Genomic DNA, 57,671 nt, shown 5'->3' with positions numbered 1-57,671 from the left:
GCACGTTGCCCCCTAGGTTAGTTATGGAATATAGCTGGTTACACCCAGTGCGTCCGGTGTGTTTTCAGCTTTTTGCCGCGCCAAAATTTGCTGTGGTGCTACTTCACGGCGCAGGCCCATATCGCGTTCGGTACGCAGTAAGGTACCACGTAAAGAATTACTAAATACATCTGTAATGTGAACATCGACAAACTGACCAATCATGTCTGGCGTGCCCTCAAAATTCACTACGCGGTTGTTCTCAGTGCGGCCTGTAAGCTCCATAATGTCTTTTTTCGATGGCCCTTCAACCAGAATGCGTTGCTCGGTACCCAGCATGCCACGGGCTATTTTCAACGCTTGTTGGTTGATGCGATCTTGCAAAATATACAAACGCTGTTTCTTTGCATCTTCACTAACATCATCAGGCAGGTCTGCCGCCGGTGTGCCGGGGCGAGCGCTGTATATAAAGCTAAAGCTCATATCAAAGTTAATGGCAGCGATTAAATCCATCGTGGCCTGAAAGTCAGCATCGTCTTCGCCAGGGAAGCCAATGATGAAATCAGACGACATGCTAAGGTCGGGCCGGATTTTTTTCAGTTTACGAATTTGCGCTTTGTATTCTAATGCGGTGTGACCGCGTTTCATCAGGTTCAAAATACGATCAGAACCGGATTGCACTGGCAAATGCAAGTGATTAACCAGTTCTGGTACGTCACGGTATACTTCGATAATATCGTCAGTAAACTCTACCGGATGCGAGGTGGTGTAGCGAATACGGTCAATGCCGTCTATTGCCGCCACTAAACGCAGTAACTCGGAGAAATGACAAATACTGCCATCAAATTTTTCACCGCGGTAGCCGTTAACGTTTTGTCCCAGCAGGTTCACTTCACGCACGCCTTGCTCAGCTAACTGGGCAATTTCAAATAATACATCATCCAGTGGTCGGCTAACTTCTTCACCGCGAGTGTAAGGCACTACGCAGAAAGTACAGTATTTCGAGCAGCCTTCCATAACCGAAACAAAGGCGGTTGGACCATCAGCTTTTGGTTCTGGCAAACGGTCAAATTTTTCAATTTCCGGGAATGAAACATCGACTACCGGCGATTTATTGCCACGCACGGCGTTGATCATCTCCGGCAGACGGTGCAGTGTTTGTGGGCCAAACACGATATCGACATAGGGCGCGCGCTCACGAATAGCCGCACCTTCCTGCGAGGCGACACAGCCGCCTACGCCGATGACTAAATCAGGGTTCTTTTCCTTAAGCGGACGCCAGCGTCCCAGCTGATGGAATACTTTCTCCTGCGCTTTTTCGCGGATAGAGCAGGTGTTTAGCAGAATAACATCTGCCTCTTCTGCCTCTTCGGTCAGCGTAAAGCCATGAGTGGCATCCAGCAGGTCGGCCATTTTTGATGAATCGTATTCGTTCATCTGGCAGCCCCAGGTTTTAATGTGCAGTTTTTTGCCCATTGTGCGTCGTTACCTGTATTGTCACTTGGAAAAAAGGGAGCGTATTTTAGCCTGTTCGGGCCCGCGTTGCCAGCACTGGCGTAAAATGGCTGAAAGCTGAAATTGGATAAAGCATGAAGAGGTCTGCCCTAAGTCAACCGTTGAAGGCATGGATGCCTGAATCGAGCCCCCAGGGGTGGGTTTACGGCGCGTTGACGTGGGCAGACCGGCTCATGCGGAATCTGCGGCGGATCTAAATCGATTACAACAACCTCTGCCGGGTAGTGATATAGCCGGCGTAAAAAATAACCAGCACCCCGGCAAACCAGGCCATAGTTACTGGTTCTTGCCAGAATAAATAACCAAAAAAGCCAGCAAAAATAACGCTGCTGTAAGTCCACATGCCAATATCGCTGGCCGGTGCTACGGCATAAGCCCGCGTCATAGCCAGCTGGCCAATTGCCGCCAGTACACCCATGCCAATAAAGGCCAGCCACACGTCGCTATTCAATGGCTGCCAGTAAAATGGCACCGGTATCGCTGATAGCACAGCGGTAAGCAAAGAGAAGTAAAATACAATCCGTACGGCCGGTTCGGTATCTGACATATAGCGGATAGTGGTTTTGGTTATAGCCACTAACACCGCTGACAATAAGCCAACCAGCAAAATGGCTTCGGCACTGCCGTAATTGGCCGGTAATGCCAGCACTACCCCGACAAAGCCCAACAGAATACCAAATAACGTCAACCGGCTGGGGCGCTCTTTTAACCAAAAGCGGGCAATAAGCGGCACGATAAATGGCGATAACAACAATACCAGCATGCCTTGGGCCAATGGCAGCCTGGCTAGCACATAGAAAAAGCAGTACATCGAGATAATGCCTGTAAGGGCGCGGCTAAGGTGCAGGTACCAACGTTTGGTTTTTAACAGGCTAAAACCGTGTTTGTACAAAAACGGCAGCATCAGCAAAAGTGCGAAGAAATTACGGAAAAACACCACTTGTGCCTCTGATGCTGTGGCGCTGGTAAATTTAACAATAGCGCCAATACCAGCAAAGCAGGCTTCAGCCAGAAGTAACAGCAATGCACCTTTGACCAGTGGCGATAGCATAAGATCCTGCAAGGCAGCGATGGGTTAGCTAGTATAACAGAGCGATCGCTGTGCCAGCTGTCGCCAGGTGGTATATTGTCGCAAGGCGCAGGTCACCCAGCTCAGTGGGTTAGATTTCGTTTTGTAAAAAGCCGGCTATATCTGCAGCTGGCATCGGTTTGGCATACAGGTAACCCTGGATAAGGTAACATTGACGCCGGCTGAAAAAGGCCAATTGCTGCTCGGTTTCAACGCCCTCGGCGACGCAATACATACCCAGGCTGTTGGCCATGCTCAGCATGGCTTCAATAATGGTTTCGTCACTACTGTCGATGCCGATATCTTTCACAAAACTGCGATCGATTTTTATCCCATCTATGGGAAGTTCTTTTAAATATTTAAGCGACGAATAACCGGTACCAAAGTCATCCAGTGCCAGTTGCACACCCAGCTCGCTTAATGCCAGCATGGTTTCAATAGCACTTTGGTGGTCACGCATCAGGGCGCTTTCGGTAACTTCATACCGTAAACAGCTGGCGCAAATATCATATTTGTCCAGCAAAATACGGGTTTGCTCTACCAGTGCGGGTTGCTCCAGGTGCTGGGTGGATAAATTAACCGACAGATACAATTGGTAACCGAGCTGTTGCCAATGTTGTAAATCTGCCAGTGCCCGATCTAGCAAGTGCTGCGTCATGGTGATGATCAGCCGCAATTCTTCAGCCAGTGGGATAAATTCAGCTGGCGATATCAAACCTTCATTGCTTTGCCAGCGTAGCAGTACTTCAACACCGGCTACCTGCCGGGTTTGGCTGTTTACTATGGGTTGATAATAGTTAACAAACTCATTGTTTTGTAAGGCTTTTCGTAACCGCGTTTCGCGTGCTAGCCGCATATGCGCTTTTTCGTTCATTTCAGCGGTAAAGAATTGAAAATTATTACGGCCGGCTTCTTTAGCGTGGTACATCGCAACATCGGCATGTTTTAGCAGCTCGGTAGCGTTGATAGCGTCTTCTGGGTACACAGCGATACCTATGCTGGGAGACACGCCTACCGTGTGGGTGCCAAACTGCATGGGCTCGCTTACCGCCGTTAGCATTTTGTTTGCGACGTGGCTGATATTATCTTCGGCTTTATAACCTTCCAATAAAATAACAAATTCATCTCCGCCGAGGCGGGCGACGGTATCACTTTCACGCAGGGTCAGGGTTAAACGGCGAGCAACCTCTTTTAACAACAAGTCGCCAATGTCATGGCCTAACGAATCGTTAATTTGTTTAAATTTATCCAAATCAATAAAGCATAACGCCAGCGAGCGTTTATCACGCTTGGCCTGATCAATGCCATGATAGATACGATCCATCAATAAGGCCCGGTTAGGCAAGCCGGTTAGTGCGTCGTAATTTGCCAGGTAGCGCAATTCATCTTCGGCCATTTTTTGTGCGGTAATGTCGGTAAATACCAAGACAAAAAAAGCCAGCTCATTTTGTTCACCTATGGCGCTGATGTTGATCAAGGTAGGACGTTCGCGGCCATCAGGAGTGATTACCTGTTCTTCGCCTTGCCAATGTTCACCAGCTTTTAATTCTTTTAGCAATTTAGTGTAAAACCGTCGCCGTACCAGGCTTATGCCCAGATGATGCGGTCGCGGTTGTTCTAAATATTGCTCCATATTGCCAAAAGCGACAGCAAACGACTGATTCGCTGTGATCACACGTTGTGTGGCATCCAAGATCACTACCCAGTCGCGCGTTTGCTGGAAGGCTTCGCCAAATAGACGGGCTTTTTCCTGATTGGCGCGGGTTTCGGTAATGTTGCTAAAAGTCCCTATTACTTTTTGCACATGGTCGCTGCGGCCTATGTCGGTGGCTTTACCCTGATCGCGGAACCACAACCAGCCACCGTCGCGATGTTGCATGCGGTAGGTAAAATCAAACCCTTGTTCAGGCTGCTGTAAAAAACGCTGCCATTGATTACTGAAGCCGTCCCGGTCCTCAGGGTGAACAAGAGTTAAATGCTGTTGCATCGTTAATGGGTTCATGGTGGTGCTGTAGCCAAGCATGCTGTGAATGCGTGAGGCAAATAATCGGTTGTTATTGGCCTGCCATTCCCACGCGCCACTATTTACCGAGGCTAAAGCCTGTTTTAGGCGCTGCTCACTTTGCAGCGCTTTGTCGTGAGCATGGCGTAACATTGCAGTTTGCTGCTGCCGCATGCGATAGAAGCGATACAACAACAGCAGTACCAAGCTGCTATAAAGCAGCAGTGCCCAGTTAGAAAGCCAGGGTGCCGGTTTAACAATTAAAGTAATTGTTGCTGGTGCGCTCTCGATACCACTTTCTGGTGATACTGATACCACATTAAACTGATAGGTCCCCCGTTTTAACTGCGGAAATACCACGTTGTTATTGCTTTGACGTGGATAATTAATATTGCTGCTACCGCTTAGCCAGTAGCGGTACTGTACTTTGTGATTGCTGCCAAAATTCATCGCACTAAACTGCAACGTTACACCTAAATCTTTATGCGACAGGATGAACTCACGGTTATTGAGGTTGGCATTAAGCGGTGGCAGCTCACCGCTTAATACGCGGATACCGGTAATTGTTACCTTTGGCTGTATCGGCGGCTGTTGCAATTGTGTGGCGTCTAACACGGTAAGACCACGCATTGAGCCAAAAACCAGGCGGCCATCAGACAGATTCGTGCCGGCGCCGGCATTAAATTCATGCGTGTCAAGGCCATCATTGCGCGTAAAAAATTCAATTTTCAGTGAGCTAGAATTCAATCGCGCCAGGCCAAGATGCGATGAAAACCAAATGTCACCATATGCGTCCTGTTTCAAGCTGTAGATAGCATCTGATAATAGCGCTTCGCCAACCGGGAACTGCTTAACTAGCTGCAGGCTGGTTAAGTCAAACCCCAGCAGACCAATACCTGACATGCCGACCCACAGACGATTTTGTTTATCAACCAGAGCGGTATCCGCATAACGGTTAGATTGCGGTAGATAGTTATGATGGCGGTACAGCAACCTACTTTGACCGCTTTGGGGCTGCCACAGCCAAAGCTCATCCGGTTTTGTTAGCAATAAGCTACCGTTGGTGCCCGGTAACACGGTAACAAAGCCGGTGTCATTGTTATATGCCAGTGATTGCAGTTTGTCGGTAATATCAATGACATCACCAGTTTGCGTGTCATAACGGAATACCGCGTCAGCATGAAAAAAATACACGTAATTGCCCGTTGCAAAGTAGCCGCCACTGTCCTGTCCAAATAGTGGCAACTGTTCATCAACCACCCCAGGCAAAGGTTGCAATTGGCCAGATATGCTATCAAACAGACGCAATCCGAGACCGGTATGTAGCCAATATCGGCCATTACCAGCACTGATAATGTTATAAATAGCACCAAGATGATCAATCGCTTTGGGATCGTCGGACACAAAGTATGCGGCCGTGTTGTAGTTGTCTAAATTTAGCTTATTCAGGCCATTGGCGGTTCCCACCCAAAGAGCCGTGCTGTCTTGCACCATACTGTAAACTATATTGTTGCTCAGTACTGAGGCTATTGGATAGTCGCGGCTAATTTGGCTAAATGCTTCACTGCGTGGATGCCAATAGTAAGCACCATCATTACGCGTGGCTAACCAAAAACCACCGTCCCGGTCGGCAATAACATCTACGATATTGTTGTCAGTTAAATCGTGAGTGCTGTCGGTTAGTTTAACCAGGGAACTCAGCTCGGCGCTGTCGTGGACAAAACGGTACAAACCGCTTTCAGTCGGAATAACGATTTGCTGATTCTGCTCCTGCCATAGCAGACGCCAGATATTAAGTTGTGGCAGTTCAGTTTTAACCTGGTAGGGTTCACCGCGTTGCAAATAAGCCAACACTGCATCCAAGCTAATGCTGTATAGCCCTTCAACGGTGCCTATCCATAATTTTTCACGTTTTATACTCAGTACTTTTGCATGTTGCTGGTGTTCATTTGTGCTGTGTTTATCGGCATGATACAGCGGTTGATGCTGGCCTGTTTGCATATCGTAAACGATGACCCGGTTGTAAGCTGCGACAAACACAAAATTTTGATAAACCAAAATATGGCGCAGCCAGCCATCCGGCTCACCTAAATCATTTAAATTAAATAGCGGTGTAACACTGCCATTCTGCTTGGCCACCATAAACAAGCCATGCTCGGTGGCTAGCAATAAATTATGTTGGTCATACTGTTCCAAAGCAGTTATATGGCTGGATCGCAATGTTTCAAACTGCTGCCGTAACTGCGTAAGCAAGACCAAAAAGCCGCTGTCAGCGTCATAGCGGTACAAGTCTCCACCTGCTGTTGCAGCATAAATTTGCTGTTCGTTATCTTGCAACATCTGAGTGAAGGCAACTTCTCGGAGACCATAATTTACGGTGCTAAGCTGCAGTACTTGGTGGCCATCATAACGGTTCAGGCCGCCTTCTGTTGCCAGCCAGAGAAAACCATCGCTATCGAGCAGCAGCTCGTTAATCGAGCCCTGTGACAAGCCTTGATCGGGTGTCAATGGCCGCAGAAGTGGGGCAGCAGTCAAGCCGGTTCCAACCAGTAATAAACACAGGGTGGTAACGCGCAGATAAAGCTGCCAAAGGTCCACTGAGACTCCTGTTCGTTGTAGCATGGCTATTATTATAGCTACTTATCTTATCATCTAGTAAAAACATACACTTAGAGCAGCCTGTTTGTCCAGCACCGGACGGCTATCCTGCTTTTGTTTTTTTATCGCATAAACAAAATTGCCAGCTGCAATAGCAGCAAACTGACTATTAACAGCATAAAGTACAGTTGGATAAAATGCACGATACGAATACTAATGCCGATATCGCGCCAACCCGGTTCGCGTTGTTGTGTGAAGCGGGTGCGCGTTATTTTTTCTGTGGCGTAATAAGCCGGGCCTCCAAGCTTGCAGCGCGTGGCAACGCTGGCGCAGCTTAAAATATAAAAGGATGGCAAATTGAAAAACAGGCGGTTGACGCGGCCTTGCCGGATACAGCGTTTAATGCCGTACTGCAACGCCAGAATACTGCTCGCTATGGCCATCGGTATGGCTGCGCTACAGTTGCTAAGCCAGCTTGCAAGTTTACCAAAGGCAGCATGATAAGGTAATTTACTGTTCCACTGCTGGCCTAACTCCTGCAGCAGGCGGTAGAGCAAAGCGCCGATGCCACCACCGAGCACAAACCAAAACCATACGCCCAACTCCAGCCTGCAGCTACGTAAGATAGCGGTTTCTATCATGGCTTTGCTCAGGCCCATTTCTGTCAGTCGGCTGCTATCACGTAGCAGCAAAACACCAGCTTGCTCTTTGGCTAATGCCAGTTGATTGCGGCTTAGGCTGTGCGTAACAGCAAGTACTTGCCTGCGCTGCAGTGCCCAATCCATGCTGATGAATAGCAGCAAAGCGTCCAGTGCCAGTGGTAACTCGGAAAATAAGTATAAGCTGTAGCCCAGCATAACTGGCGGCGCAATGGCAACCAGCACCGCCAGGCTACCTGACAGCACTTGCTGCTGACGCGGCCGGCTTGGATCAGGATGCACTTTGCGGCCTAGTTGACGGGCGTAGTAGCGAAATAGCGTAAGCGGATGATAAGACGATGGCAGCACCAATAGCCTCGATGTTAGCACCGTGGCTATTAGCAGCAAAGGTTCAGGCCACAGCTGTTGCCACCACACGCTAGAGGCTAACTCCAGCCAGGCTAACAAGCATTTCCTTAACCATGGCCGAGCTGTTTTTAGAGGCAACCTCTAGGTAGGCTTCAAACGATTGTGGCGATTCTTTACCGGCGATATCACTAAGGCTGCGGATCACCACAAAAGGCGTCTGCATCATATGGCACACTTGCGCTATGGCCGCACCTTCCATTTCGACAGCTAACATGGTTGGAAATTGTTGGCGGATGCTGGCGATGCGCTGCGGATCGCAAATGAAGCTGTCACCTGTTGTAATAAGGCCTTGCTTAGTTTTGCAGTAACCCAGCCGGGCAATACTTTGCTCTGCTGCAGCAACCAGCGCCGGATGCGGTAAGTAGGCTGCGGGCATTTGCGGGACCTGGCCAGGCTCATAGCCAAAGGCGGTCACGTCAACATCGTGGTGGCGTAGCTCGGTGCTAATTACCACATCTCCCACGTCAAGCTCCGGGTCGAATCCGCCAGCGGAGCCGGTATTGATAATGGCGTTGGGTTTAAAATGCTCTATCATCAGCGTGGTAGCTACTGCTGCGGCCACTTTGCCAATGCCTGACTGCACCAGAACCACAGGCATGCCTTGCAGTGTGCCGGTGCAAAATTGATAACCCGCTACGGTTTCTATCTTGCTGTCTGTGATTTGCTGGCGCAACAGCGCCACCTCTGGCTCCATCGCGCCAATAATACCAATCAATTGCATACTCAGCTCTCTGTGATGACAAAGGCAGCAGTATAAAACGAGCCGACGACAAAATCTTGCTTTTCCTTGTCTGGCAGCGGCTTTATTGGCTCAGCGTAATAGTGTTGGCGGCGCGGTTATCGGTCAGGATGCCGGCTTGATAGTCAGCTATAGCCTGTTCTATCTCGTTGGTACTGTTCATCACAAAGGGGCCATACTGCACGACAGGTTCGCCTATGGGTTTTGCAGCCAACACCAGCAACCGCACCGGCTGGTCTGTGCGAAGGCTTAGGTTGCTGCCACTAGTGAGAACGCCGACATGGTGTTGCGGTACGTTGCGGCTATCGTTGTTGTCCTGCACTGTTACGCTGCCGGCATAGGGGTAGACAAAAGCGCTGTGCTGCGGTGGTAACTGCAACGTTAGCTGCTGATCTGCGTTGAGGTGCAAATCATAATATTGCGGGTCAGTGCTTAAGCCTTGAATAGGGCCGCCTTGTTGCAGCGCGCCGTTGTCAAACGTGCCGGCAATAACTTTGGCCACGCCTTGCGCTAAGTTCAGTAGTGGAATGTGTTCAGGCGCAATATCAACATAGGCAGCCGGTTGCATTTTTTCAGTCGCTGGTAGATTTAACCACAGTTGAAAGCCCTGCATGAGACCTTGCTCTTGCTGTGGCATTTCGGAATGAATAATGCCGCGACCAGCCGTCATCCACTGTACGCCACCGCTTTTTAAATGCCCCTTGTTGCCCAGATGATCTTCATGCAGCATGTGGCCTTCAAGCATATAAGTAACTGTTTCAAAGCCGCGGTGTGGATGCGCAGGAAAGCCCTTGATGTAGTCGCCAGGTTTATCGGAGCCAAAAAAATCCAGCATAAGGAAAGGGTCTAGCCGGGTATGTGGATTTTGCCCGAGGCTACGTTTAATTTTCACACCCGCGCCGTCTGATGCTGCTATGGCTGGGATAATACGTTGCAAAGTTCGGCTGGTCATAATGGCCTCCAATGATGTTTACTTATTAAACGCCAAGCAAAATGAAAAGAAAACTGCATTATTGTCCATGTTATTTTCTAAAAATTGGAACGGTTGGCCTGTTTTAGAGTTCAGCCAGCGTTAAGTCGTTGCCGCTAAGCTGGCTCTGTTTTGACAAATCAGTACCTGGCTGTTGCCAGGCAGAGAACAACAAGGAGTCGTAAGATGAAAAAATCCATAATACTGGCCGGCCTGCTCGCAGCCACTTTTGCCGTAAGCGCTCAGGCAAAGATTAATTGGGATTATATTGGCGCCGGTTACACCGATGCTGGTGGTGACGGCCCTTATGTTGAAGCGTCTTACCGGCTGGATGGTAGCTGGGTAGTGGACGCTACTTATACCCGTTTATCCAATGGACCTTTTGATGTGAATTTTGTCCAGGCTGGCGTTAATTATTTAACGGGGTTCAAACTGGATTTTTCGCCAACGACACAGAGCTATATTCTTGCCGGTATTGAGCACGCTTCTGGCGATGCAGATGATACGGGTGGTTACGGCGGCGTGGGTTTACGTCATCCATTAACACGCCAGGTAGAACTCTATTCCGAGGCGACATACCACTCTATCGGTGATGATCATGGCAGCCTGGCTGGCGGTATCGCATTTTACCTGAGCCCAGACTGGGCTATTCGCAGCAATATCGCACTGAATAGCGGCGATACTAAAAACGAGTTTCGTTTTGGTGTTAGCTACCAGTTTTAATTGACATTTTACTGACTGAACAGCGCCTGTTGGCGCTGTTCGTGTTGTAGTAGCCAGGCCTTTTTTTCCAACCCGCCAGCGTAGCCGGTCAAAGTCCCATTGGCACCAATAACCCGATGGCAAGGTACAACGATGGCAAGTGGGTTACGGCCATTAGCCGCGCCAACCGCCCGCACCGCCTTTATATTATTAATGCGCCGCGCAATATCGGCATAACTGCAGGTCGTGCCAAATGGCACTTCGCAAAGTGCTTGCCATACTTGTTGCTGAAACGCGGTTCCTGTGGCGGCCAATGGTAAATTAAATTGCTGCAAGGTGCCGGCAAAATAGGCTTGTAACTGCCCGGCGGCAAGCTCTGTCAGCGCCGAGGGCGCATGATTGATGGCGGTATTGCTGAACAAAATTTCACTAATGCCGCTGGACGTGGCGCTAATGTTGATCTGCCCTAATGGGCTTGGAATACATTGGCTAAACATACTAGGCTCCTAAACTAAACCATAACTGAAAGGTGGCATAACTGCGCCAGGGAGCCAGGGCGTTGATATCACCGTTATTACCGGCTTTAGCCAGTGCTTTTTGTACACCTAAATCGCCGCCAAGCCAGACATCGGTATCAGACAAACCGCGTAACCTGGCATAGCTCACTGTCCAGGGGCCAATTCCTTTTATCGCCAACCAGTGTTCTGGTGCGGCATCGCTTTGCTGCAGCACAAACTGCGCCAGTGCTTTTAGTGTGTCACGTCGGGCTTGCGGCACTTTAATCATCTGCAAATCACTACTTGCTAGCGCTTGTGGCGAGGGAAACAGCCTTATACTCATGCCGTCGGTTTCTAACGGCTTGCCCAGCGCCTGTACCAGACGATTTAACTGGGTTCTGGCGCCTGCTACGCTTACTTGTTGGCCCAGTACGGCGCGCACGCCCGCTTCCCAGCTGCTCCAAACACCGGGGATGCGCAGGCCACTGATGATGCCCTGGCTGAACAAGGGATGGCTGGTTAACTGCTGCTCGATATGCAGCAGGTTCGCGTCCAGATCCAACAGGCGGCGCAGATGTTGTACTAGGCTAAACAGCCCTTGCTCGCCAGGCCAGTGTAGCTGTAGCTTGAGGTTGTTATTTGCTGCGGGTTCAACGACGAACCAACCAGGCTGCTGCATAAAGCTGAACGTGCGGCCATAGCGCTGAGCGTCTACCCAATCGATGCCCTCTAAGGTGCGCGCTCGCCAAAAATCCAGCATTTGTTGCCAAGCCAATGGCGGGCGATAACTAAGAGTTAGTTGCAGCATATCCCCTGAGGCTTTATTCTGGCGTCGGATGTTGAGCGGGCTCAATTTAAGCTGTTGTTTAAACGCGTCATTAAAGCGCCGTACGCTGTTAAAGCCAGCGTGAAAGGCAATATGATTTACCGGCATGGTCGTTTCGTGCAATAGCTTCTTTGCAAACAGCACTTGTTGTGCCAAGGCATACTGCTTGGGTGGCATTCCCAGGTGCTGCTGAAATAACTTGCGCAAATAACGCTCTGTAATACCCAAGCGGCAAGCCAAATCATGTTGTGTCTGTTGTTGTAAACCACCGTCGTCAATCAGCCGTATTGCACGTTGTAAGGTGGTGTTGCTGCCTTGCCAGGCCGCAGACCCCGGTGCGCTGTCAGGCCGGCAACGCAGGCACGGCCGATAACCGGCTGCACTGGCTGCAGCCGCCGAAGGGTAATAACATACTTGATGTTCCGCTGGCGCTCGGGCAGGACAAATTGGCCGGCAAAAGATGCCGGTACTTTTTACTGCAGTAAAAAACAAGCCGTCAAAGCGGGAGTCGCGGGCCAATCGGGCTTTATGGCAGATGTCAGGGTTAATCATGGCATGTTTCAATCGCTACTTGTGGCCTGAGTATACCAGTCTGACAGAGCGTGGTTAGCCGGATACGGTACTGGCAATTAAATTTATATTGGCTGGCATTTGTTATATTGCCTAATTGGCGGTGCTCGGCTTAGTATCTACAGATAATAGTGCGTCAGTGAGACGATACAGAACAGGAGTTCATATGTTGGAGCATTTTTTTATTCAGTTAAGCACGGAGCCAGAAACCATCAGTTTTGAGCAAAGTATCACGCTGATTGATGCGCTGTATCAGTTTACGCCGACTGCCTTTAAAAACGGCGAGCTGCATAATGCGGCCGGAGAAAACAACGGCTCCTGCAAAATATTGGCTTTTGGCGCACTGCATCAGTTATCTGCCGCGCAAACCCTGTTTCTGTTTGGTGATTATTACCGGTTGGTACTGGATACCCCCAAAGGCACTGATCATCAGAATATCCGCAATTTTATGCGTACCGGCTGGGACGGTGTATCGTTTAGCGTCGCAGCATTAAGCGCCAAAGCGCCTTAAAATAAAGCGGTGTCAGCGCAGGCCGCTTGCTGTTTGTCTTGCTTCACTTTGCTCTGCTATGGCCCTGTGTTATTTTGACGCCTGCTTGTAACAAAAAATAATAATCACAATTCAGGGTCCCCTATGCAAGAGTCCAGTGTACTGATCACCAATGATGCGGTGGTGCTTGGTTTAATGGCGGTTATTCTTGGCGCCGTGTTTTATACCAGCCACAGTGATAATCCGTTTTTCAAAAAATTCTATACCTATGTGCCGGCTTTGCTGTTGTGCTATTTCATTCCGTCGTTATTCAATACCTTTGGCATTATCGATGGCGAAGGCTCATCGCTGTACAAAATGGCGTCACGTTACTTACTGCCAGCCAGTTTAGTGTTGTTAACCTTAAGTGTGGATTTTAAAGCGATACTTGGCTTGGGGCCAAAAGCGCTAATTATGTTTTTAACGGGTACCTTAGGCATCATCATTGGTGGCCCGATAGCACTTGTTAGCGTGGGCTATTTTTTTCCACAAGAGCTCGGTGGAGATGTGTGGCGCGGTATGACGACCATCGCTGGTAGCTGGATTGGCGGTGGTGCTAACCAGGCGGCGATGAAAGAAGTGTTTAATGTTGATGGCAGTATTTTTTCGGTAATGATTACCGTTGACGTGCTGGTGGCCAACGTTTGGATGGCAGTATTGCTGTTTATCGCCAGCCGGGCGGAGTTTTTCGACCGCAAAAACGGTGCCGATACCAGCGGTATTGTTAATTTGCGCCAGAAAATGGAGCAATACGAAGCTGAGAACGCACGTATTCCAAAGCTTAACGACATTATGCTAATTGTCGCGGTAGGCTTTGGTGTCACAGGCCTATCACATGCAGTGGCCGATATTATTGCGCCCTGGATTGAACAGGTTGCACCGCAACTGGCGATGTATAGCTTAACCAGTACCTTCTTTTGGTTGGTTGTGACCGCCACAACCATTGGCTTATTTTTGTCTACCACTAAAGTGCGTAAGCTCGAAGCGGTAGGCGCTTCTAAAGTTGGCTCAGCGTTCTTATATATTCTGGTGGCGACCATCGGTATGCATATGGATGTCACGGCCATTATGGATTACCCGCTGATGTTTTTAGTTGGTATTGTCTGGATGCTGGTGCATGCCGGCTTGCTGCTGTTGGTCGCGAAACTGATTAAAGCGCCAATGTTTTATATGGCAGTGGGTAGCCAGGCTAACGTGGGCGGCGCAGCATCTGCACCGGTTGTGGCGGCAGCTTTTCATCCGTCGCTGGCGCCGGTAGGAGTGTTGCTAGCGGTGTTAGGCTATGGCCTTGGTACCTACGGCGCCTATATTTGTGGCCTGATTTTACAGCAGGTTGCGCCTTAATCTGCCAAACAACGGAGTGTGGCTAAATGAAACACGGTTTTAAAACAGAATCGCGGCACTATGTGCTGATTGGGGCATTGCTGCTGGCGTTGTATGGCAGTTACTTACTGGTAGCACCTTATGTCGGTGCTATCATACTGGCATTTGTGTTGTCGCTGCTGTGCTTTCCGGTACATCAGTATATTGAGAACAAACTACCCGGCCGGCCTAATTTGGTCGCCAGTATCTCGTGTTTGTTGTTGGTGGTGGTGATATTGGTACCAGCAACACTGGTGTTTATGGCTATAGTGCAGCAGGGCGTTGCGTTTACTAAGCAAAGTTATGCCTGGCTAAGTGACGGCGGTGCGGAGCAACTATTGCAACAGCCGCTGGTGCAAAGCGCGTTGGATAACATTAACCGGGTCTTGCCGACAGAGAACATTAGCGGTGAGAGCATTGTGCAGCAATTGACCGAGTTCGCCTCCGGTTTTGGAAAAGAATTGCTGAACCTTAGTACCAAGCTACTGGGTGACGTTACCGGTTTAGTGTTTGGCTTCGTTATGATGCTGTTTATTCTGTTCTTTTTACTGCGTGACCACGATAAGGTTGTTACTACCTTGCATTGGATATTGCCGCTGTCGCGCTCGCAGGAAGAGGCTCTGTTAAATGAAGCAAAAACTGTTGCGCGATCTGCGGTGATGGGCTCGTTTTTAACCGCTATTGCTCAGGGTATTGCCGGCGGTATTGCTATGGCGATAGTTGGGTTGCCGGGGTTGTTCTGGGGCACCATGATGGCGTTTGCATCGTTTATACCTGCTGTCGGCACCGCGCTAATTTGGCTGCCGGCCAGTTTATACCTGTTTTTAACCGGCGACTGGCCGTGGGCAATCTTTATGGCGGTATGGGGCGTGGTAGTGGTAGGCTCGATTGACAATGTGCTGCGGCCAATACTGATGCATGGCAGCTCAGGCATGAGTACCTTACTGATTTTCCTGTCGCTTCTTGGCGGTATTCAATTGTTTGGCTTAATAGGCGTAATTTATGGACCAATTATTTTTGCCCTGACGTTGGTGCTGTTAAAGTTGTATGCCACAGAGTTCAAAGACTTTCTGGAACAGCAGGATAAGAGCTAGCTATTATCCTGCTGCAGTTTTACACCACCAGATCAATTTGCTGCACCAGTATCGGCCTGGCTTCATCAGTAAACGCCAGGCCACTACGTTGTATCTCACCCTGTTTTTGCTGTTGTTTGTCCAGCAGAGGCATTGGCGTGGCGGCCGAGCTTACTGAAAACGCACCCAATTTAGCCGCATCCATACTAAGCAGTTGTTGTTTTGGCCGCCATAAATACAGGTATTGCCAAATATCATCAGCGGGGTCGATAAAGCCATTGCCGTTATCGTCAAATTTTGCCAGCTCGGCAAAGCCCTGGCCGCTTTGTGGGCCAAATAACTCAGTACCATTATTGACCCGTTGGTCGTTGTTGCGATCATAAGCCAGATAAAACTGCTGCGCCGCCAGCTGTGGCAATTGCACGCTGCTGCCATTACTAAACAAATCAAACTCAGTTCGGTTGTCGGTGAGTTTAGCCGCACTGTTGTCCAGACTTACAATTAACGGGTCTTGCAGCGGCTGCTCGGTGTAGCTGTAGCGGGCCCAGCTTACCTGCATGCTAAATTCAAAGGCAAAACTGACACTGCTGCCATCCTGCATTTGCAGCTGGCCACTAAAATTAGCCTGTACAGACTGGTAACCCAATTCCCATTCGGTGGTGGCGATGCGTTGGCCGCTATTGTCTACTTGCTGCTGATTACCACTAACAAACAAGCTTTCGCTACTAAAATTGGCGGTAAAAACAGTAGTTTCAATTTCAGAGTTAAGCCGGCTATTGCTCTGTGCTGGTGGTGCTGCCTGCGCCGGCTTTTGCCAGTCACTATGGTGCTGACCCAGTTTGGCGAGCAGGTGTTTTACCATGCCAAAAGTTTGGTAGGCATTAAATAGCGTGCCATCATCGGCAGTGAAATCGTCTTCGGTTAAGGCGGCGTTTGGCGCTAGCTCTGGTACGACCGGAGCTGGGCGGTTTTCATTGCTTAGTAACTGCTGTTTGCGACCATAAGCAAGGTACTTTTGTTCGGCAACCGCAAACTGTTGCGAAGCAGATGTAATGTCCATCTAAGGCTCCACAAAGGTGTTTCAGTTATACGGTTATCGGTAGCTGCTGGTTAAAACTTGAGCAGTATTTTCTGCCTAATCTTTAACGTATTGATCAGGCAGAGATTTAAGTGCGTTATTTATTCTGTGTAATGCTGAACTGATACGCGTGGCGGGCCAGCGCTGTGGCATTGCCGGTTTGGTAGGTATCTACCTGCATAAGGCCGTCGCTACTGAGGCTAAACACCCGAAACATGGCGCTGTGTTGTGTTTCATCCGGAATTTTAGTGCGTTCCAGCGCCGGTATATGCAGGTAATGCACCTCGCCAAGCTGTTTTGAGTGCTGTACGCGGTTCATATCCATATGCAAATCGCCGGATATCACCGCCGCCAGATTAGGCTGGGCAATAACGTCGGCAAAACCGGGGTGATGAATGCCTTTTTCGGCGTTTTCCGGATAAACACCGGCCTGAGCGCCATGCACGATTAACAGCACCGGTTTAGGTTGTAACTGCTTTAGCTGGTTTAACATCCAACTGATACCGTTATCGTTAAAGTCGCGGCCGTGATCGGGCGAGGCAAGCACTAACGCTACGGTGTCAAATTCCAGTACATAGCTTGGCGAGTCCAACGTGATTTTGCCGTTATTCCAGCTGTTAGCGTACTGCATAAAACGCTCTACCGTGCTGCCGTGTTCTTCATTGCCCATGATTGGATAAAACGGCAGGGTTAACTGTTGCAGCACCGGCGTGGCATTGTCGTATTGCACCAATGTGCCCTTGTGGGCAATATCACCTACTCCAATGATGAAATCGAGTTTAGTCTGTGTTGCCAGCCGGTTAATATCGGCAACCGCTGCGGCCATGTTGGGAAACTGCGGCTCGGGTTTCGGCTCGGCATCCCCCAGCACAGCAAAGCGCAGCACCACATTTTCTGTTGCGGCGGCAGTTGTCTGGTCGGTTTTCGTCGTTTCAGCCGGTGAGCAGGCCAGCAGCGCAGTGCTAAGTAATAATGCCTGGCACAGGGTGTTAATCAGTTTCATCGAAGATCCTTGGTGGCTAAGTTGAGGTTAGTTAAAATTAAACAGGCCTTTAAAGCTGCTGGGGATTAAGCCGGTCCAGCGTTTAAAAGCACGGCGGAAGTTATGCTCGTCGGAGTAGCCCAGCTTTAATGCCAGCTGCCGGTTGGAGTAGTGGCCCTGCTGCAGTAATTGCTGCGCCGCGTCGCGGCGCACCTCGTCCAGCAAGCCGGCGAAGTTAGTCTGATGTTGGCTGAGTTGGCGCTTTAAGCTGCTACTGCTGAGCCCGAGAGCGGCGGCGACCTGTTCCTGGCTCAGCAGCTGCGGCAGAGCGCGGCGTTGCAGGCGGCAGATACGCTCCGGTAAAGCGCGCTGCGGGGGCAGCACACGGTTAAGCTGGCGACAGGTGCGCCGCGCCGCGTTAAATTCTGCTGCGTTGGCATGATTAAACTCTTGCTGCCACAAAGCGAGTGGAATACTGATGCTGTCTGCGACCTGGTTAAAGCTGAGGTTTATTCCGCCAAAAAGTTGCTGCTGCAACGCAGGCGACTCTGCACTTTGTTGCAACTGCAGGCTGATGCCGTCCAGTGTGCCCAATTGTTGTTTTATCAGGCCAAGTAATAGTGCGCACAACGCGGTTAACATAAACGCCTGCTGGTTTGCTAAACCCAGCGCCGGTTTAAACTCCAGCACTATGCAGTGCTGTTGTTGATACAGCCTGGCATAGAAGCAAGGAAACAGCTGATGGCGAAAATAGTACAGCTGCTTTAGTGCCTGACGCAGGTTTTTTGCATATTGCAGGCTTTGACACAGCGAAATATAACGGCTGTTCAGTAAGGCGCTGCCCAGCAGATAAGGCAGCTCCGGGCTGTTTACCTGCTGGCGGCAATTTTGCAGCAGCATTAACCAGTCAGTATGGTGCAGTCGGCCAAGCGGTTTATGTAAGTCTTGTGCAAAAATACTGCTGCCGCTTAACAGCTTATGCAGCGCCGCGCCGCGTCGTTGCGCCAGCGCCAACAGTTCAGTGCAGCCGTGTTGCAACAGCAGAACTTTGTCCTGATAGCCAAAGTGGCGCCGCCTCATCAGCTGGGCTGAAACTTAACTGTGCCGGCCGTTTTAGCCTGCGCCATAACAGTCGCTGCCTGTTGCAGCGCGGCTTGGGCGCTGTGTTGTTGCACCGCCATTTCTGCCAGTGTAAGCATAGGCTCGTGCTCTGCATCAGCCAGTTGTGCTAATTGCTGGCGTAAATGCTGCGCCATAATCTGCGCCTGTTTCAGGGCTGTGTTAGGTAAAACTGCAATAAAGCGGTCGCCGGCGTAGCGGCATACCACATCACTGTGCCGTAGTTGACTGCTGAGTAATTCACTTAACCGGCTAAGGTAAGTGTCGCCGGCGGCCATACCATGGCGGCGGTTAAAACCAGCAAAGTTATCGATGTTCAGCACCAGTAAACTTAAACTTTTGTGCTGACTTTGGTGCAGTTCTATTTCGCGCTGCAATACGGCTTGCAGGTACTCAATGCCGTACAGTTGGGTTAACGGGTCAATCAGTTGATGATCACGCAAAAACAGCTCGCGGCCGCGCAGCTGACGGTTAATAGCCCGTTGTTCGCGATGCCAGCCTACCAGGCCATAAGTCAGGATCAGCATACCAACCGGCGCCGGTAAAGACTCCAGCCAGCTCATCAGCCGGATATGCTCTGGGTAGCGGATAAATTCGTCCAGCAAGTCGAGAAAATAAGAATACACCAACAGCAAACTGCCGTAGTACAGCCACTCGGTAACCCGGCCTGCAGGGCGGCTGCTGATAATCAGCCCCAGCCAGCCAATGGCAACCAGCAGGGTGGTGCCCTCACCCAAAATATCCAGAGCGTCAAACGCATTACTGTGTTTGGCGTTGCCGCTATTCACTGCCAGCAACAAGCCGGTTAACAGCAACAGCAGGCTAAACAGCATTTTATAGCGATGTTGTCGCCACATAGTCATGTTATCCGCGCAAATAAATGTAATTTTCCGCTGCCTGTATGACAGCGGGATGACAGGTTTTGGCTTTAGGTGAACCTGGTTGCGCCGTTAAGACCCGGGTCACAATCGCGCATGGCGTGATGTTAACAAACGGCATTTTGTCATATGCCAGTAGCACAATAGCCGGTAATGATTAGCCGCAAACTTAAGAGCAACCTATGAAGCTGACTTACCAGAAAAATACCCGACGTACTCTGCTGGCTTGTGCCGTTGGCCTGGCTTGTGCCAACTTAGCCGGCCCGGCATTGGCAGATGCTGATGTACAGGGACGCATAACCGACAACCGCAGTAACCTGCTAAGTGGTGCTGAAGTCAGCATTCCTGAATTGCAGCTGCGTCGCACCACTGCAGCAGATGGCCGTTTTTATTTCGCTCAACTGCCAGCAGGCACTTATACCCTACTGATAAATTATCTGGGCGCTATGCCGGAAACCAAGGTATTGGTGATTGGTGATGCTGAGCAGCGCCTCGGCGATATTAAGTTGTTGTCTGCCAGCGAGGCGGTGGAGCATATTGAAGTGGTGGGCCAGTCGGGTGCGGTAAGTAAAGCACTAAACCGCCAGCGCAATGCCGGTGGCATTATTACCGTGGCCAGCAAGGATGAAATGGGTCAGTTTCCTGACAGCAATGTCAGTGAAGCGCTACAACGCTTAGCGGGATTGTCGGTAGAGCGCGATCAGGGCGAAGGCCGTTTTGTGCGCGTGCGCGGCTTAGCACCGGATTATAACGCTGTAACCTATAACGGTACTCAGTTGGCGGCACCGGAAGCTGGCCGCAGGGCCGTCGCACTGGATGTGATCCCATCAGACTTACTCGAATCGGTAGAAGTTAACAAAACTCTGACGCCCGACATGCCGGCCGGCTCATTAGGCGGCACGGTTGAAATTAAAAGCTTGTCTGCATTTGATCGCAGCAACGATTTTTATTCCTTTACCGCAGAAGCCGGCTATAACGAGCTGCAAAGCAAAACCAGCCCGAAAGTGTCCGGCGTGTTTAGCAAGATACTTGATGCCGGTGGTGAAACCGACAGCTTAGGTGTTGCCATTGCCGCCAGTTATGCCGGGCGTAAATTTGGCTCAGAGAACGTCGAAACCGGCGGTAGCTGGGATTTTGACAACGGGCTGGAAGAGTTTGAACTGCGTGACTACAGCATTGAGCGTGAGCGTATCGGCCTGGCACTGAATGTGGATTACCGGCCGGGTAACAATAACGAGTATTACCTGCGTAGCCTGTATAGCCGGTTTAGCGATACTGAAACGCGTCAGGGCCTGATAGTGGAACTGGCCGATGCGCTATTTGCCGGTGTAAACGGCGAAGCAACGCTTATCCGCTCACTGAAACAGCGTGAAGAAACCCAAAGCATCAGCGCTCTGGTGGTTGGCACCAAACAAACCGCGGGTAACTGGGAATGGTTGCTGGAAGCCGGCGCCAGCCAGGCAGATGAAAATACGCCGTTTAACATCGCTGCAGCTGATTTTGAACAGGAGCTTGACGAAGGCGTCGGCTTTACCGGCAGCAGTATTTTGCGATTAACCGCTCCGGCCGAAGCAATTCTCGCTGATGGCTATGAATTAAAAGAAGTGGAAATGGGCGATACTTACGCGAAAGAAACCGAGCGTAATATTAAGTTTGATGTAAGCCGTGAGATCATTCAGCGCCACGGCAGTGTGCTGCTAAAAGCCGGCGCCAAGTTCAGCCAGCGCGAGAAACGTGCCGAAGAGGATGTCTGGCTGTTCGAAGACTTCGCCGATTTGGGTATTAACGCCCTTAGCCTGAGCGATTACGCCGGCGGTACGGTAGATTACGGCTTAAGTAATATGGGGCCGGCGATTAACAGCGGTAGTATTTATCAGTTGGTGGCAAGCCTCAACCGCGATGATTTTATTGACGACGTTGAGTCGCAAATAAATGATTACCAGGTAGATGAAGATATTAGTGCCGCTTATTTTATGGCGCAGTGGGAGCGCGACAACTGGCAGTTGATCACGGGTGTGCGTTACGAACATGAAAAACGTCAGGCAACCGGTAGTCGCTATGATGCTATAGAAGAAGTATTCAGTGCCAACCGGGTGAACAGCTCTGAAGGCTACTGGTTACCGGCCGTGGTTGGGCGTTACAACCTGTCGGAGCAAAGTATTGTGCGGGCGGCGTTCAGTACCGGTTTGGTCAGGCCTAACTTTGAACAGCTATCGCCGGCGTTTATTCTGGAAGAGGATGATGATGAGCTCGAAGCTGCCTTTGGCAACCCGCAGTTAAAAGCCCTGACGTCGGATAATTTCGATCTGGGTATTGAGCATTATGCCGATAAACTCGGTGTGCTTTCTGCCATGTTGTTTTACAAGCAAATTGACAATTTTATTTATGAAGCCGATTTGGCCGGCCGCGGTGAATATAGCAGCTTTGCCAAAGCAGAGACCTTTGTTAACGGTGGTAAAGCGGACTTATACGGCCTGGAGTTGAATGCTATTCATAAGCTGTCTGGGCATGATAGCTGGTTGGATAACCTGTTGTTGTCTGCCAACCTGACGCTAACCGATTCTGCGGCCGATATTGAATGGTTTGACGATGGCGCCTTGTTAAGCCGTGAAGTGGCGCTACCGAGCCAGTCAGATAAAACCGCTAACCTGAGTCTGGGTTATGAAACTGAAGTGATTAGTCTGCGGCTGGCGGCCAACTATAAGTCGAAATATCTGGCTGAAGTGGGCGATGTGACCGAGGCGGCCTATGATGTGTATTCCGATGACCATATGCAGCTGGATTTTACCGGCAAATGGACAGTCCGGCGCGGCATGCAGCTGTACTTCAATGTCATCAATCTGAATGACGAACCTTACTATGCCTATACCGGCCGTAAGCCGTATAACTTCCAGTATGAGCAATATGGCCGCACCTTTGTGCTGGGCGTACAAATTACTAACTGGTAAGCCGCTGCGGCACAAGGACTACATGATGTTATCAACTAAAAAAATGTTTTTATTACCTGCTGTCAGCCTGGCGCTGGCGGCGCTGCTCAGTGCCTGTCAGGCCGGCACTGAGCAAACGGTGCAACCAGCAGCACAGGTATTGGCGGTTAATGCCAGCCATTACCACAATGTGCAAATAGCGGGTACTGAGTATCAGCTGTTTACTGACGCCACAGGCTTGCAGGTACAACAGGGCGCTACAGTACTTAGCCGTTACGACGGCGCTTTTATCCGCCTGACACTGCAACCGATGGATGACAGCAGCTTGCTGCTGGCGGCAATGGATGACAACAGCAACAGCTTGTATGTCTGGCGTTTTGCCCCGGCAGAGCCAACTGTGCTGCAGCTGATGCAGCAACAGTTGATCAGTAGCCGTGTGGTAGATGATTTATGCTTTTATCGCAGCAGCGAAAATCAGCAGCTGAGCTTATTTTTGCTCGGTGGTCGTGGTGGCGCAGATCAGTTGCTGTTACAACAGCAACAACAGTGGTTGGCCGAACCGCTGGTGGTACGTGAACTGAATGTGCCTTACGACAGCACTGCCTGTGCGGTAGATCATATCGCCGGTGCGCTGTATATCGCCGAAGCAGACCGCGCTATCTGGCGCTACCAGGCTGAACCTGAAGCCGATGAAGGCCGCAGTTTGCTGCAGGTAAATACGCCATTTGGCCAGTTGCAGGGCGAAGTAAAAGCGCTGCAAACGTTACCTGACGGCAGCTTGCTGGCGCTGGAGGAAGAGCCGGTGCGGTTGTTACATATCAGCAGCGATGGGCAGTTGCTCAGCGCTATGCCGGTGCCGGCACTTAAAGAGGCCAGCGGCTTAAGTGTAAGTATGACAACTAATACCACGACAGCCTATATCAGCACTGAGGACGCCGCCCCTGTACAACAGCTGGCGCTAACGCTGCCTGTTATGGCAAAGCGCACTGAAAAAGCAGCCGTAATGCAGATAATGCCTGGCTTACAAACCGAGCCTGCCAGTCAGCGTGGCGATGTTATGGATGACCCGGCGGTATGGCATCATCCGGCGCAGCCTGAACTTAGCCTGATCCTCGGCACCGATAAACGTGCAGGACTGGATGTGTACAATATGCAGGGTAAGCGGGTACAGCAGCTTAGCGTAGGGCGGTTAAATAATGTTGATGTACGTTATGGCCTGAACTGGCAAGGGGCTGCGCACGATATCGCGGTAGCCAGTTTGCGTGATGATAACAGCCTGCAGCTGTTTGCTATTGATGCTACCGGCAAGTTGCACAACGCCGGCAAGATAGCTACCGGTATGGACGATATTTACGGCCTGTGTATGTATCACAGTAGCCAAAATAACCAACACTATGTGTTTGTAAATGATAAGTCCGGCTTAATTCAGCAGTATCAAATCGGCAGTGATGGCAAAAACTGGCAGGGCAGCTTAGTGCGCTCGTTGCAGGTACCGTCGCAACCGGAGGGCTGTGTTGCTGATGATAAACGCGGCCTGTTATTTGTTGGTGAGGAAGACGAAGCCATCTGGCGTTTTGCCGCCGCTGCCAATGCGGATATCACAGGTGAGGCCATAATACGCGTAGATGGCGAGCGGCTGGTAGATGATATTGAGGGCATTGCGCTGGCAGAGCATAACGGCAGCAGTTATTTGCTGGTATCAAGCCAGGGTAATGACAGCTACATGCTGTATGACGCTGCGCCCCCTTATACTGAACGCTTGCACTTTCGCATCAGCACTAACCCGCAATCAGGTATAGATGGTGTTTCTGAAACCGACGGTCTGGAAGTAACCACCCGCTCGTTGGGGCCGGGGTTTGAGCAAGGAGCGTTGATCGTGCAGGATGGCCGAAATCGCATGCCGGAGCAGGGGCAAAACCTGAAACTGGTGCCTTGGGTGGACATATTGCAACTGCTGGAATAGTTACCACAGCCAAGGCCGCTTGCATTGCAGCCTTGGCGGTTTTTATTAGCGTTTATCCGCTATTGATTGGCTTTACCAGAATTTTGCCTTATTCAGTAAGGTATTCATTCACCAGCGGCAGTGTAATTAGTACCATAAAGCCGGAAACACGGCCACGCTTGACAATATTTTGCAGGAAGGATGACAGTAAGCTTGTTAGCTTTTTATTGTCATCAATAAGCCGTATTGCAGGCATACTTCTTCCCGCTGGCTTTAGCGCAATAAGCTTAATTTATAGCTATAGTTTTCGTCGGGCTCTGCTATTAATAGATAGTTGCTGCCAGTTACGAATTGTTCAAAGTCGGTCTCGGCCAGCAAGGTTTTATTGCTATTGCTGTCCGTATGAACCAGCAACACACGGTACTCACCATCAGGCAATGATATAGCTGTCTGCGCCGCGTATTTAAGTGAGCTGATGTAGAGATCGGTGGTATCAATAGTTTGACTTGGCGCTACAAAATACAGGCTTAACGCAGTGTAATCAGCGATAACGTTGACAACATTAATGTCAAAGTCATAGATTTGTGGCAACAAGCTTTCTTCAACCACAATAGCACTGGCCGCATTGTATTCGTTGGTGTAGAGCACCATAGCTTTGCTTTCTCCCTGATTTAAGGTAAGCAGGGCGTTTTTAATTACTATGGCGTTACTACTGTCTGTGGCCGTGAGCCGGTAGTCAGCTGCATCTAGCTGAACATAATCACTAAAGGTGTCGCTACTCAGTTCTGTTAATAGCGTTTCGTTGTTTAGCATTACTTGGGTGTTTAACAAATTATCGATACTATTATACAGCCGGAATTGGGCGACTGCGTCCAGATCGCTCAATGTGGATACGGTGGTGCTATTGCCAATAATATCAACGGCAATATTACCCCGCAGTGGTCCTGACGCTAATCTTGGCACCAATACATATTCCGTTAAATAACTAAAATGGTAGGTTGGTGAGATAAAAACCGGCTCGCGGCTGCCGGCGTCGGTCAAGTATATTTTGTAGTTACCCAATGCAAATTCTACAGGTTCACTGATCTGTTGATAGCTAAGTGTCGTGACTAAGGTGGCATCAGCAAAAGCTTGCTCAGAGTTGCTGATGTATAAATCGTAACTGTGGTCAGCGCTAAGTAAATTGGCAACGTAAAGCTTGAAATTGTCGGTCAGGCTGTCATCCCGCAAAAAGGCAATATGCAGTAGATCTGGTGAGGCGTAATCATCACTTAGCAGCAAAAGATGCTTATAGCTTTGTTTCAGCTCAATTTCGCTCTCCAGTACACTGACATCATCGCCGCTACTATTTAACCGGCTTAGCGTAAATTGGTACGTATCTGGGGTGTAATCAACGAGTGATGTCGCGTCAGTGTAGCTAGCACTGCCAATAAGATAGCTACTATCATCGCTATCGGTCAGTATCAGGCGGGTGTTGGCGCTATTTGCTGAGCCATTGTAAAGCTGAATATAGCTGGAGGTATAAGTTGAAGATGTGTCGTCAGAGCTACTGCCGCAACCAGTTAACATAACCAGTTGGCTAAATACTAAACACGGGGTAAGAAAACGCATAAAACCTCATTCAAATATAGTTAGGAATGAGCGGTAAGAGGTATTAAAGGCTAATCAGTTCATTTCTTTACGCAGCTTTGCACTTTCTGACATTTCTTGACATTGAGCTGTAAAAAAAAGCAATTGCGAGGCATTTTTGCTAAATGCGCTGGCGTAGCAACCATGTAAAAAGTAGGAAACAGGCTGCGTTAATGGCAGCCAGCGATGTACAAGAGTAATTAATTTAATTTGGCTGCCAGACAGCGTTCGACAATATTCTTTATTTTCAAAGGTGAAAACGGCTTTGCTATAAAACCGCTGGCACCGGCAGCAATGCTGTTACGCACATTTTCCACCGAGTTGTGTGCTGTTACCATCACAACATGGGTTTTATCAGCCTGGGTTTTAATTTGTTGCAATAGATGTTGGCCGTTAATATCGGGCAGTTCAATATCCAGAAACACTAAATCGTGATGTTTCTCACCGAATGCCTGTAAACCTCGTTTACCGTCAGCGGCCTCATGTATTGTGCTAATACCCAAATGCATAAGCGTTTGGCGCAGGTATTCGCGTACTGTGTAAGCATCGTCAATTATCAGCACAGAGCATTGTTGTTGTGTCATAGCCATCCTTGCTGTTATTAAACACATGGTTAAAGATTTCGCACTGTAGTAAGGCTCAAATTTCACTGAAACGGAAAAATTAGCTTATGGTAGCCAGTTTAGCTGAATTTCAGATGAACTGAATGCAAATTGAAAATAAATGACAAAATGCTGGTTAGCTTAGATTTAGGCAGTTATGCGATGAAGAAATATTTTATTAATTTCATTGATTTATAGTAGTTTGTTGCTATTTTTACAACGGATTAACTAACTTATAGCATGGAGCCATCGTTATGCGTCGCAATACTCCAGTTACCAATACTGAACGAACTTTTCCGCCTAATCAAAAACTTATCTCTAATACCGACCTCAATGGCACTATCAGGCATTGTAACGACGCTTTTATTGCTATAAGTGGTTTTAGCAAAGATGAGCTTATCGGACAACCGCACAATATAGTGCGTCACCCAGATATGCCGCCTTTGGCCTACAAAATTATGTGGGAGCATTTAAAAGCCGGCAAGCCATGGATGGGCCTGGTAAAAAACCGCAGTAAAAACGGTGATTACTATTGGGTTGATGCTTATGTTACCCCTGTAACAGAGAACGGCAGGGTTGTGGGTTATGAGTCGGTACGTTCTTGTCCATCACGCACTGATATTCAGCGGGCTGAAAAGCTGTATGCGAGCATTAATAGTGGTAAATTCCGAGCCGGGCGTTTTCAACTAGGGCTGGCTAATGCCGTGCTTGGTGTTGCTTTATTGGTAACTGCTGGGCTGTATTATGTGGGTATGTCAGGGACATCTGAGCTAATGCTATTGGGTACGCTTCTTGGTTATGTCGTGTGGGCGAATTACAATAAAAAGAGCGCGTTGGATAGCGTTAAGGCGTTGTTAGCAAACTCGTTTCATCATGAACTTGCAGTGCAAACCTTCACCGATGATGGCCTCGATGTTGGCGAGTTAAAAGTTGCCATAATGAGTTCAAAGGCGCATTTAGGGGCAGTGCTTAGCCGGATGGAAGATGCGGCGAAAAGCGTGTCATCACAATCTGACCGTGGATTAGGGTTGGCACAATCGTCGATGAAACTGATACAGCGCCAGCAGCAGGAGACCGAGCAAGCAGCCACGGCGATGCATCAAATGACGACAACCATTGCAGAGGTATCTAAACATGTGCAAGAAACGGCACAGCAAGCCGAGCAGTCAAATGACCTTGCCGGACGCAGTAGGCAAACCGCCGCCGTCACCCGAAAAGCCATTGAGGCATTACGCCAAACGGTGACAGAGATCAGCAATTCGGTTACTGAGGTATCTGAACAAACCAAAAAAATTGCTACTGTGGCACAGATGATTGAGCAAATTGCTGAGCAAACTAATTTATTAGCTCTGAATGCAGCTATTGAGGCCGCTCGCGCGGGTGAACAAGGCAGGGGCTTTGCTGTGGTAGCGGATGAGGTACGCAATCTGGCACAAAGAACGCAAAACTCAACAAAGGAAATTCATCAGATCATAAGCGATTTAACGCTCCGTGCTGATACCGCCGTGCGAGTAGCGCAAAGCGGCACTGCCGGCGCAGAGACCGGGCTGTCGCGGGTAAAGGAAACGGAAGAAATGCTAAATGGTATTTCTGATGCCGTCGGTAGTATCGCAAATATGTCTATTCAGATGGCGGCAGCGGTAGAGCAACAGGCCAACGTGGCTGAAGAAGTAAATCAACAAGTGGTGAATATTTCTGGTTTGGCCAACAGTAGTCTGGCCGAAGCTGGCAACTCAGCCGATAGTATTAAACAGTTGCAGCTGTTATCGAATGAGTTACATGAGTTGGTTGTGCGGTTTGCTCGCTGATTTGGCGAATTTAATTGTGGATAAATAAAAAGGCCAGCGAATGCTGGCCTTTGTTTTTTTAACATAAAATATCGGTTACACAGTGATATTAATGTTCTGTCCCAGGTTACCTACCGGGGCAGAGGCTTGAATTTGCGCTGAAGACTGCACAGCGCCTTGCAACAATGTCATTGCCATTTTAGCTTCTTGATTTTGCTGCTTTTTTGCCATTGCAGCGCCAAGCACTTCAAAACCCTGGGCTGATGACGCAGCGCCAACGGACTGACTCATAGTTACCTCCTATGCCAATTCCTCATGACTATAACGGCAGTAGCAACATTTACTTTAGCCAATTTTCAAATTTTTAATCAGGTAAATAAATAATGCCGCCCGTTTAAATGGGCGGCATGTCAGTTAGCGACAGTTTGATTCGGCTTGATAAGGGCTAAGACGCCCGCACCAGTGCCGTTTGCTGTGCCTTAATTTGCGAATGTGACAACGCGGGCACTGGCAAGGTGTTGTTGCTGGCCACTACCGGTTTGAATGAACGCACCGGCCGGGTTGGCCCCTTTTTTACCAAGCCCTTGTAAAGCGGTTCAGCTTTTACTACCGACTTACCCAAGCGAGCTGCAATGACTGCCTGAATATCGGCTGCAGTGTAGCCCGCTTTTATTTTCATGCGCAGATAGGGCACACCAGCGGCGTCCAAAGCGCCGTTAACAAACCAATCCGGCACTGCCTTATGGCCTTCTTTGCTGGTATTGTTAACTAAATCCAACACCGCGATTACGCTGAGATCATTAGGATCGCACAGCACAAAATCGAGGTATTTAGCGTTAAGCTTTTGCATGGTACTGGCCCGGGTTTTGTCGCTGATACCCGTTTTTAGCTCCATTACATCAGCCAGCTTTACCCGGTTAAGTACTTTATATTCATTGGCAACGGCTTTTTCCAACAGCTGCATAAAAGAGCGCTCTACCGGACTAAATAAAGTGGCTTTTTTCTGCAGTGGAAACGGATTGCCACTGTCAATAAAACGGCTGGCGACCATCGCGACCACTATAACCAAGAGTAAAATTAATAGCAGGACAAACTCCATGCACACCTCCGACAGAAAATTGACCCGGTGTCTGCGACACCACAATACTGTGATATTTAAAGCATAAGTTGTGCCAAGGTTTAACTGGTGTTTTTGATGTAACTATTGATGCTGCGAATGGCAGGCATTGTTTGCATTGATACATTTTATAAGTAAAAAGCGCTTATAGTTAGTGCGTATTCCTGATCCCAACTGGCTGCATTGGCCGTGCGGGTATTGGCAGCAAAAAAGGACAGACTTATGACTACAAGCATTAGCCGTGCCGGTTTAACTATCAACGCGCCGTTACATGATGGCTACGACACTATTTTGACTGAGCAGGCGTGCGCTTTGTTGGCAGAGCTTACGCGAGAATTTCGCCCGCGGCTTAAAGCCTTGTTGGCCGAGCGGCAAACCACGCAGCAGCGCTATGATGGGGGCGGCTTACCCGATTTTCTGCCGCAAACGGCCAATATTCGCCAATCTGACTGGCAGGTAGCTGCAATACCCGCAGATTTGCAAGATCGAAGGGTTGAAATCACCGGCCCGGTTGACCGCAAGATGATTATTAATGCCTTAAATGCTGATGTAAAAGTGTTTATGGCCGATTTTGAAGACTCGCAGGCACCAAGCTGGACCGGCGTTATCGAGGGGCAGATCAACCTGCGCGACGCTAACCTTGGCACTATCAGCTATACCGATGCGCAAAGCGGTAAACACTATGCACTGCAAGACAACCCAGCGCTGTTAATTGCCAGAGTACGGGGTTTGCACTTGTGGGAAAAGCATCTGTTAGTTGATGGTGAACACATTCCCGGCGGCTTAATGGATTTTGCGCTGTATTTCCTGCACAACTACCAAACCCGACTGGCCAATGATAGTGGTGTTTATTACTACGTACCCAAACTGCAAAGCCATTTGGAAGCCAAATGGTGGGATGATGTGTTTCGTTACACCGAGCAAAAATTTAGCCAGCCAATTGGTACCGTGCGTGCCACGGTGTTAATAGAAACGCTGCCGGCGGTGTTTGAGATGGATGAAATTCTGTATATGCTGCGCGACCACATAGTGGCGCTTAACTGTGGCCGATGGGATTATATTTTTAGCTATATCAAAACATTAAATAACCACCCGGACCGCATACTGCCCGACCGGCAAGTGGTGACCATGAAGCAACCGTTTTTAAATGCCTATTCGCGCTTATTGGTTAAAACCTGTCATAAACGCGGTGCATTGGCAATGGGAGGCATGGCAGCCTTTATCCCCGCAAAAGATGCGGCAGAAAATGCCGCTATATTAGCCAAAGTTACTGCAGATAAAGAGTTGGAAGCCAGTAACGGCCATGACGGCACCTGGGTGGCACATCCGGGATTGGCGGCTACAGCCAATGCTGTTTTTAACAACTATCTTAGCGGCGGTAAGAAAAACCAACTTGATGTCAGCCGCAATGCTGATGAGGAGATTAGCGCGGCGCAGCTGCTTGAGCCTTGCGATGGCGAGCGCACGGAAGAGGGCATGCGCACTAACATTCGGGTAGCGCTGCAATATATTGCTGCTTGGATCAGCGGTAAAGGCTGTGTGCCAATCTACGGTTTGATGGAAGATGCGGCCACTGCAGAGATTTCGCGCACCTCGATTTGGCAGTGGATTAAACATGGTAAGAGCTTGTCTAATGGCAAGCTGATCACCAAAACCTTATTTGCTTCTATGCTAGAGGAAGAAGCAAAAGTGGTGCGGGCAGAGGTAGGCGAAACGCTATGGGCAGAGCAAAACTTTGTCCGGGCGCAAACTTTACTGCTTGATATCACGACTTCTGATCAGCTGGTAGATTTCCTGACCCTGCCAGCTTATCAGTTACTTGATTAAACCTGAGTAAACCACATAAAAAAGGCGCTGACTTGCTGACAGCGCCTTTTTTATGTGGTTGAAAACTGCAGATTAATGATGGACGGGCTGGAACCCCGTTTTGGTCGGCACAGAGTGTCTGAGTGAGTGCGCCAGCGCGAGCGAGTTGCTGTGACGAGCCAAGGCGGGTGTTGCAGCACGTCCTTAAGCATATATGCCTGGAATAAAACGCTTTTCCTCTTTCGCCGGGGCAACTCGCCCTTATGCCTACGGCAGGGCTCAGACACTCCCCGACTCTTTCGAAAAAGGTTTTATCCCTGCATGGTGGGTTTAGTTTAATTCATCTGCGGTTTCAACAATCAGCCGGCGGAACCAGATATGGCTGGCATCCTGATGCAGTAGCGGGCTCCAAATCATTTTCAGTTCAATTGATGGTATGGCAAAGGGGGGATCCATAATCGCCATCGTCGGGTCATTCTCATACAGCTTAGCGGCGCGGCTGGGCAGGGTGGCAATTAAATCTATGCCTACCGCCAGGTGCATTGCGACATGATAGTTACGGGTAAAAACCGAGATATTACGCTGCTTGCCCAGTTTTGCCAGGGCTTCATCTACCCAACCTAGTTTTTGCACATCTTTCGGGTCCATGCCCACGCCAACACCAAAGCCGGTTTTACTCACCCAAATATGCTGTGCTTTTAAATAGCTGTCTAAGTTGAAGTTTTTCAGCACAGGGTTTTGCGTGTTAATTAAGCAGGAGAAGCTATCGCGCCAGACGGTTTTTTGGTGAAACGACTGCGGTAACTGATCAAAGCGGTTAATCGCCATATCGACTTTGCCGTTTTCAACATCATGAAAGGTTACATCTGATGGCGTCATAATATCCAGGCTGGTGTGCGGCGCCAGTACACGCATTTTTTTTAGCAGTGCCGGTATTAAAGTAGAAGCGGCGTAATCACTGGCCATAATGCGAAATACACGCTGGCTGTTGAGCGGCTCAAAGTCTTTGTTTGGTTGCAGGGTTTCTTCTAGCGTCAATAATACGCCGCGCACTACTGGTGCCAGCTCGCGGGCGCGTTCGGTCGGCACCATGCCGCCAGAGGTGCGTACTAAAATAGGATCGTTAAGTAAATCACGCAGCCGTTTTAAACCGTTGCTCATTGCTGGCTGGGTTATGTTCAGCTGGTTAGCGGCGCGGGTAACGTTTTTCTCACGCAGTAATACGTCTAAGTACACCAGCAGGTTTAAATCCATCTTGTTAATATTCATCAGTTTAATAACCCAGCTTATTTGTATCACTGGTCTGAATCATAGCATTAGCCACCAGAGTCGCGTCAAGCCAACTTTAGTATTAATGCCGTGAATGGCCAGCATAACAAAAATCACCTTTATGAATTATAGCAATGAAACCTATAGTGTAAGGCAACAGGTAACACATCAGCCTGGGAACAGTCAGCGTCCGGCAAGCCGGACAACAGCAATAAGAGGATACTGCTATGTCAGCTTACCAAGATGCAATACAACACATCACTCAGTTACGTCAGCAGAGCGGTGAAGCCTGGGCGGCGATAAACCCGGAGTCAGCTGCCAGAATGAGAGCGCAGAACCGTTTTCACACCGGGCTGGATATCGCTAAATATACGGCGAAAATTATGCGCGCTGACATGGCTGCTTATGATGCTGACAGCAGCCAGTACACCCAATCGTTAGGTTGCTGGCATGGTTTTGTCGGTCAACAAAAACTGATCGCTATTAAGAAACATTTCGGCACTACTAAAAGAAAGTACCTGTACTTGTCTGGTTGGATGATAGCGGCACTGCGTTCAGACTTCGGTCCGTTGCCGGACCAGTCAATGCATGAAAAAACCGCGGTACCGGCCTTAATCGAAGAGCTGTATACCTTTTTAAAGCAAGCTGATGCCCGTGAGTTGGGCGGCTTATTCCGTGAGTTGGATACCGCTAAAGCCGCTGGAGACAGCGCCAAGGAAGCTGCTATTCAAAGCAAAATTGATAACTTTGAAACCCATGTAGTGCCGATTATTGCTGACATTGATGCTGGCTTTGGTAACGAAGAAGCGACTTATTTGCTGGCGAAGAAAATGATAGAAGCCGGTGCTTGCGCTATTCAGATTGAAAACCAGGTATCGGATGAAAAGCAGTGCGGCCACCAGGACGGTAAAGTTACCGTGCCACATGCTGACTTCTTAGCCAAGATTAACGCTGTGCGTTATGCCTTTTTAGAGCTGGGAGTTGATGATGGCATTATCGTAGCACGCACCGATTCCTTAGGTGCTGGCTTAACCAAGCAAATTGCTGTTACCAACGCGCCGGGTGATTTAGGCGATTTATACAACAGTTTCTTAGATGGAGATGTAATAAGTGGTGCCGACGATATTGCCAACGGCGATGTGGTGGTAAAAGCCAATGGCAAGCTGTTAAAACCGAAACGTTTAGCCAGTGGCTTATTTCAGTTTAAGCAAGGCAGTGGTATCGACCGTGTAGTGCTGGACTGTATTACCTCACTGCAGCATGGTGCCGATTTATTGTGGATTGAAACCGAAAAGCCGCATGTTGGCCAAATTGCTGAAATGGTAAACCGCATTCGTGAAGTGGTGCCTAATGCTAAGCTGGTGTACAACAACAGCCCCAGCTTTAACTGGACACTGAACTTCCGTCAGCAGGTGTTTGATGCGTGGCAGGCGGCCGGTAAAGATGTAGCAGCTTACGAGCGCGCTCAGTTGATGAGTGCCGATTACGACGCGACTGAGCTGGCGCTGGAAGCCGATAACCGTATTCGCACCTTCCAGGCTGATAGTGCGCGTGAAGCCGGTATTTTCCATCATCTGATCACGTTACCTACTTATCATACTGCCGCGCTGTCGACGGACAATCTGGCGAAAGAGTATTTTGGTGCTGCCGGTATGCTGGGTTATGTCGAAGGGGTACAACGTAAAGAAATACGCCAAGGTATTGCCTGTGTTAAACACCAGAATATGTCTGGTTCGGATATGGGCGACGACCACAAAGAGTATTTCTCTGGTGAAGCAGCGTTAAAGGCCGGTGGTGCACATAACACCATGAATCAGTTCTAAATGTTAAGTTAGCTTTTACACTACGTGGTCAGGAAACTGACAGTTTGGGCAGCCATTGGCTGCCTTTTTTTGTTTTAAATGTCATAAAAAATTCATCACTGCTTTCTTTTTAGCCACATTGTTTGCAATAGTGTGTGCGTAGTCTGACTGCTGTAGCCAAGACTCTACGTTTATAACAACAACCATGAGAATAATAACAATGCATAAAAACAGCGTTTCACTTTGTTTGCTTGCCGGCGTTTGTTTTACGGCACAAGCAACAGTATTAAATGGTGGCTTTGAGCAATGGAGCGCCAATCAGCCGCTCGATTGGAGCCAAATTGACAGTGGCATCACGCTAAGTCCATCCAACACAATTAAGCTGGCTGGCGCTAGGGCTGCAGCCGTCAATGTAAACACCACAGACCAGGCTAATACCGACTTACGTCAGTCGGTCAATGTTAGCGCTGGCCAGACGTATAACTTCAGCACTGCGGTGTATCACACTGAAGGCAATATGCGCGCCCGGCTTTATGTAAACGGCTATCAGGGCTATTCGAACGAGCAGCTTACCGGACAGTGGCAAACGCTGAGTTACAACTACACGGCGGCTAGTACTGGCACTATCGAGATTGGTCTGCGCTTTTATGACGTCAGCGGCTTTGACGGCAGTGAGTTGGTATATGTTGATGACTTCCAGCCTACCTCCACGCCTGTTGAACCACCGCCAGCCGGTTGCGCGGCAACAACGGCAACTTTCTCCTTAACCACAGACAGGTATGCCAGTGAAACCAGCTGGCAGCTAACAGATGGCAATAACCAACAGGCTTATGCCAGTGGCAACCTGAGTAACAACACCAGCTACACCGAACAGTGGTGTCTGGCTGATGGCGATTATAGCTTCCGCATAGATGACAGCTATGGCGATGGTATTTGTTGTAGTTTTGGCAGTGGTAGCTATAGCCTGAGCATAAACGGTACTGAAGTATTCAGTGGCGCTAGTTTCACCTATCAGCAAAGTCATGCATTTACGGTGGGTAACAGCGGCGGCAGCGCTGATCTGGATGCATATTACGCTGATGCGGCAGGGTTAACTGGCTATACCCTAAAAACAGCGTTGCATAATATTATTAGCAGCCATACGGCGCAGGGTTACAGTGCGTTATGGACGTTTTATACCGTCAATGAGCTGGACAATTACTATGAGCAGGATGGCTCTATTTTGGATATTTACTCCGAAAACCCGGCGGCAACTGACGCTTATGTTTATGTGGCTAGTGTTAATCAGTGTGGTAGCTACAACAGTGAAGCGGATTGTTATAACCGAGAGCATTCGTTTCCACGTAGCTGGTTTGGCGGTGCGATAGAACCAATGAACTCAGATGTGCATCATATCTTTGCCACTGACGGTTTTGTCAACTCAAAGCGCAGCAGCTTTCCGTATGGTAAAGTCGGCAGCGCCAGTTACACCTCGACCAACGGCTCTAAATTGGGTGCAGCATTAAGCAGCAGTGGTTATAACGGCACGGTATTTGAACCAATCGACGAGTTTAAAGGTGATATTGCCCGGGCGTACTTTTATATGGCGACCCGCTATCAGGATCAGCTAACAGGCTGGCAAAATAACAGCACTGAAGCCAATGCGGCGCTTAACGGCAGTAGTACCCAGGTATTTGAAAGCTGGCTATTACAGCTGTTAAAGCAGTGGCATCAGTTGGACCCGGTTAGCCAGAAAGAACGTGACCGCAATGATGCAGCTTATGAATATCAGGGTAACCGCAACCCTTTTATTGATTACCCGCAGTTTGTTAGCGCCATCTGGGGCAATTGATACAAAAACGCCAGCGTGTAGCTGGCGTTTTTTTGCCTGTTAGTCGAATTAATAGCGTTGTCTGACGTAACTGACGACATCTTGATATTTATCTTGCATCAGGCGGATGTATTCATTAATTACTGCCCAGTCGCTCTCTTCGGCCGCTTTCTCCAGCTTTAAAGCATCGGTTGCCAGGCTCAGGGCGCCAACACTTTTTGCCACCGACTTAAACTGATGTGCAATAGCCCGAACCGCGCTGCGATCCTGATTTTCAGCTCCAGCCGTCATGTTACTGAGTAATTCTGCTGCATGTTTAACAAAGTAGTTTAAGTACTCTTCGTGCTTTGCCGGATCGTTGCCAAGGAAATTAGCGATTGTAGTAAAGCATATTGGCGAACTGCTTTGGTTATTGTCATTGCTCGCGCTAACTGCTGTTTTTGGTTCGGCTGGGTGGGGTAGCCAACGCGTTAGCATAATCTCCAGCGTGGCTAATTCAATGGGCTTGGTAATGTATCCATCCATGCCGACGCTGAGGCACTTTTGCTCTTCACCTTTGAGCGCATTTGCGGTTACGGCTACGATTCGGGTGAATTCGGCACCTTCACTTAAATGTAAGCTTTCTTTGCGGATAGCAGCCGCTAAATCATAACCACTCATATTGGGCATATGTAAATCCGTTAGCAGCAGCGGATAGTGATACTGGCGCCATTTCTCCAGCGCTATAGCACCATCATCGGCAACTTCAACGGCATAGCCTAAGGCATTTAATTGCTCAACTATAACGCGCTGGTTCATAAGATTATCTTCAGCTAGCAGTACCAGCCGGCGTTGCTTGCGCGCCTCTTCTTGTGTAGGTGCTAACCGCGCCTGACTAAAGTCGTTACCGGCGTAAACTGGCTTGGCCTTGCGCCTTGCGGCAATTAATACCGCTTCGAATAAATGGCTGCGGCAGATAGGTGAGCTGTGCAGATAATATACCTGATCATTGCTGCGCTCAGATAACTCAACCTGATTCGTTATAACAACAAATTGCACCTGGCTCATAGCATCAAGTTGACGTAGCTGATCTATCTCGTTAGCCGAGATCTGCTCATAAGTTGCATCCAGTACCCATACCGCGGCTTGTTTAGGCGGCAAAGGTCGCATGGCTTTAGCTTTTTGCAGCAAGGTGGCAAAGTCGCTGGCAATATCCAGATCTGCACCGGTATGGCTAAAATAGGCGCTCAGGTGCAGGCTGTTGTGCGGATCTGCACTGAACAAAAACAAATGAATATCATGCAATAATTCTTTATCAAGATACTTGATTTCGTCTGAACGGCGCATTGGAATGCTGACAACAAACTCGGTGCCTTCATCTACCTTGCTGTTGACGTTAATGTCGCCATACATCAGGTTGGTGAGCCGTTGGCAAATAGATAAACCTAACCCGGTGCCGCCAAACTTACGTGTAATAGAGCCTTCAGCTTGGTTGAATGGTTGAAATACGTAGTTAATTTGGCGCTGTGTCATGCCTTTGCCATTGTCAATTACGCTAAACTGAATTTGGCTAAAATCGATATTTTCTTCAAGCAACTCGGCTTTAATAATAACCAGCCCGGTCTTTTCCGGCGTGGTTTGGGTAAATTTAATAGCATTGCCAGCCAGATTATACAGAATTTGCCGTAAGCGCACCGGATCACCCACCAGACCGTCGGGTATGCGCGGGTCAATAAATAACTTTAAATCAATTTGCCGCTGATGCGCGACTGAAACCAATATACGGCCTACTGCTTCAATAATTTCCACCAATGACAGGGGAATGGTCTCAAGTTCTAACTTACCGGCTTCAATTTTAGAAAAGTCTAAAATGTCGTCCAAAATACGCAGCAGTGAAAAAGATGATTCACGCACGGTATCGGTCATACGAAACTGCGAAGTGGATAGTTGGGTTTTACGCAGTAAATCTATGGTGCCGATAATGCCATTCATCGGCGTGCGAATTTCATGGCTCATAGTGGCCAGAAAGGTGGATTTAGCTTCGTTGGCTTTTTCTGCTGTCAGTTTCGCGGTTTCCAGCGCATCAGTGCGCTCTTTGATGCGGGTATCTACTTCGCGTTTTAGGTTTTTGATGTTGAGCTCAGATTCAGCCAGCGCCTCTTGCGTGTGCTCTATACGGCGAAATAGCTGGTTAATGTAGCTACCCAGCGTGCCGTAACTGTCCTGAGCATGGCTGTCTACGCTACTATTGTATTGCTCTTTATCCAGTGCTTGGCGGGTACCTGCTAGCAGCGGTTCCATACGGCGGCTAAAAAAGCCAGAAATAGCATAGGCAAAAAAGCCACTCAGTAATAAACCCAGTGCCAGGCTGATAATAAAAACCACTACAGCAGGCCAATAAGTGGCCACTTTTAATTGTTGTACATAAATAAGTATTGCAAGTTTTTGATTGGGCAGCTTAACCAGATGATTAACAACCAGGTAGCTATTTTGTATCTCGGCCAGCTCTTGCCATTGCGGCTGAGGCACGAAACCTGGCACGCTGTTCGTGTTGGCAATGAGTTCAGCTTGTTGATTCTCGGAGGTAACATAAAGGTAAATCGCGCGGTCAGTATTGCCGTCGCGGGTTTGAAATAATATTTGTTCTGCGCTGGCAATGTTGTTTTGCAACAGCTCCGGTTGCAAAGCCCGGCCTAACAAGCGGGTGTCGGCACTAAGTCGGTCAAGTTGTTGCTCATTTAAACCACGTTCAGGCTGGTTGATAAAGACAAAGAGTGCGGCCTGCGCTAGCAGTGTCAAAATGGACAGCAGTATCAGACGTTTAAAAATCGGTTTACTAAACGAGGTATTTTCCATTAGTTTTCCAACAATTTGCTGCTATATCAGCAGGCTTAAAAGTGCTCAGACTGCATTTTAACAAGTTTTCATAATTTAGGTAGCAGCTTGTCTTTGATCTGGCCGGATTTACGTTTAACAGCCGTTATTGTTGTTTCTGTCAGCATGTTGCTCAACTATTAAGCTAACGCACCGCAAGCACTAAAATATTTATTGACTTAAGATGGCAAAATCCGTTTAATACGACCCGCGTTGCCCAGATAGCTCAGTCGGTAGAGCAGCGGATTGAAAATCCGCGTGTCGGTGGTTCGATTCCGCCTCTGGGCACCATAATTTAGGTGCTAAGCTGTTGCAAAGTAACATATAAAAACAGCTTTTTGTATAGTGACGCAGCCGCTTTAGCTCAGTTGGTAGAGCAACTGACTTGTAATCAGTAGGTCATCCGTTCGACTCGGATAAGCGGCACCATTTAGCGTTAGCCAGTTTTGCCCAGATAGCTCAGTCGGTAGAGCAGCGGATTGAAAATCCGCGTGTCGGTGGTTCGATTCCGCCTCTGGGCACCATCATATTAAAGGCCTGTCATAAGACAGGCCTTTTTATTTTCGATAAATAGCACACAAAACCTGCTGAGCACAAATAGGCAAAGCCAGGCTTCTTTGTTAAGCTCAAACGCTTTATAACAACAAGAAGCAGGGGCCCCCGTAGATGAAACACCTTTTAAGTATTCTTACCGTATCGTTGCTGACCGCTTGTGGTGGAGCACCAGAGACTAACAGCGTAAATGAGCCTGGCAATATTACTATGACTGACATTAAAAAAGCGGCTATCAGTTATCCGCAAACAGCCAAAGGCGACGTGGTAGACAGCTATTTTGAGCAGAAAATTGCCGATCCCTATCGTTGGTTGGAAGATGACCGCAGCAGTGAAACCGAGGCTTGGGTAAAAGCGCAGAACAAAGTCACTTTTGATTACCTGGCTCAAATACCGTATCGCGAGCAAATTAAGCAGAAACTGGCGGCATCATGGAACTATGAAAAAGTCAGCGCGCCGTTTAAAGAAGGTAAGCATACCTATTTCTATAAAAACGACGGTCTGCAAAATCAGTATGTGTTGTATCGTCAGTTAGACGATGGCACTAGTGAGGTGTTTCTCGACCCGAATACGTTTAGTGCAGACGGTACAACTTCACTGGCCGAGGCCAGCTTTTCTAAAGATGGCAGCAAACTGGCCTACTCTATTTCGGAAGGCGGTAGCGACTGGCGCAAAATTATTGTTATTGATGTCGACAGCAAACAGCAATTAGAGGCTGAGCTGGTTGATGTTAAGTTTAGTGGTATTAACTGGTTAGGCAATGAAGGCTTTTATTATTCCAGCTACGACAAGCCTGATGGTAGCGAGTTATCTGCTAAAACTGATCAGCACAAACTGTATTACCATAAACTAGGCACGCCGCAACAAGATGATGCCGTTGTTTTTGGCGGCACTGATGCCGAAAAACATCGTTATGTTGGCGCTTCTGTTACCGAAGATGATCGCTATTTACTGATTTCCGCTGCCGTTTCAACTTCTGGCAATAAACTATTTTTAAAAGATTTAACTAAACCAGATAGCAGCCTGGTCACTATTTTGGACCATACCGATTCAGATACAGATTTGCTGGACAACGATGGTAGCAAGTTGTATTTGGTAACAAACCTGAACGCCCCGAACAAAAAGGTCGTCGTCGTCGATGCGGCGCAGCCACAACCTGAAAACTGGACTGACCTAATCCCGCAAACAGACCATGTTTTGAGCGTATCTACCGGCGCCGGTTTTATCTTTGCCGAGTATATGGTCGACGCTATTGCCAAAGTACAGCAGTATGATTACAGCGGTAAATTGGTTCGCGATATCAATCTGCCAGGCGTTGGCAGTGTCGGCGGTTTTAGCGGTAAAAAAGCGGATGACACGCTGTACTACACCTTTACCAACTACACGACTGCGCAAACTATTTACAGCTTTACGCCAACTGCGGGTGAATCGGCGTTGTACCGTAAATCCGGTGCCAATTTTGACAGTGATAATTACGTGTCTGAACAGGTATTTTACGCCTCTAAAGATGGCACTAAAGTACCGATGATTATCAGCTATAAAAAAGGCTTAAAACGCGATGGTACAAACCCAACCATTTTATACGGTTACGGCGGCTTCAATGTTAGCCTGACACCGAGCTTTAGTATCCCTAATGCAGCATGGCTGGATATGGGCGGCGTGTATGCTGTGCCTAACTTGCGTGGTGGCGGAGAATATGGCAAAGCCTGGCACCAGGCTGGTACGCAGTTGCAAAAGCAAAACGTGTTTGATGATTTTATTGCCGCTGCAGAGTACCTGCAAACACAAGGCTATACCTCGAGTGACAAATTGGCTATTCGCGGTGGGTCAAACGGTGGCTTACTAGTGGGCGCAGTAATGACACAGCGACCAGAACTGGTCAAAGTGGCGCTGCCTGCAGTGGGCGTGCTGGATATGCTGCGCTACCATACGTTTACTGCTGGTGCTGGCTGGGCGTATGACTATGGCACCAGCGAGCAAAGCAAAGAAATGTTTGATTATCTGCTGGGGTACTCGCCGGTACACAATGTTAAAGCCGGTGTGGCGCACCCAGCTACTATGGTAACCACGGCAGATCACGACGATCGAGTGGTGCCAGCGCATTCGTTTAAGTTTGCCGCTGAACTGCAGGCCAAAGATGCCGGGCTAAACCCGCAGCTTATTCGCATTGAAACCAATGCTGGTCATGGAGCCGGTACACCGGTGTCAAAACAGATTGAGCAAATGGCCGATATCTTCAGCTTCACGTTGTATAACATGGGCTATCAACAACTGCCGTAACTGCGCTTTTTGCATCAAAGCCCGCCGCAATGGCGGGTTTTGTATTTCTGTCAATCAGCCATATTTATATCGTTGTTGTAAAGCAAAGCACTTCGTTTTACACTGCGTGCCCTTTTTTAAAATGTACTGAAGACTGTCGTCTGAACCAGGTAGCGGTTATGCTGGTCGCAATAGATAGACAGACGAATAACAAAAATGGCAGGAGCATGACTATGGCAAAAAAAGCAGTGATCCTGGTGTTAGATAGCTTTGGTATTGGCTACGCGCCAGATGCCGAGAAGTTCGGTGATGTTGGCGCCAATACGTTTGCCAGCATTGCCAAAGTATTTCATGCCGAAAAAGGCAGACAGTTAGCCTTGCCTAATTTGGCAAAGCTTGGCTTGGTAAAAGCGGGCAAAGCGGCTTCAGCAGGGATACAGGCTGATATTGCAGATTCAGACAGCATTATTGGCGCTTATGGTTATGCGCGCGAATTGAGTAGCGGCAAAGACACACCCAGCGGACACTGGGAAATGGCCGGTGTACCGGTACTGTTCGACTGGGGTTATTTCAGCGATAAAACCAACAGCTTTCCGGCGAAGCTGATAGACGAGCTATGCCAAAAAACCGGCGTGCCAGGCATACTGGGCAACTGTCATGCATCTGGCACAGATATTCTGGTGAAGTTAGGCGATGAACATATCAGCACCGGCAAACCTATATGCTATACGTCGGCAGATAGTGTATTCCAGGTAGCAGCGCATGAAGAACATTTTGGTCTTCAGCGCTTGCTGGATTTTTGTTTGGTAGCGCGTGAACTGTTAGACAAATACAATATTGGTCGTGTTATTGCCCGGCCATTTTTAGGCGATAATACTGCTAATTATGCCCGCACAGGTAATCGACGTGACTACTCTGTATTACCGCCTGCGCCTACGGTGTTAGACAAACTAACGGATGCAGGTGGCAAGGTGATAAGTATTGGCAAGATTGCCGATATTTACGCCCATCAGGGTATATCTGAAAGCCATAAAGCTACGGGCCTCGAAGCATTAATAGACAAAACTCTGGCGCAGATGGCACAGCAACCGGAACAGAGCATTGTGTTTACTAATCTAGTCGACTTTGATCAGAATTTCGGCCATCGGCGTGACCCTATCGGCTACGGCGAAGCGTTAGAATATTTTGATACACGTTTACCTGAACTGATGGCAGCCTGTGCCGACGACACCTTAATGCTGCTGACGGCAGACCATGGTTGCGATCCTACCTGGCCCGGAACCGAGCATACGCGTGAATATATACCGGTACTGGCATTTAAACCCGGCATGCAGGGCACAGATTTGGGCGAGCGCATGAGCTTTGCCGATATTGGCCAGACCCTGGCAGATTACTTTGCGCTGGACGCTATGGCGCACGGCGACTCATTCTTAAGCGACATTAACCCTAAATAATATTAACTAAGAGATAGTTATGGCCACTCCACATATTAATGCGCCAGAGGGCGCTTTTGCGGCAACGGTACTAATGCCGGGCGACCCACTGCGCGCCAAGCATATTGCAGAAACGTTTTTAACTGACGCTGTATGCGTAAATACCGTGCGCAACATGTTTGGTTATACCGGTACTTATAAAGGCAAGCCTGTTAGCGTGTTAGGTTCAGGTATGGGTATACCGTCGATGTCGTTGTATGCCACCGAGCTGGCTAAATTTTATGGTGTAAAAAATATTATCCGTATTGGCTCCTGTGGTGGCCTGCCATTGGATGTCAAAGTGCGTGACGTGGTTATTGGTATGGGTGCTAGTACCGATTCCAACGTTAACCGTAACCGCTTAGCGGGTATGGATTTTGCCGCGATGGCAAGTTTTGAGCTGTTGGAAAAAGCGGTTGCGGCCGCGCGGGCGAAAAATATTAACGTTAAAGTGGGTAATGTATTTACCTCAGATTTATTTTATAACCCAAGCGAAACGCTGTTTGACACCTTAGAGAAATACGGTGTGCTGGCGGTAGAAATGGAAGCAGCCGGCTTATACGGCGTGGCAGCAGAATACGGTATCAATGCCCTGGCTATTTTTACGGTTAGCGATCATATTCGTACCGGTGAAGCGCTAAGTGCAGAGCTGCGCCAGAACAGCTTTAATGAAATGGTTGAAGTAGCATTGGGCTGCTTATAATTATCCACAAACCAAGTTGCAGGAAGCCGTGATGTCTTTATCCACTAATAAAATGTTTTATGTGTCGTGGGAAGCGTTTCACCGCGCCACCAAAGAGCTGGCGCATCAGCTGCTGGGACATGATTACAATGCCATAGTGGCAGTAAGCCGTGGTGGCTTAGTGCCTGCAGCCATTCTGGCGCGTGAGCTGAATATCCGGGTGGTAGACAGCATATGTGTAGCCAGTTATGAGCACGACAAGCAAGGTAGTCTAAGTATTTTAAAAGACGCCAGCCTGGCGGACTCAGAAAAATTACTCATTGTAGATGACCTGGTAGACACCGGTGAAACTGCCAGAGCGCTGCGTGAGCATTTCCCTAAGGCGTGCTTTGTTACCGTGTATGCCAAGCCACAGGGTAAGCCGTTGGTGGATAAGTACGTAACAGACATTGAACAGGATACCTGGATCCAACTGCCATGGGATATGGAACTGGCGTATAGCAAGCCGTTGGCTGAGAAATAATAATGACAGCAGTACAACAATTAACGCTTAACTTGCCGGCGTGGATTAACGAAGTCGTCGACTGGCAAAAAGTGTATCAAAGCGACGATGAAAAAATGGCCCTTGCTGTTGAGCTGTCAAAGCAGAATGTGCTGCGTGGCACCGGCGGCCCATTTGGCAGTGCCATTTTTGATTGCGCCAGCGGTAAGTTGGTTAGCGTGGGGGTAAACCGGGTTATGCCGTTACATAATTCTACCGCACACGGTGAGATGATGGCGATTATGCTGGCGGAGCAAAGCGTACAAAGCTTTAGTTTGTCAGCCGATGGCATTAAGCGTGAGCTGTTCACCTCATGCGAGCCCTGCGCCATGTGTTTAGGTGGCACCTTGTGGAGCGGCGTAAAGCGTTTAGTTTGTGCAGCTACTGCCGACGATGCCCGTGCTATTGGTTTTGACGAAGGCCCGGTTTATGACAGCAGCTATGACTATTTACAACAAGCTGGCGTGGAAGTAGTGCGACTGGTGCAACGTGAAGCTGCAGCCAAAGTGCTAAATGATTATCTGAATCATGGCGGGACTATTTATAACGGTTAGTTAAAACGGTTAGCGCCTACACCTGACAGCGTGATTCGCGCCATCTTTATCCATCCTCCTAAACCAAACTTAATGACTCCGATATGCTTACGCACCGGAGTCGCATATCTGCGATATCAGTAGCACTAAACCTGAGAAGCACCTCACTAAAGCAGAGCGGTTAGTTTAGGCTGTTTTGTGCCAAAAGCAGAGATTCCATCTGGCATGAATCATTGCACTCACATCGCTGTATTTATATCCAATTCGGTGCTGAAGCCAAACGTGTTTTGTTAGACGGGCTGACCCGTATTTGTCGACAGCACCGATATAAGCTGTGCCGATAAGTAATTGTAAGTTATAAAAAATCGGTGTAATGTCTTGTACATAAAATTACAAAGGCAGGTTAGCCTGTGTTTAAGTACGGGCCGACCCGTCGAATAAGCGTTATATCGCTGGTGACATATGCGTAAAACTCTGAGCTTTTTTCTTTGCGCCATATGGGCATGCTATTGCTCAGCTACTTCAGTTTCTTTTTCTGAAAAGACGATTGCAGCTGAAGAGGCTGAAAAATTAGGATTTCATCGTTTAATAGATGGCGAAAGTGACTCTTGGGACGATAGCTGGATCATATTTGTTTATCCGGAAGTCGATGCAAACGGACACAAAGCATCTGAAGTTTGCCTGGATATTTACGAGACCTCTGAAAAGTTAGCTTCGTCATGTGTCGAAATGAAAAGTTCTGAAATAAAAGGGTTTAACCGTTCAGATATTGAAGTTAGTAAGCAGAGAGCTGTTTCTGTGGATGTTAGCATTACATATGCAAGCGAAAGATACTTAGTTAAAAACGTCGTATCTTTGCCGGGCAAAGATTATGAATCCTTTAAAAAACGATATAACAAGTTAATTTTATCGCCAGCAAAAGCGCTGGCTGCGACGTCAACCTGCTGCGCGGCTTTCCGCGCTAAATTTGAGCGTTAGGCATACAAGGATAGTTCAGTGAAAAAATTAACTTTAGTATTCATATCCCTTATTTTATCTTTTTCAATTTCTGCAAATGACAAGTTCACGGCAGATCAGTTAATCGAAAAAGCCAAGACATTTGTAGCAGCAAAAAATGCGCGTCAACAGCCCAATACAACAACTAAAGAAATAGAATACTTTATATCGTTGCTAGCCGATGATTTCATTGATGAACACGTCAAATTTAAATTTACTTATACAGATAAATCTAAACTCCGAGAGGATATGATTAGTAAACTAAAAGATGAAGTTGTAAACAGTAATATTGAGATAAACGAAATTATGGTAGGTGCTAATGTTGTTTTTATAAAAATGACTGAAATGGGTAAAGTTAAGCCTGCACATTTAGATAAAACCATTGAATATACTACAACTAATATTGTCTCATTAGAATTTAACGAATCAGGTTTAATAAAGCATATTCGCCGACACCACGGTTAATGTATGCCTAACAATCGCCTAAAACAACGCGGCCTGCGGCCGCTGGACTCGCAACAAGTTGCTCGCCGTTTAGGCGAGCGTTAGTTTTCGTAGAGATGGAGCTTTGTACATGTTTCAGAAGTTTATTTTTTCGTTAGTTATGATTGCGTCTCTTACTGGTTGTAGTGCTACAGGCCCCAAATTTACTCAAACGGAAGCGCCTGAGGTAAATAAAGCTAAAGTGTATTTTTATCGTCCTTGGGCCATGCTGGATGGCGCCGCTGCTCCTACGGTACAGATAAATGGGGTAGACAGTTTTGAAATCAGTAATGGTGGCTTCGATGTATTGGACCTTAATCCAGGTAACACCATAATCGCAGTCAAAGAGGGCGGCATTATGTCCAACTGGCGTGCTGGACCATTGCAAATCTCCCTCGATGTTCAAGCCAATAACACTTATTTTGTTCGCTTAACTGCTGAGCTTGGTAACGCAGCATATCTTGGTGGTGTAGCCAGTATTTCTGGTAATTACTCGCTTGGATTGGTCAATCCAGAAACCGCAAAGCAAGAGTTGCGTGAAACTAAGAAAAACTAACAAGGCATGCCAGCATCGCACCTTCGGTGCTGGACTCGCTAACGCTCGCCGCTGCTTGCGGCGTTATGTGTTCCTGAGGAGTTATTTTGAGATTTAACATTGTTTTATTGGTATGCCTAGTCGCTGGATGTGCTGGTTTGCCGGATTATGCAGAACCGCCAACTGATACACCCTCTTCTAAGCTACTATTTAAACACGATTTTGAAGCACCTTTTCTTGGGTACTCAACATTTGTAAATGTTCATACAGAAGAAGAACCCTGTGGCAAATCGTTTGGCTCTGATAGCGGTGCAAGACTTGTGGTTTTAGACAAGGGCAATCCACTAATTTCTGAGTTGAATCCAGACGGTGTAAAATTGTCAATAGATAAGAAATATACTTTTATGATTTTGTCAGTTGCTGGCCCAGTTAATTGCGCTATCTACACCTCATTTAGTCCCAAAGCAAATGAGAGTTATGAAATTAAAGTTTCTGGTGAACTTCATTCGTTTTCAAGATCATGCAAGGCTGAGCTATTTAAGGCGGATGAAAATACTAAACAATTGTCTCCGGTAGAGTTTGAATATTATGGTAATTGTCACGAGTCTGCCGAATGAACACATAATGTATTATGGTATTGAGAAACCACGAGTGGGTAAGCGAGTTACCTTGTTTAGCCGGGTCATTGCTAACAAGGTTGAGATTATGCGTGTGTTGCATGGCCGACAAGACCCTCTACGTCACTTAAAATAGCTTTTCAGGGTTACTCCTGATGCAGATCAGCATGTAAATTAGTGGCGATAAATAGCGCTTCGGTTTTTTCGCGGGCCCAGGGCGTGCGGCGTAAAAATTTCAGGCTGCTTTTTACTGACGGATTGACCTTAAAGCAGTTGATATCTATTCGTTTTGCCAATTCTGGCCAGCCATAATGGTCAACCAAAGCCGTTACAATCTGCTCCAGCGTAACACCGTGTAGTGGATTATTTACTTGAGACATGAAGTGCCCTCTATTGTTGATGGCAAAAAAATAGCCACGCTAAGGTGGCTATTCTAGCAAAGCGTTAGCTTATAAGCGCTCTAAAACGGCAGCGGTAAAGTCGGTGGTACCAAAGCTGCCACCTAAGTCACGCGTAGTGCGATCACCAGTTGCAATAACATCAGCCAGCGCGCTACGTATTTTTTCTGCTTTGTCCTGCATACCTAAATACTCCAGCATCTGAATCGACGCTAAAATCACTGAACTTGGGTTGGCCAGGTTTTTACCAGCAATATCTGGTGCGCTGCCATGTACAGCTTCAAAAATTGCACAATCGGCGCCAATGTTGGCCCCAGGGGCCATACCTAAGCCGCCAACTAAGCCTGCGCATAGGTCAGATAAAATATCACCGAACAGGTTGGTGGTAACAATAACGTCAAATTGCTGTGGGTTCATTACCAGCTGCATACAGGCATTATCAACAATCATTTCCTGTGCTTCGATATCCGGATAATGGCTTGCTACTTCACGCGCGGTTTTCAAAAACAAACCTGAGGTTGATTTAAGAATATTGGCTTTGTGAACAATAGTCACTTTTTTACGTTTTTCACGCCGCGCTGTTTCAAAGGCAAATTCGGCAATACGGCGGGCGCCGTCTTTGGTTACAATGCTGGTTGCTTCCGCTACCATGCCATCCGCAGAAACCACCTGGCCGTGGCCAGAGTACATGCCCTCAGTATTTTCCCGAATGGTGATAATGTCGATATTTTCATAACGTGCCTTTGTGCCTTTAAACGAGATAACCGGCCGCACGTTAGAGTACAAATTAAATTTCTTGCGTAGTGTAACGTTAATTGAAGTAAAGCCATCACCAACCGGCGTTGTCAATGGGCCTTTTAAGGTGATTTTATTGCGCGCTATCGCATCCAATGTTGCTTGCGGTAGCAGCTCACCGGTTTTTTCCAGCGCCGTTAAGCCTGCGTCAACATATTCATAATCAAAATTGCAGCCTACTTTATCTAATACCTCAATAGCGGCTTCTACAATGCTTGGGCCTATGCCATCGCCTTTAATGACAGTGATAATTTGCTTGCTCATGGGGATCCTTAGCTGTCGTAATTATTCTGGAAGATGGCCTCTGGCGGGCCTGGAAACGGCGCAGAATATAGCATTTTTCCGCCAAAAGTGCCAGTTTGTCGGATGTTCACCATATATTGTCGGCTTATATCAGGTATTTAGGGGGTGAATGTTGTAATAAAACTACAATGAAAGCTGAAGCGGTATGTGGCACTGGCTAAGTTCAGCCAGTTGTTGCAGTAATACGCTGTTATCTAATGCAATACTGTTGTTTGTCTGAGGTTGCAAAGAGGCTGAGGTGGTAGACGCCGGGTCGCAAAATAATAGCAAGCTGCAATGCCAGGCGCGGTGCAACGCTTCGCTGGGGGGCGTTAATGCTGCCGACGTTTGCTGCTCGATATGCTGATGCCACTGACAGACTGCATCGAGGTACTGTGGCAACTGATATAACTGTAGCAAAGCGATTATCTGCGCTAAGCAGGCGCTACTTTGGAGTGTAGTTTGCGGTGTAAAACGGAAAATAAACTGCTTTGGTCGTTGACTGATCAGCGCGCTGCGTGGGTAGGTGTCGTCCTGCCATAGTGGTGCAATTATGCAGCTCGCCAACAACTGACATGTTATGGCACTGATTGGTTGTGGCAGTGACAGTAGCAAGGCCTGCGCCAGGCAAGCACCGAATTGTGAAAACACTTGCTGCCAGGGATGTCTTAGGCCTGAAAGATAGCTATTTAGCTCTGCATGGGCCAGTACAGCGGACAAATTATCCCGGCCAATAATGCCAAGCGCCAGACGAATACTGTCAACATGCTGATGTTGCCGGTTTAGTTTCGACGCGATGGCCAGAACCGTGCTCGCAGTCTCGGGGTGTTTCGATAGTTTTTGTTCTACCGTGCGGTTATCCGCCAGGCTCAATTGCTGGTAAGTAGATTGTTGAATGAGTTGCTCGATAACGGTGCTTGCAAGGTTGTCTGGTTGGTTCGCTGTAAACCACTGCGGCTCCGGTTGTTGTAACAGAGGTCGCAGTAACGCCAGCTCGTATTCACTGCTGCTGAACATTAGCCGCTGCGCCAGTTGTTGCTGCAGTTTGCCAGCGTTTGCCTGGCGTAAATAATCTACTTCGGTCAGTAGCAGGCTTAGCAAGTCTTGACGCCACATCGGCAGTTTTCGCTCAGCAGGATAGCTGCGGCCAAGCAAGCGGCTTATGCTTTGTGCGGCAGGGTAGCTTGCTAAATACTGTGCGCTAGCCAGCAACATGGCGCGCGGTACCTTAGTCTGCCCGGCAGTTAGACTGTGTGCTGGAGCAAACAATGCGCTACACCAACCTGCTAGCAGCAGCGGTTGGCGGTTGGGCATGGAAAGTGAGTAAAAGTCGGCGTAATACAGCAGTAGCTCTGTCTGCCAAACAGCAGCCGGCAGTGGCGTAGTACAATCTGTTAGCGTTGCCAGTGTGGTCGATTGTGCTAACGCTAAGCGCTGTTTGGTTAAATTAACTGCAACTTTAAATAGCCTTGCTGCTGTTGGGGCGACGGTTAGTTCTGCTACGGAATCTTGATACAGGCTCAGATAATGCGGCCAAGTGTTTTGCTCAGTTGTCATCGATGCTTACTGCGGCGTATTGCTGCACGGCTGCATCACCCTTTGCTAGCAACCGACGTTGTTTAAATAACAATGCAGTGCATTCATCTGTGGTGGTGATACCGTCAGCGGCATTGCGATGTGTGCGGTAATACAGTAATTGGTACACGGCGTTGTCGTGCTGTACGGCTGCTGTGATATCCGGGGTACCAAGCCGCTGTATCACCATGTCCTGGCTGATATTGTCACTAAGCTGGTATTGGTTAATTATCTTATGATTAAACACTTCTCTGTCCATCCAGGCCATTTGCTCAACGTCATCCTGATACCACAGTAATACTGCAGCAGTAAGCAGCAAATACACCAATAGGCCAAAGGCAAAAAATGGCCATTTACGGCGTTGTGGTAGCGGTGTAGCTGGCGCCCAGGGCATATCAGCTTTTCTCCTTGGACTGAAGGCGAAAATCCTGCAAATTTAATCCTACCTGGACATCGGTTTTTAGCGTCAGGATTTGCATAAAATTTTTTATCTGCTCTTTATCGACTAAAATCTTTTCTCTAAGCTTTCTATGACAGTCTGGATGTTCCAACGCATCGGACAGGGTTGCGCCCAATGCCAGCAAATCATGGGCTCCTTTCGGGCCTATACCGTTCACGCCAGGAATGTTGTTGGTACTGTCGCCGACCAGGCTCCAGTAACGCACCAGCTGCTCGGGTGGCACGCCAAATTTTTGCTGTACCGCTGCAATTGTCTGATGTTGGCGGCCAAAAGCGTCATAAATGTGAATATAGTCAGACAGCAAAGGCAAAAAGCCTTTGTCTGTCGAAACAATAGTAACTTGCTGCCCATGCTGTGCCAGTTTAACCGCGATCGAGGCAATGACATCGTCGGCTTCGAACTGATCCTGATGCACATGTTTAAAGCCGATGTTTTCTGCTTGTTGTTTTATCTCTGGCAATGCATCGGCCAAAATGGCAGGCATGGGTTTACGGTTTGCTTTGTACTGCGGGTACAACAGCTTCCGCCATTCACTGTCACGGCCATCAAATACTAATAACGCATGGCTGGGTTGCAACTCTTGTTTCAGTCGCGTTAGCGCCTGGTGCAGCATGGCTTCGGTGTTACGAATAATCTGCTGTTTAGTGCCATCAGCGACATCGTCGGCTAGCGGCAGATAAGGCCGTTCCTGCACAGCATATAAGCGCCGGATAAGATTAAGCGCATCTATCAACAACAAATGTGCCATTTTTTAACGCACAACCCGGTAGCAGGGTTCATATTTACTGCCTGGCAATTTCATTCTGCCTTGCTCAACAAAGGCTTGTAACAAGGTATCCATCATCTGCATTAGTTTGGGCTCACCACTTAGTTGAAATGGACCGTGCTGACGAATAGCTTTAATGCCTTCGTCTTTGACGTTACCTGCCACTATGCCTGAGAAAGCCCGACGCAGATTAGCCGCCAGTGTTGCGCTGTCTTGGTTCAGGTGCAAGTCAAGTGCGGCCATATTCTGGTGATTTGGGATAAAAGGTTGTTGAAAGCCCGGCGCTATCTGTAGCGTCCAATTAAAATGGTAAGCATCGCCAACAGATTTTCGATAGTGACGTACATCGGCAGCCGCCAGTTTTAACTTGCGCGCTACGGCCGGTGCATCATCAATGATAATCTCAACCAGCTTTAATGCTGCTTCGCCAAGTGTTGCACCGATAAAGCTGGCGATTTCACTAAAATAGGCGGCACTCTGTTTTGGACCAGTGAGAATAATAGGCAATGTTTGTTGCTGATTGTCTTTATGCAGCATAATTCCAAGCAGGTACAGTAACTCTTCTGCTGTGCCTGCGCCGCCCGGAAACACAATAATGCCGTGCGCTACGCGGACAAAAGCTTCCAGTCGCTTTTCAATGTCAGGCAGGATCACGAGTTCATTCACGATAGGGTTTGGCGGCTCCGCGGCAATAATGCCGGGTTCGGTTAAGCCAAGATAACGGCCTGTGCTGCGGCGCTGCTTATTATGACCAATCGTTGCGCCTTTCATTGGTCCCTTCATGGCACCTGGACCACAACCGGTACAAATATCCATACCGCGTAGGCCAAGTTCATAGCCAACTTCTTTGGTGTATTTGTACTCTGCTTCATTGATTGAGTGGCCACCCCAGCACACAATCATATTGGGTTCGTTACGCGCATCGATTACGCGGGCATTACGCAGAATATCAAACACCGTGTGGGTAATATGATCGCTGTTGTTTAAATCCAACCAGCTTTTGTGGCTTTGTAAGCGGCTGTGGTAGAAAAGAATGTCGCGCAACACGGCAAATAAATGTTCGTGGATCCCTTTGATAATCTGGCCGTCAACAAAAGCACTCAATGGCGGGTTAAATAATTCAATTTTGATGCCGCGCTCTCGGCTAAGTAGATTTACGGCGAAATCTTGATATTGCTCGTATATTTCAGCGGAGCTATCGGTATGGCTACCGACATTAAGCACGGCAAGGCAGCAGTTTCGAAACAAACGGAAGGCTTCTTGCTGGGTATTCTGTTTTAAATGATCAACTTCTAACTGTGACAATAAGTCCATAGACCCTAACGGGTTCAGCTGCACATGCATATGTGCTCCTTAACATGTTTACTATTGGGATTATCAGCTACCAGGCTTAAAGACAACCTTATCGCGGCCCGCTTTTTTGGCTTCGTACAATGCTTCGTCGGCCCGGTCAAACGCACTGCGTCCTGAGTCGGATGTTAGTATTTGTGTTACGCCGAAAGAGATAGAGATAGGTACGCTGACATTTTTAAATTTGAATGGGATTTTTTTAATTTTTTCTCGCAACGCATTGAGCGGTACTTCAAGCTCGGCTAGTTCCGTCTCCGGAAATAATAAAATAAACTCTTCGCCGCCATATCGGGCAATGAAATCAGTTTCACGCAGGTTGAGTTTCAGTGTTTTAGCAATCACTTTCAGTGTTTTATCGCCGGCACTATGGCCATAGTTGTCATTAATACTTTTGAAATGGTCAACATCGGCTAATACCACACACAGCGGTTTTTTATAGCGCTGCCAGCGTTTGATTTCCAGCAAGTAGCGTTCGTCGAACGCCGCGCGGTTGGGTATTTCGGTTAGTGCATCCTGCAAACTACGGAAGTTTTGATCAGAGATACGCTTTCTAAACGTAACCGCTTCGGTCTCCAGCTCATTAAGTCGGCGTTCCATATCACTCAGGCTCAACAACAGCGTATTACGCTCTAGTTGCTCCAACTGCTCTTTTTCGCGTAACGAATTGGTAATGGCTAACAATTTATCGTTAACCAGGCTTTTCAATTGCTCCAAAGACGTGGCTTTTTGGCTGGCTTCGCCTAAGTGTTCTATTTGCAGTTCTATCTGTTGATTGAGCAACTGCATTTTCTGTTTCAGCTCAGAGGAGCTACTCACTGATGACACAACAGCTTGCTGCACGCTGGATAGTGCATCGTTTAATTTGAGTAAAAAGTGCTCGGCTGACTGCCGTTCGCGGTTAATGCTGTTAATAATAATACTGATGGTTTTCAAGCAGGCTTCTAACAGCGAATCTATGGGTAATTTATCGAGTAAACTCTGGCGAATATTATCCATTTCGCTGGCGCTATCTTCGGCAAATGCTAACTCACTGAGAAGATTGGTCAACTCTACACTAATTTGCCGGCAAATATGGCCATAACGGTCGTCATCAGCGCCGTTAGATGCATCCAACTGCTGTTTTGCTTGTAGTGCAGTCTGGTAAAGTTTAGTTAAATCAGTGAGATGTGGTAAAAAAGCATGCACAGTAGCGGAGGGTTGTTCAACCTTGCCTAATAGTAATCTCAGTTCACGACGCAGTTGGTCAGGTAAACCTTTTTGCTGTTGTAATAATTTACCGGCTTCAGCCAGGCCTTGCTGAATCTTTTTAACATCTATTTGCTGCTTTGATTCAAGCTGCTTTAAGATTTCGTTGGTACCTTCAATAAAAGGTAATAATTTTTCTAAATCGGTACCGCGATTTAACTCTGTACGTAATTTGGCCAGTCGATTGTCCAGATCAACATCTACTCCCTTGCAAGCCAGCGACAACCGCGAGACAAATTGTGCCAGTATTTTAAACTGAGCCTCGTAAGTGGCTTCCAGCGATTTGCGTGCTTTTAGGGCATTTTTCAGCTGTTGTTGTGTGTCTTCTTGCAAAACCACCACCTGGACATTCGCGGTTAAATCTCTGTTTAAATTTAAGTATATCGGCAAAAGCAATAATTGCGATCATTGATTGTACAAATTTCGCTTTGTAGCAAAAAAACAACGAGCCTGAAGGCTCGTTGTGGTAGGGAATTATTATTATTACTGATTTACTTCTTACACAGATAGTAAGGTAACCAGGATTGTTCTTCGTCAGAGGTCAGATATTGCATAATCAGCATTCCTTGTTGGAACTCCTGCCTGACAGTCCATCTACCAGACGCTGAGTATTTAAACAGAAAAGCCACTTTTTTGAAAGTTTGCTGGTAATGTTTCTTGTGCTATTTCAGTTTCAAGTTGTTTATTGCCAATTTCCTTCATAAAAGTAGCTGCAAGTTACTGATATTTTGTCCGGCGCAGTGCATTTTTCAATAATGGGTATGAAACTCGGTATGTAACAGAACAGATTATTGTCGGCTCAGGCGAATGGCGGGTGGGATGTAGGGTTCGCTGGCGCGCCAGGGATTAATATCCAGGCCGCCACGGCGGGTATAGCGAGCATACACCGCTAAAAACTGTGGCTGACAGCGCGACCAAATATCGCTGAAAATACGCTCAACACACTGCTCATGAAACTCGTTGTGGCTGCGAAAGCTAATCAAATAACGCAGCAGGCTTTCATGATCCAAGGCTTTACCACGATAGTGAATGTAAACACTGGCCCAGTCGGGTTGCGAGGTGATCAAGCAATTAGACTTTAATAAATGAGAGTGCAGTTTTTCTTCTACCAGATCGCCGTCTGGTTGTAACTGCAGCAAACTGGCGTCGTACTGATACTGATCAATCTCTATATCCAGGTCATCGATGCAGCGCCCTGGGATCCAAGTCGGTTGAAAGGCCATAATTTCATTTACATTGTGCAGGCTTACTTTTACTTGCTTGCCAGCACAGGCTGATAAGTCACGCTGCAGATGCTGATATACCTGGCCTAAATCGGCGAATCGACTTTGGTTAAAACTGTTCAGATACAGCTTAAAAGACTTGGATTCAATTAAATTAGCGGAGTCATAGGGTACGACAAAAGTAGCCAAGGCCACCATCGGCTTGCCTTTGGCGTTGAGCCAGGATAACTCGTAACCGTGCCAGATATCCTGGCCAACAAACGGCAAAGTAGTCGCATTCAGACCAATATCATCGCGGCCCAACGTGCGTGGTACGGCTTGCAGTAAACTTGCATCGTATTTATCGGCGTAGGCAGTAATTTTACCCAGGCTTAACCCGGCAAGAAGATCTGAGTGCTGGCTGGTCATGTCTGTTGATGTCATCACATTAGGTTAGCGCTACAATGGCGTAAGTTTATCATAAAGTTTAATGGAAGGTCGCGTGACGCTAGCAAGCAATTACACTGAATTTACCCAGCGGGTAGTAGATTGGTATCAACAGCAACAATTGACTTTAACCACCTGGGTCGATCCGGCCAGCCCGTCACCCTGCCAACGGGGTGATATTCAAGATAATACCGTGTTGTGGCAGCCAGAGTTGCAGCAGCCACAGGCCGACTTCAGTAATGTCGAACAAGCGCTGGAATTAACGCTGCATGAGGATATTAAGCAGTTCTATCAAATATTTTATGGTGCCGGTCTGGCCGCTGAGCATACGCGCGGAAAGTTAATGTTGTTGATGGTGTGGAATGCTGAAGATGTTAAACGACTACAGGAAAATATTATCGGCCACATTATAATGAAGCGGCGTTTGAAACAGCGGGAAACGGTATTTTTTGCCACTACCGAAGATGATGATATTTTGTTATCTGTATTAAATAGTAGCGGTGAGGTGTTTCTTGAGCACGTTGGCCAGGAAGTCACTGAAAAACTGTCAGATAACCTGGCCAGCTTTATCGCGCAGCTAACGCCTTGCAGCTACGATGGGCTTTGAGGGTTATTGTCTTTGCTGACTAAGCATTTTGACAATCCCAGGCGATGTTGCTTAATAAACGGCATGGCACACATTGAAAGTCGAACAGTTGATGCAAGGGTTGGTTTAAGTGCCAATTATTGCCGCAGCCAGGGCATGCTTTATCTGCTTCTTGGGCACAGTGCGCGCTGCTGCCACTGTACAATGCATAGTAAACGGGCACCTTATTGGCCAACTCCAGCTGGCGTGCCAGGCGCCGGCCCTGCTTGTTTAAACGGCTATGTAATTGTTGCATGCTACGTTCGGCACTTTTACGTAGCACCCGGTTCTGTTGCATTTGGATCTCATCTAGCGCTTGAAACTGCAGTTGCCAGCGGATAAGCCGCTCGTGATCCGGTTCAGCCGTTGCCAGTTGATATAGCGGTACTGGCGCAAAATGTTCACCGCAGCGTACTGGCGAACAGCTATCACTAAAACGGCTGTACAATATATAAAAGGGGGCTTGCTGGCAGGGGTCGGTATGTTGAGACATCAGATCCATGCCCAGTATCTGGCACTGCGGATAAGCCAATCCGGCGCCTGAAAGCTGTTGTAACGCCACAAGAGCGCTTGGGCTATGATGTTTTTGCAGCAGAGCATCTTCTGCCGGTAGCACAACCCGGCTGTTGAAACTATCTTGCTGCCAGGCGGTAGGAAACTCGCGCCCCCACAGCTGACCATTAAAAATTAAGCTTTCGATATACCTGCGGATAGCCGCTTCAGCGCGACTAAAATCGGTATCCGCAATAACTTTAAA

General features: G+C 48.1%; 48 protein-coding genes and 3 tRNA genes (1 of these 51 running past the window's edge). 23 read left to right on the top strand and 28 right to left on the bottom strand.

What is annotated here, in order from left to right; translation table 11 throughout:
* Nucleotides 1-21 precede the first annotated feature (21 nt).
* The 6 genes from miaB to I4W93_RS15025 all read right to left on the bottom strand — a co-directional run bounded on the left by miaB (nucleotide 22) and on the right by I4W93_RS15025 (nucleotide 9,921).
* Nucleotides 22-1,455: a tRNA (N6-isopentenyl adenosine(37)-C2)-methylthiotransferase MiaB gene (gene miaB / locus I4W93_RS15050; RefSeq protein ID WP_205312384.1), complete on the bottom strand. Its 1,434-nt coding sequence runs from the start codon at nucleotides 1,453-1,455 to the stop codon at nucleotides 22-24.
* A 241-nt stretch (nucleotides 1,456-1,696) separates the two neighbouring features.
* Complete coding sequence (locus I4W93_RS15045) at nucleotides 1,697-2,545, bottom strand: DMT family transporter (RefSeq protein ID WP_205312383.1); 849 nt, start codon at nucleotides 2,543-2,545, stop codon at nucleotides 1,697-1,699.
* Between the two features lie 109 nt (nucleotides 2,546-2,654).
* Nucleotides 2,655-7,163: an EAL domain-containing protein gene (locus I4W93_RS15040; RefSeq protein WP_224673476.1), complete on the bottom strand. Its 4,509-nt coding sequence runs from the start codon at nucleotides 7,161-7,163 to the stop codon at nucleotides 2,655-2,657.
* A gap of 122 nt (nucleotides 7,164-7,285) precedes the next feature.
* Complete coding sequence (locus I4W93_RS15035; protein WP_205312381.1) at nucleotides 7,286-8,269, bottom strand: cobalamin biosynthesis protein; 984 nt, start codon at nucleotides 8,267-8,269, stop codon at nucleotides 7,286-7,288.
* Complete coding sequence (gene mtnN, locus I4W93_RS15030) at nucleotides 8,241-8,951, bottom strand: 5'-methylthioadenosine/S-adenosylhomocysteine nucleosidase (RefSeq protein ID WP_205312380.1); 711 nt, start codon at nucleotides 8,949-8,951, stop codon at nucleotides 8,241-8,243. The genes I4W93_RS15035 and mtnN overlap by 29 nt, the downstream gene beginning before the upstream one ends.
* Nucleotides 8,952-9,033: 82 nt before the next feature.
* Nucleotides 9,034-9,921, bottom strand: coding sequence for a pirin family protein (locus tag I4W93_RS15025; protein WP_205312379.1), 888 nt, complete (start codon nucleotides 9,919-9,921; stop codon nucleotides 9,034-9,036).
* A gap of 204 nt (nucleotides 9,922-10,125) precedes the next feature.
* Between I4W93_RS15025 and I4W93_RS15020 the strand changes: the two genes are divergently transcribed.
* Nucleotides 10,126-10,662, top strand: a complete 537-nt coding sequence (locus I4W93_RS15020) for an outer membrane beta-barrel protein (protein ID WP_205312378.1) — start codon at nucleotides 10,126-10,128, stop codon at nucleotides 10,660-10,662.
* Nucleotides 10,663-10,670: 8 nt separating this feature from the next.
* Here I4W93_RS15020 and I4W93_RS20450 read toward each other — a convergent pair whose 3' ends face one another.
* Together I4W93_RS20450 and I4W93_RS15010 are read right to left on the bottom strand one after the other, a co-directional pair.
* Nucleotides 10,671-11,138 (bottom strand): methylated-DNA--[protein]-cysteine S-methyltransferase, encoded by a 468-nt coding sequence (locus tag I4W93_RS20450; protein ID WP_205312377.1) that lies wholly within the window; start codon nucleotides 11,136-11,138, stop codon nucleotides 10,671-10,673.
* Between the two features lies 1 nt (nucleotide 11,139).
* Nucleotides 11,140-12,516 carry a DNA-3-methyladenine glycosylase 2 family protein gene (locus I4W93_RS15010; RefSeq protein ID WP_205312376.1) on the bottom strand — a complete coding sequence of 459 codons (1,377 nt, stop codon included), beginning with the start codon at nucleotides 12,514-12,516 and terminating at the stop codon, nucleotides 11,140-11,142.
* Between the two features lie 184 nt (nucleotides 12,517-12,700).
* Here I4W93_RS15010 and I4W93_RS15005 point away from each other — a divergent pair, with 184 nt between their 5' ends.
* The 3 genes from I4W93_RS15005 (at nucleotide 12,701) to I4W93_RS14995 (ending at nucleotide 15,519) form a co-directional block, all read left to right on the top strand.
* Complete coding sequence (locus I4W93_RS15005; RefSeq protein ID WP_205312375.1) at nucleotides 12,701-13,045, top strand: HopJ type III effector protein; 345 nt, start codon at nucleotides 12,701-12,703, stop codon at nucleotides 13,043-13,045.
* A 123-nt stretch (nucleotides 13,046-13,168) separates the two neighbouring features.
* Nucleotides 13,169-14,407 carry a DUF819 family protein gene (locus tag I4W93_RS15000; RefSeq protein ID WP_205312374.1) on the top strand — a complete coding sequence of 413 codons (1,239 nt, stop codon included), beginning with the start codon at nucleotides 13,169-13,171 and terminating at the stop codon, nucleotides 14,405-14,407.
* A 26-nt stretch (nucleotides 14,408-14,433) separates the two neighbouring features.
* Entirely contained in the window at nucleotides 14,434-15,519 is a 1,086-nt protein-coding gene (locus I4W93_RS14995) for an AI-2E family transporter (RefSeq protein ID WP_205312373.1), read from the top strand.
* A 19-nt stretch (nucleotides 15,520-15,538) separates the two neighbouring features.
* Here the strand turns inward: I4W93_RS14995 and I4W93_RS14990 are convergent, their stop codons facing one another.
* The 4 genes from I4W93_RS14990 to I4W93_RS14975 all read right to left on the bottom strand — a co-directional run bounded on the left by I4W93_RS14990 (nucleotide 15,539) and on the right by I4W93_RS14975 (nucleotide 19,540).
* The gene (locus I4W93_RS14990) at nucleotides 15,539-16,558 is read right to left on the bottom strand and encodes an SPM autocatalytic domain-containing protein (RefSeq protein ID WP_224673475.1); all 1,020 of its coding nucleotides are present in this window, start codon (nucleotides 16,556-16,558) and stop codon (nucleotides 15,539-15,541) included.
* A 115-nt stretch (nucleotides 16,559-16,673) separates the two neighbouring features.
* Nucleotides 16,674-17,579, bottom strand: a complete 906-nt coding sequence (locus I4W93_RS14985; RefSeq protein WP_205312372.1) for a metallophosphoesterase family protein — start codon at nucleotides 17,577-17,579, stop codon at nucleotides 16,674-16,676.
* A gap of 27 nt (nucleotides 17,580-17,606) precedes the next feature.
* Nucleotides 17,607-18,638, bottom strand: a complete 1,032-nt coding sequence (locus I4W93_RS14980) for a helix-turn-helix transcriptional regulator (protein ID WP_205312371.1) — start codon at nucleotides 18,636-18,638, stop codon at nucleotides 17,607-17,609.
* Complete coding sequence (locus I4W93_RS14975; protein ID WP_224673474.1) at nucleotides 18,638-19,540, bottom strand: GGDEF domain-containing protein; 903 nt, start codon at nucleotides 19,538-19,540, stop codon at nucleotides 18,638-18,640. Before I4W93_RS14975 ends, I4W93_RS14980 begins: the two co-directional genes overlap by 1 nt.
* A gap of 197 nt (nucleotides 19,541-19,737) precedes the next feature.
* On the opposite strand from I4W93_RS14975, the gene I4W93_RS14970 reads away from it, so the two are divergent.
* Entirely contained in the window at nucleotides 19,738-22,503 is a 2,766-nt protein-coding gene (locus tag I4W93_RS14970; RefSeq protein WP_205312369.1) for a TonB-dependent receptor, read from the top strand.
* A gap of 22 nt (nucleotides 22,504-22,525) precedes the next feature.
* A complete protein-coding gene (locus I4W93_RS14965; RefSeq protein ID WP_224673473.1) occupies nucleotides 22,526-24,445 on the top strand; it encodes a phytase in 1,920 nt (639 codons plus the stop codon).
* Between the two features lie 88 nt (nucleotides 24,446-24,533).
* On the opposite strand, the gene I4W93_RS14960 is transcribed toward I4W93_RS14965, so the two are convergent.
* From I4W93_RS14960 to I4W93_RS14950, 3 genes are all read right to left on the bottom strand, one after another.
* Entirely contained in the window at nucleotides 24,534-24,680 is a 147-nt protein-coding gene (locus tag I4W93_RS14960; protein WP_205312367.1) for a hypothetical protein, read from the bottom strand.
* Nucleotides 24,681-24,697: 17 nt separating this feature from the next.
* Nucleotides 24,698-26,035 carry a DUF4397 domain-containing protein gene (locus I4W93_RS14955; RefSeq protein ID WP_205312366.1) on the bottom strand — a complete coding sequence of 446 codons (1,338 nt, stop codon included), beginning with the start codon at nucleotides 26,033-26,035 and terminating at the stop codon, nucleotides 24,698-24,700.
* 218 nt (nucleotides 26,036-26,253) lie between these two features.
* Nucleotides 26,254-26,637: a response regulator gene (locus I4W93_RS14950; protein ID WP_205312365.1), complete on the bottom strand. Its 384-nt coding sequence runs from the start codon at nucleotides 26,635-26,637 to the stop codon at nucleotides 26,254-26,256.
* 272 nt (nucleotides 26,638-26,909) lie between these two features.
* Here I4W93_RS14950 and I4W93_RS14945 point away from each other — a divergent pair, with 272 nt between their 5' ends.
* Nucleotides 26,910-28,463 carry a methyl-accepting chemotaxis protein gene (locus I4W93_RS14945; protein ID WP_205312364.1) on the top strand — a complete coding sequence of 518 codons (1,554 nt, stop codon included), beginning with the start codon at nucleotides 26,910-26,912 and terminating at the stop codon, nucleotides 28,461-28,463.
* Between the two features lie 75 nt (nucleotides 28,464-28,538).
* Here the strand turns inward: I4W93_RS14945 and I4W93_RS14940 are convergent, their stop codons facing one another.
* Both I4W93_RS14940 and I4W93_RS14935 read right to left on the bottom strand, forming a co-directional pair.
* Entirely contained in the window at nucleotides 28,539-28,733 is a 195-nt protein-coding gene (locus I4W93_RS14940) for a hypothetical protein (RefSeq protein ID WP_205312363.1), read from the bottom strand.
* Between the two features lie 154 nt (nucleotides 28,734-28,887).
* The gene (locus I4W93_RS14935; RefSeq protein ID WP_205312362.1) at nucleotides 28,888-29,541 is read right to left on the bottom strand and encodes a DUF2726 domain-containing protein; all 654 of its coding nucleotides are present in this window, start codon (nucleotides 29,539-29,541) and stop codon (nucleotides 28,888-28,890) included.
* 240 nt (nucleotides 29,542-29,781) lie between these two features.
* Between I4W93_RS14935 and aceB the strand changes: the two genes are divergently transcribed.
* Nucleotides 29,782-31,386, top strand: a complete 1,605-nt coding sequence (aceB, locus tag I4W93_RS14930; RefSeq protein ID WP_205312361.1) for a malate synthase A — start codon at nucleotides 29,782-29,784, stop codon at nucleotides 31,384-31,386.
* 309 nt (nucleotides 31,387-31,695) lie between these two features.
* Here the strand turns inward: aceB and I4W93_RS14925 are convergent, their stop codons facing one another.
* On the bottom strand, nucleotides 31,696-32,634 hold the full coding sequence (locus I4W93_RS14925) for a LysR family transcriptional regulator (protein WP_205312360.1): 939 nt from the start codon (nucleotides 32,632-32,634) through the stop codon (nucleotides 31,696-31,698).
* Between the two features lie 227 nt (nucleotides 32,635-32,861).
* Between I4W93_RS14925 and I4W93_RS14920 the strand changes: the two genes are divergently transcribed.
* The gene (locus I4W93_RS14920; protein WP_205312359.1) at nucleotides 32,862-34,457 is read left to right on the top strand and encodes an isocitrate lyase; all 1,596 of its coding nucleotides are present in this window, start codon (nucleotides 32,862-32,864) and stop codon (nucleotides 34,455-34,457) included.
* Nucleotides 34,458-34,656: 199 nt separating this feature from the next.
* Nucleotides 34,657-36,267: an endonuclease gene (locus tag I4W93_RS14915; protein WP_224673472.1), complete on the top strand. Its 1,611-nt coding sequence runs from the start codon at nucleotides 34,657-34,659 to the stop codon at nucleotides 36,265-36,267.
* A 48-nt stretch (nucleotides 36,268-36,315) separates the two neighbouring features.
* Here the strand turns inward: I4W93_RS14915 and I4W93_RS14910 are convergent, their stop codons facing one another.
* Nucleotides 36,316-39,081, bottom strand: coding sequence for a hybrid sensor histidine kinase/response regulator (locus tag I4W93_RS14910; protein WP_205312357.1), 2,766 nt, complete (start codon nucleotides 39,079-39,081; stop codon nucleotides 36,316-36,318).
* A 233-nt stretch (nucleotides 39,082-39,314) separates the two neighbouring features.
* Between I4W93_RS14910 and I4W93_RS14905 the strand changes: the two genes are divergently transcribed.
* The 12 genes from I4W93_RS14905 to I4W93_RS14850 all read left to right on the top strand — a co-directional run bounded on the left by I4W93_RS14905 (nucleotide 39,315) and on the right by I4W93_RS14850 (nucleotide 47,769).
* Nucleotides 39,315-39,390: transfer RNA gene (locus tag I4W93_RS14905), tRNA-Phe, on the top strand.
* Nucleotides 39,391-39,452: 62 nt separating this feature from the next.
* A tRNA-Thr gene (locus I4W93_RS14900) sits at nucleotides 39,453-39,528 on the top strand.
* Between the two features lie 19 nt (nucleotides 39,529-39,547).
* Nucleotides 39,548-39,623: transfer RNA gene (locus I4W93_RS14895), tRNA-Phe, on the top strand.
* A gap of 142 nt (nucleotides 39,624-39,765) precedes the next feature.
* Nucleotides 39,766-41,931 (top strand): prolyl oligopeptidase family serine peptidase, encoded by a 2,166-nt coding sequence (locus I4W93_RS14890; RefSeq protein ID WP_205312356.1) that lies wholly within the window; start codon nucleotides 39,766-39,768, stop codon nucleotides 41,929-41,931.
* 212 nt (nucleotides 41,932-42,143) lie between these two features.
* Nucleotides 42,144-43,364: a phosphopentomutase gene (locus tag I4W93_RS14885; protein ID WP_205312355.1), complete on the top strand. Its 1,221-nt coding sequence runs from the start codon at nucleotides 42,144-42,146 to the stop codon at nucleotides 43,362-43,364.
* Nucleotides 43,365-43,383: 19 nt separating this feature from the next.
* Entirely contained in the window at nucleotides 43,384-44,085 is a 702-nt protein-coding gene (gene deoD, locus I4W93_RS14880) for a purine-nucleoside phosphorylase (RefSeq protein ID WP_205312354.1), read from the top strand.
* A gap of 31 nt (nucleotides 44,086-44,116) precedes the next feature.
* Entirely contained in the window at nucleotides 44,117-44,587 is a 471-nt protein-coding gene (gpt, locus tag I4W93_RS14875) for a xanthine phosphoribosyltransferase (protein ID WP_205312353.1), read from the top strand.
* Between the two features lie 2 nt (nucleotides 44,588-44,589).
* Nucleotides 44,590-45,159 (top strand): nucleoside deaminase, encoded by a 570-nt coding sequence (locus I4W93_RS14870; protein ID WP_205312352.1) that lies wholly within the window; start codon nucleotides 44,590-44,592, stop codon nucleotides 45,157-45,159.
* Between the two features lie 441 nt (nucleotides 45,160-45,600).
* On the top strand, nucleotides 45,601-46,116 hold the full coding sequence (locus I4W93_RS14865) for a hypothetical protein (RefSeq protein ID WP_205312351.1): 516 nt from the start codon (nucleotides 45,601-45,603) through the stop codon (nucleotides 46,114-46,116).
* Between the two features lie 18 nt (nucleotides 46,117-46,134).
* Entirely contained in the window at nucleotides 46,135-46,599 is a 465-nt protein-coding gene (locus I4W93_RS14860; RefSeq protein WP_205312350.1) for a hypothetical protein, read from the top strand.
* A gap of 109 nt (nucleotides 46,600-46,708) precedes the next feature.
* Nucleotides 46,709-47,173, top strand: a complete 465-nt coding sequence (locus I4W93_RS14855) for a DUF2846 domain-containing protein (protein ID WP_205312349.1) — start codon at nucleotides 46,709-46,711, stop codon at nucleotides 47,171-47,173.
* A gap of 86 nt (nucleotides 47,174-47,259) precedes the next feature.
* Nucleotides 47,260-47,769 (top strand): hypothetical protein, encoded by a 510-nt coding sequence (locus I4W93_RS14850; RefSeq protein WP_205312348.1) that lies wholly within the window; start codon nucleotides 47,260-47,262, stop codon nucleotides 47,767-47,769.
* A gap of 146 nt (nucleotides 47,770-47,915) precedes the next feature.
* Here the strand turns inward: I4W93_RS14850 and I4W93_RS14845 are convergent, their stop codons facing one another.
* The 8 genes from I4W93_RS14845 to queF form a co-directional block, all read right to left on the bottom strand.
* The gene (locus I4W93_RS14845; protein ID WP_205312347.1) at nucleotides 47,916-48,149 is read right to left on the bottom strand and encodes a VF530 family protein; all 234 of its coding nucleotides are present in this window, start codon (nucleotides 48,147-48,149) and stop codon (nucleotides 47,916-47,918) included.
* A gap of 69 nt (nucleotides 48,150-48,218) precedes the next feature.
* The gene (locus tag I4W93_RS14840; RefSeq protein ID WP_205312346.1) at nucleotides 48,219-49,226 is read right to left on the bottom strand and encodes an isocitrate dehydrogenase; all 1,008 of its coding nucleotides are present in this window, start codon (nucleotides 49,224-49,226) and stop codon (nucleotides 48,219-48,221) included.
* Nucleotides 49,227-49,388: 162 nt separating this feature from the next.
* Complete coding sequence (locus I4W93_RS14835) at nucleotides 49,389-50,801, bottom strand: hypothetical protein (RefSeq protein WP_205312345.1); 1,413 nt, start codon at nucleotides 50,799-50,801, stop codon at nucleotides 49,389-49,391.
* Nucleotides 50,791-51,213: a DUF3192 domain-containing protein gene (locus I4W93_RS14830; protein WP_205312344.1), complete on the bottom strand. Its 423-nt coding sequence runs from the start codon at nucleotides 51,211-51,213 to the stop codon at nucleotides 50,791-50,793. Before I4W93_RS14830 ends, I4W93_RS14835 begins: the two co-directional genes overlap by 11 nt.
* Before the next feature lies 1 nt (nucleotide 51,214).
* Nucleotides 51,215-52,027 (bottom strand): flap endonuclease Xni, encoded by an 813-nt coding sequence (xni, locus tag I4W93_RS14825; protein ID WP_205312343.1) that lies wholly within the window; start codon nucleotides 52,025-52,027, stop codon nucleotides 51,215-51,217.
* A 3-nt stretch (nucleotides 52,028-52,030) separates the two neighbouring features.
* Nucleotides 52,031-53,389: a nucleotide 5'-monophosphate nucleosidase PpnN gene (ppnN, locus tag I4W93_RS14820; protein WP_205312342.1), complete on the bottom strand. Its 1,359-nt coding sequence runs from the start codon at nucleotides 53,387-53,389 to the stop codon at nucleotides 52,031-52,033.
* A 33-nt stretch (nucleotides 53,390-53,422) separates the two neighbouring features.
* Complete coding sequence (locus I4W93_RS14815) at nucleotides 53,423-54,979, bottom strand: GGDEF domain-containing protein (RefSeq protein ID WP_224673487.1); 1,557 nt, start codon at nucleotides 54,977-54,979, stop codon at nucleotides 53,423-53,425.
* 449 nt (nucleotides 54,980-55,428) lie between these two features.
* Entirely contained in the window at nucleotides 55,429-56,271 is an 843-nt protein-coding gene (gene queF / locus I4W93_RS14810) for an NADPH-dependent 7-cyano-7-deazaguanine reductase QueF (protein ID WP_205312340.1), read from the bottom strand.
* 73 nt (nucleotides 56,272-56,344) lie between these two features.
* Here queF and syd point away from each other — a divergent pair, with 73 nt between their 5' ends.
* Nucleotides 56,345-56,896: a SecY-interacting protein gene (gene syd, locus I4W93_RS14805; RefSeq protein ID WP_205312339.1), complete on the top strand. Its 552-nt coding sequence runs from the start codon at nucleotides 56,345-56,347 to the stop codon at nucleotides 56,894-56,896.
* 19 nt (nucleotides 56,897-56,915) lie between these two features.
* Here syd and I4W93_RS14800 read toward each other — a convergent pair whose 3' ends face one another.
* Nucleotides 56,916-57,671: the 3' portion of a DUF2310 family Zn-ribbon-containing protein gene (locus I4W93_RS14800; protein WP_205312338.1), read on the bottom strand. 21 nt of this gene lie beyond the right edge of the window; only the last 756 of its 777 coding nucleotides appear in the window; its start codon lies off the right edge, out of view — the gene reads right to left on this strand; it ends in the stop codon at nucleotides 56,916-56,918.

The sequence above is a fragment of the Rheinheimera maricola genome (genome assembly GCF_016918075.2).
Taxonomy (GTDB): domain Bacteria; phylum Pseudomonadota; class Gammaproteobacteria; order Enterobacterales; family Alteromonadaceae; genus Alishewanella; species Alishewanella maricola_A.
Note: the sequence above shows the minus strand (reverse complement) of the source record. Positions and strands in the feature narration are given on the sequence as shown.

Excerpts from the sequence above, each read along its gene's own strand:
- miaB (WP_205312384.1), bottom strand. The coding sequence starts at position 1,455 with ATGGGCAAAAAACTGCACATTAAAACCTGGGGCTGCCAGATGAACGAA.
- I4W93_RS15045 (WP_205312383.1), bottom strand. The coding sequence starts at position 2,545 with ATGCTATCGCCACTGGTCAAAGGTGCATTGCTGTTACTTCTGGCTGAA.
- mtnN (WP_205312380.1), bottom strand. The coding sequence starts at position 8,951 with ATGCAATTGATTGGTATTATTGGCGCGATGGAGCCAGAGGTGGCGCTG.
- I4W93_RS15025 (WP_205312379.1), bottom strand. The coding sequence starts at position 9,921 with ATGACCAGCCGAACTTTGCAACGTATTATCCCAGCCATAGCAGCATCA.
- I4W93_RS15020 (WP_205312378.1), top strand. The coding sequence starts at position 10,126 with ATGAAAAAATCCATAATACTGGCCGGCCTGCTCGCAGCCACTTTTGCC.
- I4W93_RS20450 (WP_205312377.1), bottom strand. The coding sequence starts at position 11,138 with ATGTTTAGCCAATGTATTCCAAGCCCATTAGGGCAGATCAACATTAGC.
- I4W93_RS15010 (WP_205312376.1), bottom strand. The coding sequence starts at position 12,516 with ATGATTAACCCTGACATCTGCCATAAAGCCCGATTGGCCCGCGACTCC.
- I4W93_RS15005 (WP_205312375.1), top strand. The coding sequence starts at position 12,701 with ATGTTGGAGCATTTTTTTATTCAGTTAAGCACGGAGCCAGAAACCATC.
- I4W93_RS15000 (WP_205312374.1), top strand. The coding sequence starts at position 13,169 with ATGCAAGAGTCCAGTGTACTGATCACCAATGATGCGGTGGTGCTTGGT.
- I4W93_RS14995 (WP_205312373.1), top strand. The coding sequence starts at position 14,434 with ATGAAACACGGTTTTAAAACAGAATCGCGGCACTATGTGCTGATTGGG.
- I4W93_RS14990 (WP_224673475.1), bottom strand. The coding sequence starts at position 16,558 with ATGGACATTACATCTGCTTCGCAACAGTTTGCGGTTGCCGAACAAAAG.
- I4W93_RS14985 (WP_205312372.1), bottom strand. The coding sequence starts at position 17,579 with ATGAAACTGATTAACACCCTGTGCCAGGCATTATTACTTAGCACTGCG.
- I4W93_RS14980 (WP_205312371.1), bottom strand. The coding sequence starts at position 18,638 with ATGAGGCGGCGCCACTTTGGCTATCAGGACAAAGTTCTGCTGTTGCAA.
- I4W93_RS14975 (WP_224673474.1), bottom strand. The coding sequence starts at position 19,540 with ATGACTATGTGGCGACAACATCGCTATAAAATGCTGTTTAGCCTGCTG.
- I4W93_RS14970 (WP_205312369.1), top strand. The coding sequence starts at position 19,738 with ATGAAGCTGACTTACCAGAAAAATACCCGACGTACTCTGCTGGCTTGT.
- I4W93_RS14965 (WP_224673473.1), top strand. The coding sequence starts at position 22,526 with ATGATGTTATCAACTAAAAAAATGTTTTTATTACCTGCTGTCAGCCTG.
- I4W93_RS14960 (WP_205312367.1), bottom strand. The coding sequence starts at position 24,680 with ATGCCTGCAATACGGCTTATTGATGACAATAAAAAGCTAACAAGCTTA.
- I4W93_RS14955 (WP_205312366.1), bottom strand. The coding sequence starts at position 26,035 with ATGCGTTTTCTTACCCCGTGTTTAGTATTTAGCCAACTGGTTATGTTA.
- I4W93_RS14950 (WP_205312365.1), bottom strand. The coding sequence starts at position 26,637 with ATGACACAACAACAATGCTCTGTGCTGATAATTGACGATGCTTACACA.
- I4W93_RS14945 (WP_205312364.1), top strand. The coding sequence starts at position 26,910 with ATGCGTCGCAATACTCCAGTTACCAATACTGAACGAACTTTTCCGCCT.
- I4W93_RS14940 (WP_205312363.1), bottom strand. The coding sequence starts at position 28,733 with ATGAGTCAGTCCGTTGGCGCTGCGTCATCAGCCCAGGGTTTTGAAGTG.
- I4W93_RS14935 (WP_205312362.1), bottom strand. The coding sequence starts at position 29,541 with ATGGAGTTTGTCCTGCTATTAATTTTACTCTTGGTTATAGTGGTCGCG.
- aceB (WP_205312361.1), top strand. The coding sequence starts at position 29,782 with ATGACTACAAGCATTAGCCGTGCCGGTTTAACTATCAACGCGCCGTTA.
- I4W93_RS14925 (WP_205312360.1), bottom strand. The coding sequence starts at position 32,634 with ATGAATATTAACAAGATGGATTTAAACCTGCTGGTGTACTTAGACGTA.
- I4W93_RS14920 (WP_205312359.1), top strand. The coding sequence starts at position 32,862 with ATGTCAGCTTACCAAGATGCAATACAACACATCACTCAGTTACGTCAG.
- I4W93_RS14915 (WP_224673472.1), top strand. The coding sequence starts at position 34,657 with ATGCATAAAAACAGCGTTTCACTTTGTTTGCTTGCCGGCGTTTGTTTT.
- I4W93_RS14910 (WP_205312357.1), bottom strand. The coding sequence starts at position 39,081 with ATGGAAAATACCTCGTTTAGTAAACCGATTTTTAAACGTCTGATACTG.
- I4W93_RS14890 (WP_205312356.1), top strand. The coding sequence starts at position 39,766 with ATGAAACACCTTTTAAGTATTCTTACCGTATCGTTGCTGACCGCTTGT.
- I4W93_RS14885 (WP_205312355.1), top strand. The coding sequence starts at position 42,144 with ATGGCAAAAAAAGCAGTGATCCTGGTGTTAGATAGCTTTGGTATTGGC.
- deoD (WP_205312354.1), top strand. The coding sequence starts at position 43,384 with ATGGCCACTCCACATATTAATGCGCCAGAGGGCGCTTTTGCGGCAACG.
- gpt (WP_205312353.1), top strand. The coding sequence starts at position 44,117 with ATGTCTTTATCCACTAATAAAATGTTTTATGTGTCGTGGGAAGCGTTT.
- I4W93_RS14870 (WP_205312352.1), top strand. The coding sequence starts at position 44,590 with ATGACAGCAGTACAACAATTAACGCTTAACTTGCCGGCGTGGATTAAC.
- I4W93_RS14865 (WP_205312351.1), top strand. The coding sequence starts at position 45,601 with ATGCGTAAAACTCTGAGCTTTTTTCTTTGCGCCATATGGGCATGCTAT.
- I4W93_RS14855 (WP_205312349.1), top strand. The coding sequence starts at position 46,709 with ATGTTTCAGAAGTTTATTTTTTCGTTAGTTATGATTGCGTCTCTTACT.
- I4W93_RS14845 (WP_205312347.1), bottom strand. The coding sequence starts at position 48,149 with ATGTCTCAAGTAAATAATCCACTACACGGTGTTACGCTGGAGCAGATT.
- I4W93_RS14840 (WP_205312346.1), bottom strand. The coding sequence starts at position 49,226 with ATGAGCAAGCAAATTATCACTGTCATTAAAGGCGATGGCATAGGCCCA.
- I4W93_RS14835 (WP_205312345.1), bottom strand. The coding sequence starts at position 50,801 with ATGACAACTGAGCAAAACACTTGGCCGCATTATCTGAGCCTGTATCAA.
- I4W93_RS14830 (WP_205312344.1), bottom strand. The coding sequence starts at position 51,213 with ATGCCCTGGGCGCCAGCTACACCGCTACCACAACGCCGTAAATGGCCA.
- xni (WP_205312343.1), bottom strand. The coding sequence starts at position 52,027 with ATGGCACATTTGTTGTTGATAGATGCGCTTAATCTTATCCGGCGCTTA.
- ppnN (WP_205312342.1), bottom strand. The coding sequence starts at position 53,389 with ATGCATGTGCAGCTGAACCCGTTAGGGTCTATGGACTTATTGTCACAG.
- queF (WP_205312340.1), bottom strand. The coding sequence starts at position 56,271 with ATGACCAGCCAGCACTCAGATCTTCTTGCCGGGTTAAGCCTGGGTAAA.